Genomic DNA, 57671 nt, shown 5'->3' with positions numbered 1-57671 from the left:
GTTGACGCCAAACACCGAGGGCAAGGATTAGCCGCTCAACTCATTCAGTTGGGTTGTGCGAGTTGTCGGAAACGCTGGGGCGTGGTTACAATTCATGCCTACATCAAACCCGATAATCAGGCCTCAGTGCGGGCCTTCGAGCAAGCTGGTTTCAGATTGTCGGGCGAATGCGGTAAATTTGGGGTTTCCAGCCAGGCCACGGTGAGCTACGATAGGCCATGTTTGCTTTACGTCAACAGTCAATGATCAGTACCCAACCCATTCAGGTTGCCCAGTATACCATCAGCCCGGCGCATCGGCCTTTTGTTATCGCCGAAATGTCGGGCAACCACAACCAGTCGCTCAACCGCGCACTGGAAATTGTGGATGCCGTAGCTGATGCCGGTGCCCACGCGCTCAAACTTCAAACCTATACGCCAGATACGATTACGTTTAATGGGGCCTCGGAGGAGTTTTACATTCGCGATGCCAAATCACTTTGGGCCGATAAGAATCTGTATAAACTCTACGCCGAAGCCTATACCCCCTGGGAGTGGCACAAACCGATTTTCGATCACGCCAAAAAGCGGGGTATGCTGGCCTTCAGTTCTCCTTTCGACACTACGGCGGTCGATTTTCTGGAGTCGCTCAACGTACCGTTATACAAGATTGCCTCGTTTGAAAACACCGACCATATTCTGCTCAAAAAAGTAGCGCAAACGGGTAAACCGATCATTATGAGCACCGGCGTTGCTTCCGTTGCCGACCTGGATGAATCGGTAAAAATCCTGCGGACCAATGGCTGCAACGACCTGGTGCTGCTGAAATGCACAAGCACGTATCCCGCCACCCCCGAAACCACCAATCTGCTCACCATTCCGCACATGCGGCAGTTGTTCGATGTGCTGGTGGGCCTGTCTGACCACACAATGGGCATTGGCGCGGCTGTGGCGGCAGTAGCCTTAGGCGCGGTCGTACTTGAAAAACATGTTACCCTGCGCCGGGCCGATGGGGGCGTCGATTCGGCCTTCTCACTGGAACCCGATGAATTAAAAAACCTCGTTATCGAAACCGAGCGGGCCTGGCTGGCCATGGGACAGGTTAGTTACACGCTCACCCCAAAAGAAGCAAAAAGCCTGCAATTTAAACGGTCGTTATACGTAGTACGCGATATGAAAGCGGGCGACTTGTTCACGCCCGATACCGTCCGCAGCATCCGCCCGGCCAACGGTTTGCACACCCGCTACTACGACGACATCATTGGCAAAACCGCCACGACTACCATCCCCGCAGGCACAGCCTTGCAGTGGAATCTAATTGCGAATGAGCGAATGAGCGAATGAGTGAATACCTCCGGCATCAGCTATTCACGCATTCGCTCATTCTCGCATTCGCACATTCTCGCAAATGGGTATCATTAAACGGCAAACGATTCAGAGTTCGATTTACGCCTACGCGGGCGTAGGCGTTGGATTTTTGACGCAGGGTATCTTTTTCCCAAACTTATTTAGTGAGGTGCAGGTTGGCCTGTTGACCTTGCTGATTTCGCTGGCGCAGGTACTGGCGCAGGCATCAAATTTAGGCCTGAACGGGGCGGGCGGACGGTATTTTCCGTACTTCCGCAATGCCAACCGGCAACATAACGGCTACCTGATTATTGCAAGCCTGACTACGCTCATCGGCTTTAGTTTGTGCGTACTGGCGATGTGGCTGGCGCGACCCTGGATTGTTGAGTTGTATCAGGAAGAGTCGGCGTTGTTTGTCCAATATTATTACCTTCTTATCCCCTTAACATTTTTCACCGTCTACTTCACCGTCTTTGACAACTACGCCCGTTTACTCTACGACCCCGTAACGGGAACGATTTTGCAGCAATTCGTTCAACGGCTGTTGGTTTTGGTGGCGGGTGGCTTGTACTGGCTCGGCTGGGTCACGTTTCCGCAATTTCTGGGCGTTTGGCTGCTGGCATTCGTTGTGCCGCTGGTGCTCATGATTGCCAGCGTTGCCCGCGACGAAGCCTTGTTTTTCAGCCGCAGGTTTGTGTCAGTCAACGCCGAATTCCGCCGTAACCTGATGCGCTACGCGGGACTGACGCTTACTTCGGCGCTTTCGTCGCAAATCGTGCTGGTGATTGATAAAGTGATGATTAACAGTAAACAGGGATTGGGCGATACCGGTATTTACGGAACAGCTTCCTATTTTGCCACGGTAATTGCCATTCCAGCAACAGCCCTCTATAAAGTTTCGGGTACGCTCATTGCCGAGTCGTGGAAAACAAATGACCTGAAAAACATTGCCAGTATCTACCGAAAAAGCTGTCTGAATCAACTCATTGCCGGCTGTTTGGTCTTTGTCGGCGTAGCCGCTAATCTGCCAACTGTATTCCGCTTTCTACCCCAGAACTACGAAGCAGGCTATTACGTGATTTTGTGGCTGGGACTGGGCAAACTAATCGACATGGCAACCGGCGTAAACGGCATCATTCTGAACACGTCGCGCTACTATACATACGACTCATTGTTTTTTGTCGCCCTCATATTCATTACCATTGCCGCCAATCTCTATCTAATACCCCGTTTTGGCATTAATGGAGCCGCCATTGGGGCCGCGCTGGCCATATTTCTGTATAACTTCGCCCGGACGCTCTTTGTCGGTTTTGCGTTTCGGATGCAGCCGTTTACCTGGCGAAATGCTGTAGTTATCATCCTGGCACTCAGTGTGTGGTGGGTATCCGTGCAACTTCCGTATCCGCAGGACGACGCACCAACATGGCGGTTCATTCTGGATATAGCCTGGCGGTCGACGTTAATTACGGGGCTATTTGGTAGTTCGGTTTTAGCGTTAAATCTGTCGTCGGATATTAACCAGACGGTGGCCGGGTTGAAAGAACGTTTTTTATAAATATTTTTTTATCAGGCTGACGCAGGAAGCATCTTGAATTTTCCTTAAACGCAAGTCATGAAGCTTTCATATGCTTCCTGCGTCAGCCTGATAAAAGCCACTCAGTTACTAAACCATGTGGGTTTTTCGATTTTTATTTACCGAAACCGCCCGACTGCTGCGCTCGGCTAACGGTCGGCGGTTGTTGGGCTTAGCCCTGCGTTACGGCGGCAAACCCCGCAACCAGCCGGTTGAGGTTACGTTTGGACGGTATCGGTTTCGGGTGCCCGATGCCCTGTCGTTCATCTGGCAGTATCGGGAGATTTTTGTGGACGAGTTTTATCGATTCGAGACCACCAGCCCAACACCGGTAATTTTCGACTGCGGCACCAACATCGGCACGAGCGTCGTCTATTTCCGGCAGATGTATCCTACCGCCCGCATCGTGGCGTTTGAAGCTGATGCACACATCAGTGCGATGCTACAGGAGAACTTGCGGAAGAACCGGATTTTGGGCGTGGAGGTCGTGACCAAAGCCGTCTGGACGAACAACGAAGGCATTTGGTTTGGCAGCGACCAGGCCGATTCGGCATCGATCTTCTCGCAAATCGACCGAAAATTAGTCCCCTCCGTCCGGCTGCACGACGTGCTGTTGCGCGAAACCCGCATCGATATGCTCAAAATGGACATCGAAGGGGCCGAAATTGCCGTGCTGACCGACTGCCGCGACGCCCTGACCCCCGTTCAAAACCTGTTCGTTGAATTTCATGCGTACCTCGACCATCCGCAAGCGCTGGCCGACGTAGTAAAAGTACTGGAGCAGAGTGGGTTCCGGTATTACATCAACACCAGTCAGTATCGCCACGCGCCGTTGATCAATCGTCGTTACAAAGGCAACGATAGCATGGACCTGCAATTGAATATCTTTGCATACCGAAAATAGTGGAGTAGTTGATTAGTTGATTGGGAAAGTGAGTGGAATAAGTGAAGAAGGCTAATCAATCAACCAATCAACTACTCCACCAACCAACCGCTAATGATTGACAAAATTCTTTCCCGCCCTGAGTTCCAGACTGAGCCGCCGGTGCTGGTGGACATTGGTGCGTCGGGGCAATTACATGGCCGCTGGAAGGCATTTGCCAAATACGCCGTTTGCATTGCATTCGACGCCGACGACCGCGACTTTGGCTACGTCGAAAGCGAGTCCAGCCACTTTCAGAGGCTTTATACCTTTAACCACATCGTTACGGGAGTCGAAGCAGCCGTTCTGGAAACCGAGACGACTGATTTTTACCTCACCGCATCGCCCCATTGCTCCAGCTTATTACGCCCCCGGCCCGATTTAATTCAGGAATATGCGTTTGCGCCCAAGTTTGAACCAATTAAAATCGTTCAACTGAAAACGCGCAGCCTTCGGTCCACGCTCGACAGCCTGAACATTGAGCAGGTGGACTGGTTCAAAACCGACTCGCAGGGAACCGACCTCCGGCTCTTTCGCAACCTCGGAAACAGCCGCACCCAACGCGTGCTCACGGCCGAATTTGAGCCGGGTATTGCATCAATTTATGACGGTGAGGACAAATTGTATCAGGTCCTGCAATTTATGGAAGAAACGGGCAGTCACTGGCTGGCCGAACTGCTGCCGAAGGGTTCACCCCGCATTACGCCCGCGTTGCTGGATAGCTTCACCAATCAGCCGCTGCTGAAAAAATTCGTTCTTTTTTCGCTGAAAAACAGCGCGGTATGGGGCGAAATGACCTACCTCAATCGGTTTGCCGACGAAGCCACGCTCACGCAGCGAAACCTGTTGTTGGGCTGGGTATTTGCCACAACACTCAGGCAACATGGCTTTGCACTCATTCTGACCCAGAAAGCAAAAGGCCGGTTTTCTGACCCAATTTTCGCTGAGATGGAACACTATTCCCGTCGGCGGGTTTGGGGGCGCGTATTCGGGCTGGGCTTCTGGCCTGAAGTTGTTAAAAAATTCGATAAACTCGTTGGGCGGTGAGAGTTACCCACTTAAGTACCTACCACTTGTTTGGCGGGGCGGCCGTGGCGGCCAATCGGCTCCACCGTGCCCTGCAAAAGCAGATTTGGGCAGACGCCAGTGTTGACAGCACATTGCTCGTTGGCACACCAAAGCGGCTTGAAACCCACCGACCTGCGCCGGGTGTGGTGTATTTAGCTAACAACTTTCTGGCTGAGCAAACCGCTTTCGGCCGATTTGTAGCTGAGCGATTGTACTTCCTGCCGCACGAACGTCATTATTCGGTGCGGTTTCAGTTTTCGCCCGCTAAGTTCGGGGCCAATCTTAATTTTCACCCAGCCATTCAGCAAGCCGATGTGCTGCACCTTCACTGGATAAATTTTGGCTTTTTATCGCTCGATGGCCTGCGTTCGCTGTTCGAGTTAGGCAAGCCCATCGTCTGGACACTGCATGACCAGTGGGCTTTTACGGGTGGGTGCCACTACGCGCGCGGCTGCGACCATTTTTTACGTCACTGCCGCCAGTGTCCATATCTGAAAAAGCCGGGCAGGCATGACTTATCCAACAAGGTTTTTGAGCAGAAAATAAGGCTCTTCACCAACGCAAAGGTGCATTTTACGCCACCGAGCCGCTGGTTAGCCGACGAAGCCCGGCGCAGTGCATTGCTGCACGACTTTCCATTCACGGTTATTCCCTACGCTATCGACCAGCAGACGTTTTGCCCGGTCGACCGGGCCGAGGCTAACGAACACTTAAACCTGTCCGGCACGGGGCGTTCCCGGCTGTTGTTCGGCAGCGCCAACGTGACCGATTCGCGCAAAGGGTTTGCCTGTTTTGCCGAAGCGTTAACGCTGCTAAACCAGCAACACCCCACCCTGACACCCGAAATTCTGGTGTTCGGTAAAGGCCGTTCATATCTGTTCGATGCGCTGCCCTACCCTATCCAACACCTCGGCTTGCTAACTACCGAAGATGACATTGTAGCAGCCTACAATGCAGCCGATGTGATGGTGGTACCTTCGCTGGAAGATAACCTGCCCAACACGGTTATCGAAGCAATGGCCTGCGGCACGCCCGTAGTGGGCTTTCGCACTGGTGGCATTCCCGAAATGATTGACCATGAGCAAAATGGCTATCTTGCCGACATAGGTTCAGCACAGCAACTCGCCGATGGGCTGGCCTTTATCTTAACGCATCCAAACCCGCAGATTTTACGCCAAAACGCCCGTCAATCTGCCGAAATACGCTTTTCTGAAGACGTTGTGGCCAGGCAACATATTAATTTGTACCAGAAAATGCTGAATGATAGAGTGATTGAATGATTGAATACAGGGTGCGCCAGCTATTCACTCATTCTATCACTCTATCATTCACTTATTAAACTATGCCCACCGTCTCCATCATCACCATTACGTATAACGCCGAGCGGTTTCTGGAGCGCACCATTCAGAGCCTTGTGGCGCACCGGACAACTGAGGTTGAGTACATTGTGATTGATGGTGCCTCGACAGACGGTACGCTGGACATTATTAAACGCTACGAACCGTACATTACCCACTGGGTTTCAGAACCTGACCAGGGGCTTTACGATGCCATGAACAAGGGCCTGCACCGCGCCACAGGTCAGTATGTTTGGTTCATGAACGCAGGTGACGAAATACACGACCCGCAAACCGTGCCGAATCTGCTGGCCTGGATTGGCGCAACAGGAGCTGATGTTTACTACAGTGATGCGCTGTTCGTGCGCGAGGAGGGCGGTCCGCGGTCCGGCGGTCCGGTTGGTTTGCGAAGCCAGGTTACGCCCCATACGTTGCCGAAACACCTGACCTGGCGCGATATGGCTCTCGGCATGAAGGTTTGTCATCAGGCCTTTGTGGCGAAACGAGCCATTGCGCCAGATTATTCAACCGATAACCTTAGCGCTGATTTAGACTGGGAAATTCGTTGCCTGAAAGCAGCCCGCAACGTGGAGTTTTTGCCATTTATTTTGTGCAACTACCTTGTTGGCGGGTTATCGGTACAACACCATAAACGGTCGCTGATAGACCGATTTAAGGTGTTAGTGTCTCATTTCGGTCTGGTACCGACCCTATTGAATCATGGCCGGATTCTCTGGCGAGCGAGTCGTTTCAGAGGCATCACCTGATCGACGACCGCGACTGACAGGGTTCTACTCCCTGGCAACCAGACTTAATTCGACAGGAGTTACGTTCATATGTGGGCGAAAAGGCGAAACGAGTCATTTTGTGAAATTTGTGTGAAAACAAAACGATTATTTTTGAATAGATGCTTTAGATTCCGAAATGCGGATAAATTTGCGGGGTTTAATTTGATACCTGCCTAACCTTTTTGTGAAATTCCGTTAAAAAATTGACTTGACCTATGAAACGAGTAGCTGTTTTTACCTCGGGTGGCGACGCGCCGGGTATGAACGCCTGCATCCGGGCAGTTGTCCGGGGGGCGGTCTATCACGGCATCGAAGTATTCGGTATCCGCCGGGGGTACAACGGAATGATAAATGGTGACATTTTTCAGATGTCTTCGCACTCAGTGAGTAACATTGTGCAGCGCGGAGGTACCATTCTGAAATCGGCCCGCAGCAAAGAATTCATGACCCCGGAAGGACGCGCTAAGGCCTACGAACAACTCAAAAAGTTTGAAATTGACGGATTGATAGCTATCGGCGGGAACGGCACGTTTACGGGCGCTACCCTCTTCTTTGATGAATATGGTATTCCAACCGTTGGCGCACCCGGCACCATTGATAATGACCTCTATGGCACTGATTATACCATTGGCTTCGATACGGCGGTAAATACCGCCCTGGAAGCCATCGACAAAATCCGCGATACCGCCGATTCGCACGACCGCATCTTCTTTATTGAGGTAATGGGCCGCGATTCGGGGTATATCGCCATTCAGTCGGGCATTGCCGGTGGAGCTGAACTGGTCATGGTTCCTGAGGTACTAACACCCATTTCGGAGGTCGTCGAAACCCTCAAATCAGGTTGGAGCCGCCAGAAGTCATCGTCTATTATTGTCGTAGCCGAAGGTGAAGAAGAAGGAAATGCCAGTCAGATCTCGGAGAAAATCCGGGCGCAGGTTCAAACCGACATCGACATGCGCGTGACGACGTTAGGGCATATTCAGCGGGGCGGCATCCCAACTGCCTACGACCGGATTCTGGCCAGCCGTTTAGGACTTGGCGCGCTGGAAGGCCTCATGAATGGCGAGAAGAATGTGATGGCGGGCATTGTGAACAACGAGTTGGTTTATACGCCGTTTCGGGATACAATTCGGCTACCCAAGCCCATCAACGAGGATTTGCTGCGTATGGTGAAGATTCTGAGTGTCTAATAGCCAATGTTGACTGAGCGAATGATTGAATAGGTTTTGCGCCAGCTATTCAATCATTCGCTCAGTGAACATTAAATATACCCCATAACCTTGTAGGTGAGGTAACCAACCAATTCCCGAACAAGAAAATAAGCATCCAGAAAAGGTTCCTCGTGCGGAAGTAACCAATCGCCGGGTGCGTATAACCGGCGATGGCTCATAAAATACCCTGGAAATGGTAGCACGGTAACACCTTGTTTTTGAAAGCAGGCCACCGCCCGGCGCATATGACAGCCCGACGTAATTAATACATACTGGTTCGTGCGAAACCGTTGCCGTAGGATTTGGGCCGAAAAAATGGCGTTTTCGTGCGTGTTTCTCGATTTGGTCTCAAACATAATATCGCTTGCCCGAACCCCGGCTACCAGTAGAAACTGAGCGGCCATTTTCCCTTCGTCGTTAACTACTTCCGCCTGGAAAGGCAAATAGTAGCCGTTGCCACCACTGATCAGGATTTTCTGGACAGCTCCGGTTTTATACAGGTACAGGGCTTGTCCGGCGCGGTCGGCTTCGCGGCTTAGCAGAAAGCGGTTAGTAGTCCGGCGAGTCTGGCCCGGAATGGCTTTCTGAGAATTGATCATGCCGCCCGTCAGAATAATAGCTACCCGCTGGGTTGAATCGGCCGGTACGGCGCTATCAGCCTGAATCGGATACTCCCACCATAAGGCCAGTTCGTTCATCAGAAATGAATTACCAAACAGCCAGAATATACCCAGCGAAACGCCGGTCAGCCGGCGACGATACTGGTGGTTTTTCACAAAGAACGCCAACCCTAAGGCTACCATTAGCCATCCGGCAGGTGTTAATAGATACGTAATTGTTTTGGAAAAGAAATAAAACATAGACTATAGAGGATATGGCAAGCGTTTTGTAGGCAGCATACTTATTACGAAATACAATAAATTTGACCTTATTTTCTGGCGAAGATACGTACACATTCCCCTATGAAACACCTCCTCCTGACGGTTCTGCTTAGCTTATTCATCGTTTCTGCTGCCTGGGCACAGTCGGCTGCCGAAACGCCATCCAGCAGTTTCAGAATTACAGGCCGCATTAAAGGATTGAAAGATACAACCTGCGTGCTGGCCCATTATTTTGGCGCAACACAGTATATCCCGAAAGATACAGCCCGCGTCGATGGAGCCGGTAATCTGATTTTTGAGGGCAGGAAAAGCCTGCCCGAAGGCTTGTTTATCGTGGTGACGCCCAAAAATCGCTATATCGAATTTCTTATCACCAGCGACCAGCAGTTTTCATTTGAAACCGATACCGCCAATGTCATAAAAAACATGCAGGTAACCGGCTCGAAGGAGAACGAGGTTTTCTACGCCTACCAGCAACAACTTGGTAAACTATCTGAAGAAGCCCAGGCCCTGAATCTGCAAAAAAAGTTACGCAACGACGCTGCGTCGGACATGATGCTCAATAAGCAGATGAACGACCTGCAAAAGCAGGCAAGTGTGTATCGCAGTCAATTCATGAAAGATAACGCCGGTATGTTTGCGGTTAAGCTGGTCAAAGCCAGTGGCGAACCGGAAGTGCCCACCGCGCCGAAAGCCTCGAACGGTCGGCCTGATTCGGTTTGGGTGTTCAACTACTTTAAAAATCATTTCTGGGATGATTTCGATTTCACCGACGAGCGTTTCGTCCGCACGCCCATTCTCCAGCGGAAAATAGAGCGCTATTTGAAAGAATTGACCGTTCAGGTGCCCGACTCACTCATTAAGGAAGCCGATTTTTTGGTTAATAAGGCGGTAACGGGTAAGAATAAGGAAATAAAATACTATACCATCTATTATATCACCAGTCAGTATGAGCAGCCCAAAGTGATGGGAACCGACGGGTTGTTTGTGCACATGTTCGAGAAATATTACAAAACCGGCGTGATGACCGTGTCGGATTCGTCGACCCTGAAAAGTATTGGCGAGCGGGTAGCCACGCTAAAACCAAATCTCGTTGGTAAGCAGTTTGTTTCCCCGACCATTAGCGATACGCTTCGCCGGCCTATTGTGTTCTCGGCCATCAAAGCCGACTATACCATTGTTTATTTGTACTCGCCTACCTGCGGTCACTGCCGGGAGAGCGCGCCCAAACTGAAGAAATTTGTGGACGATTATAAAGGTAAAGGAGCCGAAGTGGTGGCCATTGCCATTGACCAAAGCCCCGAAGAATGGAAGAAGTTCATTAAGGAGTTTAAATTGGGCAACGCCATCAACGGCTACGATTTCAGTTTCCGAACCGATTACAGGCATCAGTACGACGTCTGGACGACACCAACCATTTACGTACTCGATAAAAGCAAAAAAATTATTGCCCGCAAATTACCCGTTGAGCAAATGGAAGACTTCATGCTCTTTCACAAGCGGCAGCAGGCTATGGCCAAACCTGCGGTTGCTCCTGCCAATGCGAAAGCGAGCGTGAAAAAGTAGCGCGGAGCAGAGGGCATGGAGTTGCTCCCTGCTATTTCATTTTCGTCCGTTTCACTAAATACGACGTCAGAATCTGCTCGAAACCCTGCTCGATGTCGGCTTCGACAAAGTCGATTTTGTATTGACCACACCGCATCTTTAATTCCTGAAAATAGGTCTTCACCGCCTGTTGATAGGTTTCGCGCACCTGCCCCGGCTGAAGCCTGACTTTCTCACCCGTTTCGAGGTCGATAAACTCGTAGGGGCGCTCATCGAACGCAAAATCCTCTTCTGTTCGCTTATCGGTAACGTGGAACACCAGCACCTCGTGCAGGTTATGCCGCAGGTGTTGCAGAGCTGAAAATAAGGCATCGCTGTTTTCTGAATTCTCAAACATATCGCTGAAAATCACCACCAGCGACCGTTTATTGATCTTCTCGGCCACCTGATGAATCACATCGGCGGCTGATGTTCGGCGAAGCGGCTTAGGTTGCTGCATCAACTGGTCCAGGTTGGTGAACAGCTTATGCACATGCGATGGAGTCGATTTCACCGGCGTTTGCAAATCAATCGTGTCGGCAAAGGTTGTCAGGCTGACAGCATCTTTCTGTCGTTGCAGCATATATGCCAGACACGCGGCTGCCATCACGCTGAACGTCATCTTGCCGTAAGTAGCCTCTGGGTAATACATCGATGAAGAGGTGTCAATTAGCAGATGACACCGCAGGTTCGTTTCTTCCTCATAGCGTTTGACAAAGAGCTTCTCGGTCTTACCGAACACTTTCCAGTCGATATGGCGCGTGGTTTCGCCCGTATTGTAGAGCCGGTGTTCGGCAAATTCAACGGAGAATCCGTGAAAGGGAGATTTATGCAGACCGGTAATAAAACCTTCGACTAACTGACGGGCCAGAAATTCGACGTTGCCAAACGAGCGAACCTGCCCCAGATTTAGGGGTTGTTTCATATAATGAGTGATTGAGCGAATGAGCGAATAGCTGCCGCGAAATTATTCGCTCATTTACTCATTCGCTCAATCACTCATTGAACTTAACGCAAAAAACGAACCGTTCGACATCTCCGGCAGGAATTGCACAGGGAAACATCGAACGGTTCGGGTGTTTAACATGGACTTCGGTCCGTGTCAGGTTACAGTACAGGTTCCAACATAGGCTGGAAAGCGACGGGCGTGGTGAAGACCGAAGGGGCCAGCGACATAGCGCGCCCTTTGCCAACGACTCGCAGCGACACATTGGCAATTCCTTTGGAAACCATGCCGAGCGCCTGGGCAGCCGCATGGGTTAGGTCAATAACGCGGCCTTTTGCGAAAGGGCCTCTGTCATTGATTCGTACAATTACTGAACGCTGGTTATCTAAGTTTGTGACTTCGACTAACGTGTTCAGCGGGAAGTGACGGTGGGCACCTTCGAGGGCATTGGCGCTTACGCGCTCACCGTAGGCGGTCCTGCGACCATTGAACTTCTTGGAGTAAAAAGACGCTTTGCCTTTCTGTATGAGGCTCGGAAGAGCCTCCGCCGGCTTCATGTTGCCAAAAAACAACATAATGGACATGATAAAACTCATACAGCTTTTGGTTACGTGAAAAAAATAGACGGGAGGTAGCCGATTAACATCTTATCTACCTGCCGCCCCCAAAAAGTGCAATTCCTGTAAAGCAAAGATAGGATAGACCAGCTTTATTACCAAGCAATTACCACAAAAAGTGTAGAATACCTTCCACAACTATGTTCCGTTAAGGCATCATTTCTCCCCAAAATTTATTTATTCGATTCCGCATTGTTCTTTGCCAATTGCCCGTACTTTAGCATTTACGTATGCACTAAACCTCACTGATTGTGGACGAAAGAGACCGCGAAAAAATTTATTCAAAGCGAGTTCGGGCCGGGAAACGAACGTATTTTTTTGACGTTAAATCGACCCGCACGAACGATTATTACCTCACCATTACCGAAAGTCGCCGACATCCGCAGGGCGAAGGGTTTGTGTATGAAAAGCATAAGATATTTCTGTATAAAGAAGATTTTGATAAGTTCGTTGAAGCCCTGCTGGAAACAGTTGACCACGTCAAAACCGAACTTATGCCCGATGTGGACTTTACCCAGTTTGCCCAGCGCGAACGCGATGAGCAGGGCGACTTCGCCAGCGAATTGAAATGGGAATAATTAAATGTCTGTTTTACTGGTGACGAATGGTTTAGACTTTACTTCATACCTTTCTTTTCAACACTCTTCCATACGGGCAGCCCCCACCAGCTCCTGCCGAAGGCTGTTTTTGCGGTCCGCCGTTACGGTTGTACTTTTGCAGAAAAACTAAAGAGTGAACGAGCGAACGAGTGAAAATTCCTGCTGAATGGTATTCGCTCGTTCACTCGCTCACAATTGAACTATGGGTCTTCAATGTGGAATCGTAGGTTTGCCAAATGTGGGCAAATCAACGCTGTTTAATGCAATCTCGAGCGGCAAGGCCGAAGCCGCCAATTATCCGTTCTGTACGATAGAACCCAACGTGGGCGTAGTGACCGTACCCGATGAGCGGCTGGACACGCTCGAAGGGCTGGTGAAACCGCAAAAAGTGGTGCCCACCATTATCGAGTTTGTCGACATTGCCGGTCTGGTGAAAGGAGCCAGTCAGGGCGCTGGTTTGGGAAATAAATTCCTGGCCAACATCCGCGAAGTCGATGCCATCGTGCATGTCATTCGGTGTTTTGAAGATGACAACATCGTTCACGTTGAAGGCAAAGTGAATCCGGTTTCAGACAAGGAGATCATTGATGCTGAGTTGCAACTGAAAGATTTAGAGTCGGTTGATCGGAAAGTTCAGCGGATCGACAAAGCCGCCCGCGTGGGTGATGCCAAAGCCAAAATCGAACTGGAAATTCTGAAACTCTACAAAACCGCGCTCGAAGCCGGTAAGAGCGCACGGACGGTGCAGGTTTCACCCGAAGACCGCGAAACAGCCATCGGCGATATCTCGCTCCTGACCGTAAAGCCGGTTATCTACGTCGCCAACGTCGATGAAGGGTCGCTGCCCAATGGCAATGCCTACTCCGATGCGCTTCGGGAAGCCGTCAAAGACGAAGGGGCCGAAGTTATTGTGATTAGCGCGGGTATCGAGTCGCAGATTGCCCAAATGGACGACCCCGACGAACGCGAGCTGTTCCTCGGTGAATATGGCCTGACCGAATCGGGGTTGAGCAAACTTATCAAGGCTTCCTACCGACTGCTGGGGCTGATTACGTACTTCACAGCGGGCGTGAAAGAGGTTCGTGCCTGGACAATTCACCGGGGCTGGAAAGCCCCACAGGCTGCCGGTGTCATTCACTCCGATTTCGAGCGGAAATTCATCCGGGCGCAGGTCATGAAACTTCCCGATTTTTCCCAGTTCAAGACCGAAGCGGGCGTTCGGGAAGCGGGTAAATTAGCCGTGGAAGGTAAAGAATACATTGTACAGGACGGCGACATTATGGAGTTTCTGCACAGCGCATAGGCTACTGGCAACATTAGTCCGGTCCTTCTTCGGTTAGCATAGGTATAGAGGTATGACTATTATCCGAGCTAATTTCCTAACTAAGCCCAAGCAGGAGCAACGGCCACTGACGAATCAGTGGCCGTTGCTCCTGCTTGGCTTTTTCATTGGTTTAGCTGGGTGCCAGTCGTCCGATAAACCAGCGCATAGCGCGGTAGCCGCAGCCGACTCAGGTGCCCATTGCGCGGCCAACGGAATGCCTTCCCGGTCGTCGGCTGTTCGGCAGGCAGCCATTCTACCTGAATCGGGCGGGGCAGCCACGAAGGATATGGTCTGGATTTCCGGCGGCACGTTTCAAATGGGGGCCGATGAATTTCCCGACGCCCGGCCCGTTCATGCCGTAACGGTTAATGGCTTTTGGATGGACAGGCATGAAGTAACCAATGCCGAATTTGCCCGGTTTGTAGCCGCTACCAGTTACAAAACAGTGGCTGAGCGTCCGCTCAATTCAGCCGATTTTCCCGGCGTTCCCGCCAACCAGTTAGTGCCGGGTTCGGCAGTGTTTACGCCCCCGGCTCAAAAAGTCTCGCTCGACAATCCGTTACAGTGGTGGCAGTACGTGAAAGGCGCGGGTTGGCAGCATCCAGATGGGCCAGCCAGTAGCATCCGGGGGCGGGAGAGCCTGCCGGTTGTGCATGTGTGTTATGAAGATGCTGCTGCCTATGCCAAATGGGCTGGAAAACGGTTGCCGACCGAAGCCGAATGGGAATTTGCTGCACAGGGGGGCCAAGATGCCCAAACCTATTATTGGGGTAGCGAACTGAAACCAAAAGGCAAATGGATTACCAACATTTACCAGGGTAATTTCCCGAACCAGAATACCAACGAAGATGGGTTTGTGGGCGTTGCTCCGGTTCAATCCTTCCCAGCCAATCCGTATGGGTTGTACGATATGGAGGGCAACGTGTGGGAATGGTGCCAGGATTTATACCGCCCCGATTATTACCCGAATAGCCCTGCCAACAACCCCAAAGGGCCTAAAGACAGCTACGACCCCGACGAACCTGGCTCTGTAAAGTATGTGCAGCGGGGCGGCTCATTCCTGTGCAGCGACCAGTACTGTGTTCGCTACAAAGCCGGTAGCCGGGGCAAGGGCGAACAAAGCAGCGGCAGCAACAATCTGGGCTTTCGCTGTGTGCGCGACGGGAGGCCGTAAAGGCATCAACTTTGCCCAAAAATACGCATTCCTGACACGCTTATCAGAAGTCAAATCGACGGATTTTCATGCACTAATAAGTGGCCAGATTTATGTCACAATGCCCCCCTCAGATAGGCGTTTATGCACCGTAACAAGGTGGTAGTAAGGGGGTAAATTTGTTTAGTTAATCAACCAGACAACAAATAGCCATGAAAAAGACAAAAATCACCTACTGGGTTTTTACCGCTCTGTTTGCCTTCGTTATGCTTGGTTCGGCTATCCCCGATATCCTGGTTCTTCCGGTGGCCGTTGAGGGCTTTAAGCAAATAGGATATCCTGCCTATCTGCTTCCGTTTTTGGGCTGGGCTAAACTGTTCGGTGTGGTAGCGCTATTAATTCCGGGTTTTCCCCGAATTAAGGAGTGGGCGTATGCTGGCTTGTTCTTCGACCTGCTGGGTGCTACGTATTCGGTCATGAACAGCGGCAAATCGGTTACCGACTGGACACCCATGCTGGTTATTATCGGCGTAGGGGTTGGTTCCTATGTGTTTTACCACAAAAAACTAAAAACTACGGCGGTTACACGCTCAGTCAGTTCTGCAAACCGCGCTGGCAAGTCATTGATTTTGACTACTTAAATTATTTAGTCCTCGTCCAATTTAGTTTCTATCGATTCTGTTGAGACTATTATGCCTGACAATCAGGGCAATGGAATCAACAGAATCCACTTTGGTGAAGTACCATTGTTGCTTAAAGGGTAGTAGGTCGGCTTTTTAGTCTTTGGCACCACAAAGCCGTTTGCCAGGACAAACTACCAGATTCACTTACAACCTGCTGAACGCCGGGAGCGGCTCAGCAAAGGTCAAATAGATAAACCAGCAGCCAAAACGATTCAAAAAGCGCAGGTACTTTTAGCAAGCCCTCAACCCATCAGCCAACTACTTATCATTTGTCAGAACGCCGTAGTGAGCGGAGTGGACCCCAAAGACGGCTACGAGCCATTGCCAGGGTAAGCATTATTGCGAATTTACTGGATGGTGCCTATGCAAACTGCCTGAGAATGACTGTAGTTGGCGACACTTTAAGCGCTCACAGGCCCAACGGTGGTCCGCCGTAGCGGTGCTTTTTACGATGTGGTTGGGGCCGAGAAAACCAAAACCTATCTGGATCGACTGGCGTTTGTGCACACTCCCTAAGCACGGCCGTTGCGGGGCCGCCTGTGCGGGTGGACAGGGCCGAAGCGGGTGGGCCGGAGCATCGAACTCGCTATTCTACAGGGAGATTGTCTAAACCTACACATCGCCACCAAAGAGTTATCAATTGCTGAAATCAAGGCCTGGTGGCAATTGACCACCAAAGATGCCCGGATAAAGTTGCATAAATTAGATCTAACTACTTAGTTTTTAAAAAACACTAACTAATTTCAATCGAAAACGCGGCCTCGAACACCTTTCCCACTTCGAGCTGCTGAATGGCTTCTTTCTGTTGAATCGACTTTAGTTCACCCTCGCTATCGGCACAGCCTAACCACGGCTCGATGCATACAAACGACGCACCAGGTTTAGCCCACAGGCCCAGATACGGGAACTCAGGATACGCAACCGTCACGCTATGCTTGTGAGCATTGCTTCGGATAGTGACACGTCGGGATGCCAGATTTTTAAATACCAACGCGTCTTGATCGAACAAATGCTTCGTTAGCGGCAGGCGGCTACCCACCGTAGGAACCGGCTTTGTTTCGCCGGTAAAATAACCCGCCGATGAGAGCATGTGCGTTTCTAAGCCTTCAATCTGTTCAAAGTCAATAAAATAATCTTCGTAAGCTTCAGTTTCCCTGAACGGTACGGCAAAAGCCGGGTGCGCGCCTACCGAGAAAAAAATAGGGCGCTTATCCCGATTGACGACCCGGTAGGTTACAGTCAGGCGAGGGCCGGAAAGCTCGTAGATGAGCTGAAAATCAAATTCATACGGAAAATGCCCGCGTGTAGCATCACCCGACCGCAGTAAGAAAATAGCGTGTGTTTGTGTGGATTCTATAGTCTCAAACAGTGATTGACGAGCAAATCCATGCCGGTCAATTGGGTACGTTTTCCCGTCGATCACTAATTGATTGTTCAGGCAGCCGCCCACCACCGGAAACAAATTCGGTGCGTGCCAGCCCCAAACGGTTGGGTCGGCCTGCCACAGATGCTCGATGCCGCCTGGTTTATGAAAAATAGAAGTTAGTTCGGCTCCTTTTGGCCGGATGGAAACGCGGAGTTGGTCGTTTTCTAAAGTTGTCATATCTTAAAAAACAACAAAAGCCACCCAATGTTGGGTAGCTTTTGTGAATTTGGTAACCACCGGGAACGTGGTCATTTTGGTTGGTTTAGAACCGGAAGTGCGAAAACGCCTTGTTGGCTTCGGCCATGCGGTGCGTATCGTCTTTCTTCTTCACAGCCGCGCCTTCGCCTTTTGCGGCTGCAACGATTTCGGCTGCCAGCCGGTCTACCATGGTTTTTTCACCCCGCGAACGAGCATACTTAATAAGCCATTTCATGCCTACCGCGACTTTTCGGTCTGCCCGTACTTCGGTTGGCACCTGAAAGGTAGCTCCACCAACGCGACGGCTTTTTACTTCAACTGATGGCATGACGTTGTTCAATGCCTTTTTCCACGTATCCAGACCACTTTCGCTGGTGCGTTTAGCCACCACCTCGAGTGCATCGTAGAAGATGGAGTACGCCAGGCTCTTTTTGCCTTCGTACATCAGGTTGTTAACGAATTTAGTTACGAGGACCTCTTTATACTTTGGGTCGGGTAATACGTAACGCTTGGGCGGTTTCGCCTTTCTCATGTTTTCTTCAGATTTTTGGTCTTACTCTGAACGCAGTCTTTCCAACGCCCAGTCTTTTTTAATGAATAATGTAAACTGAATAATGGTTGACAGAAACGTCGTTATACATTATTCCGTTTACATTTATTTTTTCTTGCCTTTTGCCGGTGGCGCGCCTTTACCGCCTTTCACCGGAGCCTGACCTGGTTTCGGACGTTTAGCACCGTATTTCGAGCGGCTTTGCAAACGACCGCTTACGCCAGCCGTATCTAAGGCACCCCGAACAATGTGATACCGAACACCCGGCAGGTCTTTCACCCGGCCACCGCGAATCAGCACGATGGAGTGCTCCTGTAGGTTATGGCCTTCGCCCGGAATGTAGGCATTCACCTCTTTGTTATTGCTCAGGCGAACCCGGGCAACCTTCCGAAGGGCCGAATTCGGCTTCTTCGGCGTCGTTGTGTACACGCGCGTACACACGCCCCGACGTTGTGGGCAGGCATCTAAAGCTGGCGACTTCGATTTGTCAATCAGCTTTTCGCGGCCTTTACGCACTAATTGTTGTATAGTAGGCATTCTTGATGTTGGTTACAAAAAAACAGTCTTCCCGAATTTTGAGGTGCAAAGATACGGAAAAATTGTTTAACGTTTAACGTTCAATGGTTAAAGTTCAACTGTACATTGACAACTTCGAACGTTAAACCTGAAACTTTAAACTGTTTTTAAGCTTGCCCCACTGGCCCGCCAAAACCGCCGGCTGGAAAACGAATCGCATCGTTTAAATCGTTGATGCCGCCATACGCTTCTTCGTATCGGCTGATATTTTCGCGCAGCGCGTCAAGTAGTCGTTTGGCGTGTTCGGGCGTCAGAATGATGCGGGCTTTTACTTTGGCCTTGGGAACACCGGGCATCAGGCGAATAAAATCCAGTATAAACTCACTATTCGAGTGGGCAATCATCGCCAGATTGGCATAAACGCCTTCGGCGATTTCCTCACTCAATTCGACGTCGATAGACCCCTCCGGGTTTTGTTGTTGAGGATTCATAGTAATGAAACGTTTAAAAAGAGTAACCAACGGGCCATTCTGTATTATCAGCCTGTTAATTACCTATTGTATTCAACAGTATATCCTGGTTTTAATAATTAAGAATGAAGAATACATCTATTTGAGATGTTTCGTTCGCCATGTTGCCTTATTTGATGAATCGAAACGTCAGCGGATAGCGGTAATACTCGCCATTGTTAGCTTTTATGGCGGCAATAATCGTAAAAACAAACCAAACCGCGCCGACAATCCAGATGAGTACAAATCCAATCAAAAGAAGCATCAGCAGGAACGATGCGGCAAAGGCCAGTGCCATAGTAATCTGAAAATTGACAGCTTCTTTGCCATGATAATCAACATACGCCGATTTCTCTTTCTGAATTTGCCAGACGATAAGCGGACCAACCAGACTACCAACAACCGTGAACAGACCAGTCAATGCACTCAGGTGTGCAAGCATAGCCCACAAACGCTCGTCAGAATTGCTGAGTGGCACAGGAGTGGGAGAAACAGGCAGCATTGGTGGTTGATTTTCCATAAGGCAAGAGGGTTCGTTTGAATTGGAAAGTTGGCGTAAATTTTTGACTGACACAATGTTATCGCAATAAATTGGCTATGTATATGAAACACTAAAGCGGAGTAGTGCTACAGGCAGCTACTCCGCTTTAGTGTTTCTGCAAAATTACGAAAGTTCCAGTACACAGTCGTCCTGCTCCACGGTAGTGGCTTCTTTCAGCAGGATTTTGGCAACCTTGCCTTCTTTTTGAGCGGCTACGATACTTTCCATTTTCATGGCTTCAATAACAAATAATGGCTGATTTTTTTTGACCGAATCGCCCTCTTTCACCAGAATCCGGGTTAGTCGCCCCTGCAACGGCGCGCCCACATCGCCCGCTTTGCCGACTTTGGCGTTCATGGCTTTGGCTACCTTCGAGGCTCGGTCGCGCACCTGAACCTGACGGCTTTGGCCATTCAGTTCAAAGGTAATCGTCCGCATACCAAACTCGTCCGGCTCCGACTTGAACAGCAATCGGACGAGGATGTTTTTCCCCGCTTCGATGTTAATCAGGATTTCCTCATTCTCTTTCAGCCCGTAGAAAAACGCGGGCGTTGGAATAATGCTGACGTTGCCATATTGCTCGTTGGCGTTGTAGTATTCCTCATACACCTTTGGGTACATCTGGTACGAGAGATAGTCAACGAACCCATCGCTATGCGGGTATTTTTCCTGAAAGGTTTTGAAATCCTGGTCGAAATCAATTGGTTTCAGATGTTCGTTCGGGCGGCCTATGATGGGTTCTTCGCCCTTCAGCACAATCCGCTGAATATCTTCCGGAAAGCCGCCAACAGGCTGACCCAGAATACCTTTCATCAATTCCTTTACCGACTCCGGGAAAGACAGGGCCTCGCCCCGCTCCCGGACATCCTCGGCGGTGAGGTTGTTGGCTGTCATGAAAATAGCCATGTCGCCCACCACTTTAGAGGATGGCGTAACCTTCACAATGTCGCCGAACAGCTCATTCGCCACCGAATAATTCTTTTTCAGTGTCTCAAACTTATCGCCCAGTCCGGTAGCAATGGCCTGCGGTTTCAGGTTGGAATACTGCCCGCCCGGAATCTCATTTTCATAGACCTCGGCGCTGCCCGCTTTCATACCCGACTCAAATGGGTAATAGTATTCCCGAACGTCTTCCCAATAGTTCGAATAGGCATTTAGCGAGGGCAGATTCATGTCGCATTCGCGCTCATGCCCCTGCATCATGGCTACTACCGAGTTAAAATTAGGCTGCGACGTCAGGCCCGATAAGGCACCCAATGCACAATCCACAATATCGACACCCGCGTCGATGGCTTTCAGGTAGGTAGCCGCCTGAATACCCGCTGTGTCGTGCGTATGCAGGTGAACGGGAATACTTACGGCCTGCTTCAACTCGCGCACCAGCACTTCGGCAGAGAGCGGCTTCAGCAATCCGGCCATGTCTTTGATAGCCAGCAAGTGCGCGCCTTCATCTTCCAATTGGCGAGCCATGTCCAGATAATACTGGAGCGTGTATTTTTTTTGATCGGGCGACAATACATCCCCCGTATAGCAAATGGCGGCTTCGCAGAGCGCATCGGTTCGTTCGCGCACAGCCCGAATGCTTACTTTCATAGCCTCGACCCAGTTTAACGAGTCGAAAATACGGAAGACATCTATGCCTGTTTCCCATGATTTCTCAACAAATTTCTCAATGAGATTATCGGGATAGGCCGAGTAACCTACTGCGTTGGAACCTCGGAACAGCATTTGCAGGAGCATGTTCGGCATGGCTTCGCGCAGGGCAGCCAGCCGTTTCCAGGGACTTTCGTAGAGGAACCGCATGGCCACATCGAAGGTGGCGCCCCCCCAGACTTCCATCGAGAAGAGTTCCGGGTGGTTTTTGGCGAAACCTTCGGCTACTTTCTGTAAATCCTGCGTTCGGACGCGCGTAGCCAGCAACGACTGATGCCCGTCGCGGAAGGTCGTGTCAGTGTAGAGCACGCATTTCTGGTCCTTCACCCACTGCACAAATTTCTCCCGTCCTAACTCTTTCAGCCGGTCACGATTGCCCGACGGGTAGGCGCTGTAAATGTCAAACTTGGGAACAACAGGGGTGCGGAACACCTTACTGTCGTCTTTCTTTTTAACCTCCGGGTTGCCATTCACAATCACGTCGGCGAGGTAGTTGAGTACCCGCGTCGAGCGGTCCTGCGGTTTGCGGAAATTGAAGAGTTCGGGGTGGGTTTCAATAAACGACACCCGCACTTCGCCCCGCTGGAAAATCGGGTTGCTGATTACGTTCAGCAGAAATCCGATATTGGTTTTAACCCCCCGAATACGGAACTCCAGCAAGGCCCGTGTCAGGCGTTGGGTAGCCCCTTTAAGCGTCCGGCCCCGCGCCGAGACCTTCACAATCATCGAGTCGAAGTAGGGCGATATTTTCATGCCCGCGTAGCTGCTGCCTTCGTCTAAGCGGATACCAAAACCGGCGGCATTTCGGTAGGCCGTAATGGTACCAAAATCGGGTTTAAAGCCGTTGGCGGGGTCTTCGGTAGTGATCCGGCACTGAATCGCGTAGCCGTTGAGCGGAATTTCGTCCTGATGATTGATGTAGATGCCATTGTCGGACAGTTGGTAGCCCATCGCAATCAGGATCTGCGTCCGAACGATGTCGATGCCCGTTACTTCCTCCGTAATGGTATGCTCAACCTGAATGCGGGGATTTACTTCAATGAAATAGATATTCTCGTTTTTGTCGACCAGAAACTCAACCGTTCCGGCATTGGAGTAGTTTACGGCCCGGCCTAATTGCAGGGCATATTCATATAGTTTCGTTTTGGTTTCCTGCCGCAATCCGAACGACGGAGCCACCTCGACAACCTTCTGAAACCGCCGTTGCACTGAGCAATCCCGCTCATAGAGGTGAACGATGTTCCCATGTTGATCGCCAAGCAACTGCACCTCAATGTGCTTGGGGTCTTCAATGAATTTCTCTAAGAAAATCGTATCGTCGCCAAAGGCGTTACGGGCTTCATTTTTGGCTTCATTAAATGCTTTCTCGAAGTCTTCAGCCTGCCGCACCACGCGCATTCCCCGACCACCGCCCCCGGCTGCGGCCTTGACCATGACCGGAAAGCCAATCCGTTCGGCTTCGCTTTGCGCCCGTTCGACCGTCATGTTCTCCTCCAGCGAGTCGGGAATAAGTGGCACACCGGCTTTGAGCGCAAGATTTTTGGCCCGCACTTTATCGCCCAGCGCGTCCATCGCTTCCGGCGACGGCCCAACGAAAATAATTCCTTCCTCGCGGCAGCGCAGGGCCAGTTTCACGTTCTCCGACAGAAATCCGTAGCCAGGGTGGATGGCATCGACCTTTTGCCGTTTGGCCAGCATGATGATGCCCTCAACGTCGAGATACGGTTTCAATGGTTCTTCATCGCGGCCAATCTGATAGGCTTCGTCGGCCTTGTAGCGATGGAGTGAATAGCGGTCTTCGTAGGTGTAAACAGCAACGGTCGTAATATCCAGTTCGGTGGCGGCCCGCATGATGCGGATGGCAATTTCGCCCCGGTTGGCAACAAGCAGACGGTGAATGGGTCGGATGTATTCCTTCATTAGGTAATTAGTGAATGCGCGAATGAGTGAATGAGTAAATAGCTCTGCCGGATGGTATTCGCTCATTCACTAATTCACTCATTCACTAATTATACTCGGCAAGATTGTTGAAAATTTCGGGAAAACCATCCTGAGCCATAGAATCATTGGAGAAGTCAGCTTTTTCGGGGAATATTGCAGAAATTGGGAATTACATGCTCAGGCTTAACTTTCAGCTTCTTGGTTTAGCTTTGGATATGAAACTAACCGCCGTTTATCTAAAAGTGCCCGAAGGCTACGTTGGCTTTGTGGAAGAATTGCCCGGTGCCAACACGCAGGGCGAAACTTTGGAAGAAGCCCGGATTAACTTGCAGGGAGCCGTTCAGATGGTTTAGATGCAAACCGAATTTTAGCCGAAGAACTACATCAACTCAAAAAACGACAATTCGTCTGGCTTTTGAATGCGGTAGGTTTTCAGCCACTGCTTTAGTCGGCTCGTATCGGCCAGAATTTTCACATCATTTTTGAGTTGTTTGATATCCCGTTTCAGTTGGGCAATGTCGCTGTTCAGGCTGAACTCCAGGGCTATTCTTGAATTAACGGCGAAGGCAGGCCTGCCCGTCATGGCAGCCAGTTCGTTTTGTAGCCCCAAAAACTGGTCGTCTAATTCCTGCGCCTGTTGCCGCAGAATCTTGTTATAATACTTGAGTTGCTCTTCGGCGAGGGTTTCCAGATGCGTCTGGTCGATGCGTTCAAACTCGAGTTGCAGGCGCAACAGAGCCAGCAGGTCGCTTTTTTCGTAAGCGTCCGTCACCCGGTGCATGATTTCGGTTTTGCGCTGCTTCTCGGCCTCGTCGGGTTCGCGGTCGGGATGGAACGCTTTCACTAAGTCCATGTACAAGGTCCGAACGGCTTTTGTACTTTTCTGCTCCTCTGCTTGTTTTTTAGCCTCGCGTTCCTGCTGTTTGGCCGATTTGGGTTTGCTGGCGCGTTGTTTCTGGCGCTTCGCTTCGGCGGCTTCGCGCTGAGCCATTTGTTCCTGCACATAGGCCGTCATCTTCTGCGGGTCGCTCACATCGACATCTTCATCGAACTGAATGCCGAACATAGCGCCCATCATTTCCTTCATCAACTCCGCCGTTTGCTGGTCGGCTTCGTTGCTGGTGGTCTCGAAGCCCTGCATATTGTATTTATCGTAGATGGGCTTGAGGTCGTCCATTTCGTGTTCTGAAATCAACTCAACTGCGATATTTCGAATCAACTCGGCTAATTTTTTCTTTTCTGTTTTCGTGTAGTCTTTGTTCTGATAGGCGCGGTCGAAAAGACGTACTAAGTCGGCCCGGAACTGGCTATACTGCCCAACCAAAGGGCGATAGTCGGTTTGTACCCGTTGCTGAATGTGCTGAGCGGCTTCCTTCAATTCGTGCAGGTCGAGGCTTAGTTTTTCAATCTTTCGGGTTAGCCGATTAAATTCTTTCTGCGATTTGGAGAGAATTGTTTTCTCTTTATCCGTACCAATTCGGACAAGATGATGCTGGTTCTGGCGGAACATAAAACAGGTTGTCGTTGAACTAATATAGGTATGGGTATCTATGCAGTATGTTACGCTTTTCACCAAAATTATGACCACTACATTGCTTCACAAAATCAGCCACTTCGATTCGAATCATCGGCTGCTCATTGCCTTAGGTGTTGCCATTTTAACATTTTTTTTGGCCCCGGCTCCTTTTTTCACCTCAATGCACCTGACCATCGTCTGGATTTCGTTTGCACTAACCGTGTTATTGCTGGCGTGGACGACTATGTTTATCGCGCATCCTCACGACCTGCCCCGTTTTTCACGCCTGGAAGATTCAAGCCGGACCCTCTTGCTGGTGTTTATCGTTGTGGCGGCCACTGCCAGTTTATTTGCCGTGATCGACCTGCTTGGATTAATGGGTGAAAAAGATCCGGTTCATCAGCCGCATACCTTGTTGGCAATTCTGGCCGTTGCCAGTTCGTGGAGTTTAGTTCATACGGTTTTTACACTCCGGTATGCTCACTTATATTACGGTAATGATGCAAAACAGACAACGTGGCCCGGTGGTTTGGATTTCCCGCACGAACCCGAACCGGATTACCTCGACTTTGCTTATTTCTCGTTCGTCATTGGCATGACGAGTCAGGTTTCGGATGTGTCTATCCACTCGAAAACCATGCGCCGGGCGGCCCTGGCCCACGGCGTGCTCTCATTCGCGTTCAACACCATCATTATTGCCTTAACAATCAGCAGTTTGTCGAAGTGAGTTAGCCGGAACGCCGGTCGCTGGAGTGCGTTTGTTTTTTCGATTTTTCCAACTGTTCTTTTTCGTAGGCTTCCCGCGAACGTTTATCGGAAAGCAGATTTCGGTAAAGGCCATTCAGCACGTAGATGTCGTCAACCTCGTCGATGAGCCGGTGGAGGTGTTCGCGAACTTGCGTAATGTTCATTCGGTTTGGTCAGTTTGGCTAACTAATTCATCCAGCAAAATAACATTCGGAAACCCTTTCGCACGTAAACCTTCAACTAAAGGTTTGTCGCGGGTAAGTAAGGGAATATTTAACTGTAATGATAAGGCAACGTAGGCAGTGTCTTTAGGGTCAATATCCCGGCAAAACATAAAGGCCTGATAGTAGTTCTGTGTACTTATCAGTAGATTGGGGACGACCGTAATTCGTTCAAATACAGTCAGTATGAACTTCTGGAATTGATCTGACGGTATCCTGGTACGCTGAGCAATAATTTCCTGGTGGAGTTGAAGTTCTTCAAATACAAAATCGATTGTAAAAATCCTGTTGTCGCTCAGAAACGTCAAATAATAGTCACGACCACTAATTAGGCAGCTAAACAGGACATTAGCATCGACAATAAATTCGCGGGAGCGGAATGATAACACTCTGTATCAGAAAGAGAATTTAACGACTTCGCTTAAGCCGCTCCGACGAGCCGGTAGACGGAAGAGTTGTGTATACAAAGATAATCAAAACGGATAAACTATAAAATCACTCAAAAGCTTCAGGTGGCAGCTTATCTTCCAGATTGTATTTGTATTTATCCCAGGCTCTCTGACGGGCTTCCTCCGCAATCTCTTCCCAGGAGACATTTGCCTCGTCTAAGGCCTTTTTTATTTCTTGTGCTTCTACGCTTAATTCTTCCCACGCTAACAGCCGTTCGAGTCGTTCTACTAACGCTTGAGTGCCATATCGGGCGAGCGTCTTATCACTTACTTTTATTTGAATCGTTGACATACTTGCTTTACTTTCTTTACCAATCTTTACCAAATATAACAACTCACCTGGCGTTTTCGCTCAGTGAAAAAAGAAATATCCGAGCGCAATGCCCGCAATAACGCCCACAAAATCGGCGAACAGACCGTAGGGAATCGCATGACGCGAATTGCGAATACCGACTGAGCCAAAATACAGGGCTACAATGTAGAATGTAGTATCGGCCGACCCCTGAAAGATGCAGCCTAAGCGGCCAACGAATGAATCCGGGCCGAATTGCTTCATGCCATCGATCATCAATGCCCGCGCGCCAGCCCCGCTTAGGGGTTTCATAAGCGCAACGGGCAGGGCGTCGGCAAAATCGGTGTTCATGCCGGTCAGGTCGAACAGGTATTTTAGGCCGCCAACCAAATAATCCATGGCCCCGGCATTTCGGAAGGCCCCAATAGCAACCAGCATCCCAACTAAATAAGGAATCACTTTTACGGTTGTCTCAAAGCCACCTTTCGCCCCTTCGATAAACGTCTCAAAAATGGGAACCTTACGCCAGAGCGCACCCACCAGAAAGGCCACGATGATGGTGAGCAGAATAAGATTGCCCGTTACTTTCGATATGGTTTCAATGTCCTCCTTTGGCCTCCCCGATAAAAACCATAACGCCAGACCAATCAATGCGGTGATGCCCCCCAGCCAGCCCAGTACGGTAGCGTTCAGCAGGTTTATGCGTTGCTTGATGCCAACCGCTACCAGAGCCACAACGGTGGTCACATACGTACCGATAACGCAGGGAATAAACACGTCCGACGGGTCTTTCGCTCCCAAAATGGCCCGCTGGGCCATAATGCTGAGCGGAATAATCTGTAGGCCCGATGTGTGCAGCACCAGAAACATAATCTGAGCGTTGGAGGCCGATTCTTTGTTCGGGTTTAGTTCCTGCAAACTCGCCATTGCCCGCAGCCCAAATGGCGTAGCGGCATTATCGAGACCCAGCATATTGGCCGAAAAGTTCATAATCATCTGACCGTTGGCCGGGTGATTTTTGGGTACTTCAGGGAATAATTTGCTGAAAAACGGGCCGATGATGCGGGCGATAAAATTGATGGCGCCCGCTTTCTCGCCAATGTTGAGCAACCCCAGAAAAAACGTCATTACACCCGCCAGCGGCAGGGCAATATCCACCACAGCAACTTTCGATGAATCGAATAGCCCTTCAACAATAATTTTGAAAATTTCGGTGTCGCCTAAGAAAATCAGTTTAGCCAGCGCCACCAGAAAGGCAACAACGAAGAAAGCAACCCAGATATAATTAAGAGCCATGCGGTGGAGATGGGGTTAATGGGGCGAACGTAACAAGTTTTTGTTTTATTTACAGTATGATGATGTTAAATAAAAAAGCTGTGACACAGAGATACACGAAGGTTTATAAAAAAATCTCTGTGTATCTCTGTGTCTTCTCCGTGTATCTCTGTGTCACATCCCTCAACGCCCAGCCCCTCGAAGAGGCTATGCTGAAACAAGGGCTGGTGGACATTCAAAAAGTTGACCCAACGATTCTGGTTGATCTCAAGTATTCAACTACCGACAATTTTGTTGGCAAAGATGTCTACGGCGACCTCACGCGGGCGTATATGCAACCAATGGCCGCCCGCAAACTCGCCATTGCCAGCAAGTACCTGCAAACGCATCACCCAACCCTGCGGCTGCTGGTGTACGATGCCGCCCGCCCCCGTTCGGCGCAGTGGAACCTCTGGAAAGCACTCCCCAAACTCCCCGAACGCGAACGTCAGAAATACGTAGCCGACCCGCGCAAAGGGTCCATTCATAATTACGGTTGCGCTGTCGATTTAACCGTTGCCACGAAAGAGGGACGGTCCGGCGCACCGGAACCATTGGACATGGGCACGAAGTATGATTTCTTCGGGGAGTTGGCGTACCCATCGAAAGAAGCTGAACTACTCAGAGCCGGAAAACTAACCCAACAGCAACTTGACAACCGGCAAATTCTCCGAACAGCTATGCGTCAGGGAGGATTTAGTCCTATTGAGTTTGAGTGGTGGCACTTCAATGCCCTCTCCCGCGAAAAGGCGAAAATGGCCTTTCGGATTGTGGATTAGCTTGACAGCATAGTAGCTTTTTTTCTACTTTAGCTACATATTCGCTGTCAATCGTCAAGTAGTTAGCCTATTTATGCCTATCGCTCCTTTAAGAAGTGCGCTGAAGACGACGCTTCTTATTTTCCTTCGTGTGATCAATCAGACCTACGCGCAACCCGTTATTTCGCCGGTTAGCGTTTCAGCTTCACTACTAAAAAAACATGTTTTCCTGTTAGCTTCCGACAGTTTGCAGGGACGCGAAACTGGTACCAAAGGCCAGCTTCAGGCGGCTTTCTATTGCACGCAGGCGTTTCGACAAAGTCATTTAGTACCAGTTTTTCGGCTTGATTCAATTCGTGGCTCTTTTTATCAGACATATGCTTTTATAACCTCTGAGGCTGCTCCTTTCGGCGGATCAATGCTACCGCGAGTTGGTACAACAACGCTACCGCGTGTCTACAAATACAGTACTGCTCCCCGTACTTACAAGCGGCATGAACTGGCCCCCTTACCACTCACGGCTAAAGACAGTAGCCGTGTATTACTCAGCCACAATGTAGCCGGACTTCTTATTGGAACCGATTTGAAACAGGAGGTCATACTTATTTCGGCGCATTACGACCATTTAGGCCACTCCGGCGGGCTCATTTTTCATGGGGCCGACGACAATGCATCCGGTACGGCCACTGTCCTGGGCATAGCGGCTACCTTCGACAGTTTAGCCCAACAGGGAGTCAGGCCCCGCCGAAGTATTTTGTTCGTCCTGTTCTCGGGTGAAGAAGGCGGGCTGCTGGGTTCACAGTATTTTGTTTACAATAGCCCTATTCCTTTAAGTCAACTCGTGTGCGATCTGAACGTAGATATGGTGGGTCGCGTGGATAACTGGCATCGGAAAAAGCCTGATTACTGCTACCTACTTGCTGGTAAACAGAATAGTGAACTCAAACGAGCCGCTGAGATTGCTAATCAGCAGTCGGTCAATCTGGATTTAAATCAGGGAGGGTACGATACCGAAACGGACCCAAATCAATATTTTTACCGCTCCGACCACTACAATTTTGTGAAACAGGGCATCCCTGCTCTTTTTTTTACAAACGGAGAACACCCCGATTACCATCAGCCCTCCGACACTGCCGACAAAATAGTCTATGATGTTCTCCAAAAACGGGCTACACTGATTTTCCAGACAGCCTGGGTTGTAGCGAATGAATCCCCAAAATAGAGCCTGCCAGACATAAAATGCCCTTCAGAAATCAAATCTCCTGAAAGGCATTTTGCAAACCAAAAAACAACCGCTTAGAACTTGCCGTTCTGGTTTTTCCACTGGTCTTTGGGCAGCAGAGCTTCAATGACGTCCCAATGCTCAGCAATTTTGCCGTTTTCAACCCGAAACAGGTCATAAAAAGTATTGGGTTGACCCCCTATTTCACCCTCGGCCATCACCAGCACAAAGTTGCCTTCGCCCAGGATTTTGTGGGCTTTACTTAGCTTCATTTGCATCCCGTGCTTACCCATTTCTTCCATCGCTTTGCCAAGCCCGCTCAGGCCGTCGGCAATCATCGTGTTATGCTGAATATACTGATCACCAGTAAAAAATTCCGGCATCCGGTTGAATTGCCCGCCAATAAACACGTTCTCGTAGAAATCCTTAATTAACGCCTTGTTAGCCGCCGTTTTGTCTTTGTCTTTCACTTCCGTCGGGCCATCGAACTGGGTGTGGCCGCTGGGGTTCTTTTCAGCAATGGGCTGGAGGTTGTCCCAGTGTTCAACAATTTGGCCGCCGTCAAACCGGAACACATCGAAACCGGCTTTGGGGCCGAAAAAGTCGTATTTAGTATGTAGCACCACATAGTCGCCATCGGTAAACGACCGGATAACCTGCGCTTTAGCGCTGCCTTTCGGTACGTGTTGCATCAATTCGCCAAAGCCCTGCAGGCCGTCGGCAGCCATGAGATTATGCTGTTTGTACTGCCTGGGGTTGATGTAGCCGATGGGGGTCATATCGCCCGTTTCGATGCTCTGGATAAGCGAAACGGCTTTCTGCTGATTGGTCATTTTTTTCGCTGATTTAGTTGATTGACAATATGCCTGTGAGACGAAGCAAGCCGTAGCGGCTGCTAAAACGAGTACTTTTTTCATTGCCTGATTAGTTGTAAAATCACCAGACAAAGGTGGGCAATGTCAATTTGCAGGGAAAGGTAAACTCGTAGCGAAAAAGGGTAAATATCGAACCTGCCGGCAAAATTACCTGTTATTAATGGTCGACCTGAACTGGGAGGGCGTCTGGCCGGTTTGTTTTCTAAAATATTTAATCAGATTGGTCGGTTCGTCAAAACCAGCGTTGTAAGTTATTTCTTTGATTGACAATTCACTGCTGGCCAAGTTCCGGCGAATTTCCAGAACAACCCAATTGTCGATAAACTCCTTAGCTGTTCTGGTGGTAAATTCTTTACAAATTTCGTTAAGGTGCTTATAGGAAATAGCCAGTTCGGCGGCATAGTCCATGGCGTTACGGGTCTGGGTATGCCGTTGAATCACAGCGTTTCGGAAATGCAGAAACTGCCAGTAACGTTCGGGGTGGCGAACAGACGGCATGAGGTGTCGTTTAGCCCGCTCGGCTTTCAGGAGAAAAATCTTCAGTAGATTACTCAAAATCTCCTGCTTGGCAAAGTCATCTGCCCACTGGTATTCTGCCCGGATGGTTTCGGCCAATACCAGTAGTCCCTCTGCCTGACTGTCTGCCGGTTGCAGTGCCGGTTCAGTCAGGGGATTGTTAAAAAGCATTCCAAATGGCAGAATATCCGATTGATAGAGGGACTGCATGAGAAAATTCTCCGTAAACAAAAACTGATAGCCTTCGTTCCGGGGGTTCACCTCGTAGGCATGAACTTGTTCACGAGCAACAAAAATGATCGTGCCGGGGCGGTATGAATACGTTTTAAAATCAACATAATGACGGCCTTCTCCCTGAGTAATATAGAGGATACCATAAAACTGAAGGCGGTGTGGTCTTGCCAGTGAGTGATTAAGCGTAGGCTGACGTTGAAAAAGGCTTTTCAGCGAGATGACGTCAAACTCCAGTTCCGGTCCGCTTTTTTTGAGAAAGGGAATCTCAGGAATGGTAAGCTGCTTATGGGGCGAAAGCATGAGCAATTCGTATAGCTGTTAGTAGCAAGCAGCCGAATGACTATTTGTTGGTATCGTACCGTTGCGCCAGGATGTTAAATTCATCCATAATGGTATGGCGCTGCGGATGGCTCCAGCGAAAAATAAGCGACACATAATAGGTAATACCATCAGCATCGGGGAAGTTCGCGTCAATCTTTACAAAGTGAGCATCCTTGAATTCACGAAACCAGGCATCGAATTTACGAACCCGGGCTAAGTGACGGGCGTCGGCAGTCTCGCAGATATAAAGCAGGATGCGTTCTTTATCGGCAAAGAAATCTTTACAAATGGCGGCTATAGTAGCCGGTATTGATGCGTCTAACGGTAATTTTCCGGCTGGTGTATAGACCACATCAATAACTAACTCAAATACATCCTGCCCTAAATTAGACTCATCGGGGAACAGATAAGGCGTTGACTTAAACTTGATTTGATAAATTACTTCAGCAGTAGTCTCGAATACATAAGCATTAGACAGGCCACCAATGTATTCAAACTTATAAGGATTCGGACTCATAATTACGGTGTTTCAGCCGGGCGATGGCTTGTTGCACCTCTGGGTCAGTCTTGAAAGACTCCCGCATCTGTCGCTTCGTTTCGCGTTTTTCTGCGGCCAGCCGACGCAGCAACGCAATGGTTTTATTGGGAGCATCCCCCGTGTTCGTCGGTTTCATAGCAATTGTTCATTTCTCAGGTAAAGATAGCTTTTTGCGGCTCAAAACACCAGATTATCAATCAGCCGAACCTTGCCCAGATGGGCCGCCAGACAAATGGCCGTTTGTCCTGGCGCCAGCACCTCGTTGGCGGGTTGGAGCGTGTCGGCGTTGGCGGTTTCGACGTATTCTAAGCGGAAGTTAGGCTGGCTGGTAAAGAAGCCCGTTACGGCAGCTTTCGCCTGAACTGTGCTATGGCCTTCGATGAGCATCTCATGCGCCAGCGTCAGGGCCTGAAAGAGCGCCGGAGCCTGTTTGCGCTCATCGGGCGTGAGGTTGCGGTTGCGCGACGACATGGCCAGCCCGTCGGCTTCGCGCACGGTGGGGCAGCGAATCAGTTCGACCGGAAAACTCAGGTCACGAATGAGCCGCCGGATAACGGCCACCTGCTGCAAATCTTTCTGACCAAAATAAGCCCGGTTCGGTTGTATGATGTTGAACAACTTAGCCACCACAAGGCCAACGCCGTTGAAATGGCCGGGACGGAAAGCCCCCTCCATTACGGTTTCCAACTCACTAAAATTCAGCCGGAGCGCGGGTGGTTCAGGATACATTTCGGCCACAGCAGGCGCGAAAACCACATCGCAGCCTGCCGCTTCGAGTTTCCGCGCGTCTTCTTCGAGCGTGCGCGGATAACGGGCGAGGTCGTCGGGATTATTGAACTGAGCCGGGTTAACGAACAGGCTGCTCACCACAACATCATTCCCGCGCCGGGCGGTGTCAATGAGCGTTGTATGGCCCTCGTGCAAGGCTCCCATTGTCGGCACAAGGCCAATAGTTTGTTCAGACCGAAGCCCATTCAGATGTTGGCGAAGACTGGCAATTGTGTCGAAATAAAGCATGGGGTAGGGGGCATGGAGCGGGGAGTACACAGGAGAGGGCAGGGCGTTTTGCTGTACTCAGCCCCTACCCTGCTCCCCGCTCCATGCTTTATTTGCACAAATCTTATTGAAATACGGGAAAAATTTGTATAATTTTGCAAGTTTTTTGGTTCTCTCAGACAACACACGCTTCCCTATTTATGAGCAAATTACGTATCCTTTACGTTGCCAGCGAAATCAACCCTTTTCTGAAAACGTCTGATGTTGCTGACTTCGTCCGCAAACTGCCACAAGCCATGCAGGAACGGGGGATGGAGATTCGGATTCTGGTGCCGCGCTTCGGACTCATTAACGAGCGCAAAAACCGATTGCACGAAGTGGTACGGTTGTCAGGTATTAATATTGCTGTTGGCGATGATGAAAAGCCGTTGATTATCAAGGTGGCGTCGATTCCAACGGCCAAATTACAGGTGTATTTCATTGATAATGAAGACTATTTCCAACGGAAATATGTTTTCCATGATAAAGAAAACAAATTCTACGAAGACAACGACGAGCGGGCCATTTTCTTCTGCAAAGGTGTGTTGGAAACGGTTAAGAAACTCGGCTGGGCACCCGACATCGTCCACTGCAACGACTGGATGACCGCTCTGATTCCGCTCTATCTGAAAACAACTTATAAAAACGACCCAATGTTTAAGGACACCAAGTCGGTTTTCACGGTCTACAATAACTCCTTTGAACACCGTTTCGAGGGCGACATCATCGAAAAAGCCCGCATGATGGATATTGACGACGAAATGTTAATGGAATTAAAAACGGCTGATTTCCAGGGATTTATTCGTATCGGCTCTGCGTATGCCGACGCCGTAGTTCGGGCCGAGGAGGATTCGAGCGAAAGCCTGAATGCTATTTTAAACGATTTGCCTGAACATAAATTCGATGGGGCCGACGACGACGATGTAACGGAGCGGTATTACAACCTGTATACGCAGTTGGCCGGTTAACGATTCAACAATTGATACGTTCGGGTCATTGACTAAATGAGAAACTCCTGAACAAAAAGCCGGACGTTCCGGCTTTTTGCGTTTACTTTACTTTTAGAATTGGTCTGTATGACGAATCGGTCCGCCGAACGTCTGTACAGCACACCTAATAACAGAACTTATGTGCGGAATTGTGGCGTATGTAGGGCACCGCGAAGCGTGTCCATTGGTAATAAAAGGGCTGAAACGGCTCGAATACCGGGGCTATGACAGCGCTGGTGTAGCCCTGATGAATGGACAGGGCCTGAAAGTCTACAAGAAAAAAGGCAAGGTTGCCGCGCTGGAGCATGAACTGGAGGGCAAAGAAACACACGCTACCATTGGTATGGGGCATACACGCTGGGCTACGCACGGCGAACCCAACGATGTAAATGCTCATCCACATTACTCGTTTCATCGTAAACTGGCCATCGTCCACAACGGCATCATTGAGAACTATGCAGCCATTAAGCAGGCATTGCTCAAGAAAGGCCACACCTTTACCAGCCAAACCGATACGGAAGTTCTGGGGCAGTTTATCGAGGACATTTGGGAGAATAATGGCGGCACACTCGAAGAAGCCGTCCGGCTGGCCTTGCAGGAGGTTGTAGGTGCCTACGCCATCGTCATTATGAACGAAGCCGAACCAACGCAGCTCATTGCCGCCCGCAAAGGCTCACCGTTGGTCATTGGCGTTGGCGAAAACGAGTTTTTCCTGGCATCGGACGCTACGCCCATTGTGGAGTACACCAAAGATGTAATCTACCTGAACGACTACGAAGTTGCGGTTATTAAGGACGGGAAATTGAAAGTCGTTACGCTCGACAACGCGACGACCACGCCCTACGTCCATAAAATTGAACTGGAACTGGAAGCCATCGAGAAAGGCGGCTTCGACCACTTCATGCTCAAGGAAATTTTTGAGCAGCCCCGTTCCATCGCCGACTCCATGCGGGGCCGGGTTCAGGCCGATGCCGGAACGCTGCAACTCGGTGGTTTACGCGATTATTTAGATAAACTGGCCAAGTCGAAGCGGATTGTCATTGTCGGTTGCGGCACATCGTGGCACGCGGGCTTAGTGGCCGAATACATTTTTGAGGAACTGGCCCGCATTCCGGTCGAGGTTGAGTATGCGTCGGAGTTTCGGTATCGGAACCCGATTATCAAAGAAGGTGATATTGTGATTGCCATCTCGCAATCAGGCGAAACGGCTGATACACTGGCGGCTATCGAACTGGCGAAATCCAAAGGTGCAACGATTTTTGGCGTTTGCAATGTGGTGGGTTCGTCCATTGCGCGGGCCACTCACGCGGGTGCTTATACCCACGCCGGACCCGAAATTGGCGTAGCCAGTACAAAAGCATTTACAGCGCAGGTCACCGTACTGACGTTGATTGCGCTGGCCGCAGCGAAGCGCAAAGGCACCATTTCGGACTCGTTGTTCCGGCAGTTGCTGGCCGAATTGGAGAGCATCCCGGCGAAGGTGGAGAAGGTGCTACAAGCCGCCGATAAGATTAAGGAAATTGCCTACATTTTCACCTACGCCCGTAATTTTATTTATTTAGGGCGGGGCCTGAATTTCCCGGTGGCGCTGGAGGGAGCCTTGAAATTAAAGGAAATCAGCTACATCCACGCCGAAGGTTACCCAGCCGCTGAAATGAAGCACGGTCCCATTGCCCTCATCGACGAGGACATGCCGGTAGTGGTGATTGCTACCAAAGATTCCTCCTACGAAAAAGTAGTCTCGAATATTCAGGAGGTGAAAGCCCGCAAAGGCCGGGTCATCGCCATCACAACTGAGGGTGACACAGATTTACCGGGTATGGTCGACTTCACCATCGAAATCCCGAAAGTTCATGAGGTACTGATGCCGTTAGTATCCGTCGTGCCGCTCCAGCTCCTGGCCTACGACATCGCTGTGATGCGGGGCCGCAACGTCGACCAGCCGAGGAACCTGGCCAAGTCGGTAACGGTGGAGTAGTACTAAGCATAAATAGCCAAAGCGCGATGAGAGGTACCTTCATCGCGCTTTGGCTATTCTTAGACATTTCCCTGCCCAATGCCCGAAAGGGTTGATGGCCCAGCGAGCTACTTCAAAAAACGAATGTACCCGCTGCCTTTATATCCTTGATACATTGGGTTGCAAACTTTCCTTCGGGGCGAGCAACCTGTCTCTGGAAAGCTGGCCCGCGCGGAGCGAAATTAAAGTAAGCTATAAAGAGCAATGCCTATCAAGAATGGACTAAACCAAACCAGCAGACTCAGACCAGCCCACAAATAATAACTTCGGTTCTCTATTTCAGCTTCTGTCCGGCGAAGTCGGCTTCTTAGCTGGTCTATCGTTAGGGAGTACATTTCTTGCTTTGACAAACCGCTTGTAAAGGCACTTTTCATGCTCAGGCCAGCTTGAAATGCCTGATAGCTGTGTTTGGGATAGAGCATCACACCGACGGCCATTCCCCAAAGTGTCAACCACCACGCAAAGTATATGCTACCCCATCCGCCAGTAGCTACCTCCCAACTGGTGACCGAGCTTTCTCCTTTCCAAGTCGTATCGTAGCCTGTCACCAAGTGGTTAATGTCGTGCAAATAGATGTTTTTTCGTCTTGATTCTAAGTTGGGTAGGGGCAGGGCAATGGAGCCAAACTTAATCATGTCCCACTTATTATTGATGCCTCCTTCTTCGCCGTATCCGTACTGTTCGTAGAAATTGTTTAAAGCGTGTTCAACGTTCATGTATTCAAGTTTAGCATTTTACATAACCCATTTGGGCAGTTGCCCTGTTGCAGACGGCCCGCCGATCCACTCAAAACCGGCCTGTCGGGGCATTCAGTGTGTCAGCGGGAACCCCCCATAGGGAACCCGCTTGAGGAATGTCGGACCTGACTAACTTAGGCGGTCGCACTGTAGCCCAAGACCTGAACTTGTAAAACAGGTGTTAGACACCTATTACTTGATTCTAACAAGCATTATCAAGCCGGATGCCCATTCCATTTTTACCAGCTTAAATCTACTATCCTTTTCGAGAGTGTCGATTAAATCTTTCACTTTCAAATCGTGACCTTCCGGCCAATTTGGCTGTGGCAGCATATCATCAATTAGGTAAAAACCACCTACATTAACTAATCGTAGAGCTTCCTGCAAGTGGTTATACTTGCCCGGCCAAGTGTCGGCAAACACTAAATCAAATGAGTCTGACTCTAACCGCTCTAAAACTGTTTCGCCGACTTCCTGAATTAGTTCCAATCTACTATCGCCACCGAGCGCGCTTTGAGCAATTTGTACCAAATCCGCATCAGATTCTACCGATGTAAGTTTGGAGTCTTTATCCATGCCTTGTAAAATCCAGGCCGCTGCTCTTCCTGCACCAGTACCTAATTCCAAAAAGTTTCCATTAGGTTTACTGGCGACCAAGACCTGGAGAAAGGCTCCTGATAAATCGTCAGAAGGTTGTTTGAAATCAGCAAGGTTCGACTGCCTGTCAATTTGTTCAATAATGGATGGCTTGTCCTTAATCTCTTTATCACTCCAAATTTCAATCATTCCCATCTGGTTTTAAAATCACCCAACTCCATTTAGTCCGCCTGTTGGGAGTGCCCCCTGTCGCTGGGACGCTGCCCTGTAAGACAAAGCTGCCTAACTGGGGCATTCATTCTGTCACCAGAATGTTGGTATACAAGCAATTACTTGGATGATTCACCCAACCTTTTAAAAATCGCAAAGTCACTTACTCACATTACCTTGAAGCCTTCAGCAAAATGAACAGCCATTGAGACAGAGGCTTTTTGGTTAATTTGTCGAGTGTGCATTTCACGGCTCCATCACAACGCCCTTAAGTGTCAACCCTTTCCAGTGTTTAGGCAACGTTACCTGGCGCTGTATCAGCCCCTCGTCGGTAATGTCCAAACCGCCGAATCCGGCCAGAATAACCTGAAGCATTCCTCCGGCGCCGGTGGCAAAATAGGGGTTGGTACCGCCCGCACACTCGGCCAGTACACCAAAAGGGGCCGCTTCGTTGTCGCGGTAACTTTTTAACAGCCACTCGTAGGCGCGTTCGGTTTCGCCTAAGCGGGCATACAACACGCCAAAAACCGATGGCCCCATTGCCGGACCCTCAGGCGACAGTCGTGGAGCGTAGTAATCGAGGTCGCGCCGAATGGCCGTTTCGTCGGTGACAATCGTGAGCGGATACGCCAGCAAATTGGCATCGGCCTGTTTGATGATGACACCGTCGTAGGTAGCGTTTTCGCGCGTAGTACCATCGGGGAAGGTCAGGATATGAATCCGGTCGGCTACGTGCTGCCAATCGGTATCGGGTTCGAGACCAAGTTCACGGGCCGCCTGAACGGCAAACTGCAGCACGGTTTTCGCCATGCCGTTGGTAAAGGCGTTGTTATCAATGTTTTCTTCCCACTCATTGGCGCCAATCACGTTGTTGATGTCGTAGCGGTCGGGGTGGTTGCGCTCCACGCGGCTGCACCAGAATTCGGCCACTTCCCGCAGCAATGGAAACCCGCGCCCGGCTAACCATGCTGCGTCTTTCGTGACCTGATAATATTTCCAGAACGCCCAGCCAATGCAACCCGTGACGTGGTGCTGAAACGGCCCCGTCAAGGCCCAGACGGGCGTTTGCTCGGAGCCATCGGTGGCCGATTCCCACGGAAACATAACGCCTTTGTACCCATGCGAACGGGCATTCTGGCGGGCGGCCTCCATGCGCTCAAACCGGTAGTCGAGCAGCGGTTTTGCCAGTTCAGGGCGGAGCATTAGCAGGGCCGGGTACATCCAGAGTTCGGTATCCCAGAAAACGTGACCATTGTAGCCCAGCCCCGACAAACCCATTGGCGACAGGCTGTAGCTCGTTCCTTCGCGCACAAACGAGTAGAGGTGATAAATTGCCGACCGAACGGCCCGCTGCATGGCTTCGTCGCCTTCGATTTCAATATCGCGCTCCCAGAGCCTCTCCCATGCCTGCCTGTGGCGGCTAAGCAGTCGCTCACGGCCTTCGAGTTTGGCAAATACCGTCAGGCGTTCAGCTTCGTTATGGGCATCAGCAACATGGGCCGATGAGATGACCGACCCCACCACCGCGAACGAATAAGTTTCGCCTTTTTTGAGGTGTTTGTAGAACTTCGCCAGGTGCAGGTTATAATCCCAGTCTTCATGAATAAGAAGGGGTTCCTGCCCGTGCGGTTCATTAAAAATGAAGCTGTTAGAAGCCGCGATGGTGTATTTCCCCGATGGACTTTTGGCCACCGATGTGAGCAGTGGCAGCGTAACGTGGGGACGGTCGATGTGGCTGTAAAAACTTCTGACGTCCTGCACGTGAACGGGCGCTTCAATGACCGACGCAGGCACTACTGTGACATCGGCCAGGGCTTCGAGTTCCAGTTCGACCATCGCCGTGAAGGGTAAATGCCGCAACGATACCAGGCTATGCCGAACGCGGAGTTTATTAGCTACCTCAAACGTCGTAACGAGCGTAGCGGTTTTCATGTCGAGCGTTTGGGCGTAGTTGCTTATGTTTTGCCCAGTCACCCGCTGCCCGTCGACATCAAGCCACAAGTTGAGGTGATTAAAAACTTTCAAAATATTTTCAACCCGCCCGCGCTGGTAGTGGTCATATACGCCGTTGAGAATAACATCCTGTACCTGCATGGGCTGCACCGACGAAACCAGCCCTACCATACCGTTGGCAACGGTAATGCCGAAATAATTGGCTGGATTAATGTTTGTTGCGGCAAGTTGCCAGGCAGAATCAGTAACGGATTGTTGTGTCATAAATAGAATAAAAGCCAGAAACAGGGCGCAAAAATAGAGAAGAGGTTTATAGTTTCAAGTTCCATGTTCTATCTGGGACGCTGGGATAGCTACAGGTCGGCCGGATGGACCATGAAACGTGAAACAGGGAACTCATAACCCCAGCCGCTGCTCGGTTTGGGGATCAAAGAAATAAAGCCGGTCGCTGTCAAAACCAACTTCAACTACCTCGCCGGGCTGGTAGCGAATGTCCGATGAAACCCGCATACAGCAGGTTTGACCACCGAGGGTGAAATAAACAAACGTCTCGCTGCCAATGGGTTCGGTAACGTCGATGGTAATGCGTTGGGGTTCGGTCAGGGTTTTACCGCTGGGGAAACGATGGTCGTAGATGCTTTCGGGCCGAAAGCCCAAAATAACCGCCTTGCCTGCGTGACTTTTCAGCGTATCGGCCTGCACGGCTGGCACCTGAAAGTCAAGTTCCTGATTGGCAAATCGCACTGCCCCCTCCTGACTCACCAGTTTCCCCGTGCTGAAGTTCATGGACGGGCTGCCGATGAAACCGGCCACAAACAGGTTGGCAGGATGATGATATAGATTCATGGGCGAGTCGGCCTGCTGGATTATGCCCGCTTTCATGACCACAATTTTATCACCCATCGTCATGGCCTCCACCTGATCGTGGGTCACGTAAACCATTGTAGCGTTGAGCCGCCGGTGCAGGCGTTTGATTTCGACACGCATCTGCACCCGCAGTTTGGCATCGAGGTTGGAGAGGGGTTCATCAAACAAAAACACTTTCGGTTCGCGCACAATGGCCCGGCCAATGGCCACCCGCTGCCGCTGCCCACCCGACATGGCCTTTGGCTTGCGTTCGAGCAGTTCATTCATGCCCAGAATATCGGCGGCAGCGCGCACCCGTTTGTCAATTTCGTCTTTCGGGAACTTGCGGAGTTTCAGGCCGAAGGCCATGTTTTCGTAGACGCTCATGTGCGGGTAGAGTGCGTAATTCTGAAACACCATCGCAATATCGCGGTCTTTGGGCGAAAGGTCGTTCATGCGGTTGCCGTCGATGAACAAATCGCCCCCAGAGATGTCTTCCAGCCCGGCAATCATGCGGAGCAGGGTCGATTTGCCACAGCCCGAAGGTCCCACCAGCACCACAAACGACTGGTCTTCAATGGTCAGGTTCGCATCGGGAATAGTGGCTTTTGTCGCACCGGGGTATTGCTTAACGAGGTTACGTATTTCTACAGTTGCCATAGAGATTGGGTTGGTAGTTGGTAGTTGGTGGTTGGCTGGCGCCGGTCCGCCGGTGCGGTCAGTCGTTCTTGCGTCAGCCAACTACCAACCACAAATTAATTTTACTCCTTTCCGCCCGAAGCTGCAATGCCCTGGACAAAGTAGCGCTGGAAGACTAAGAAAATGCAGAGTGTGGGTAAGGTAATGAGCAGTGTGCCAGCCATAAGTAGCGGCCAGTCGCTCTGGAACTGGTTTTTGAGGAAGCCAACGCCCACGGGCAGGGTAAATTTATTGCTGGTGATGGACAGAATAACCGGCCACAAGAACTCATTCCAGCTCCCCTGAAAGGTATAAATGGCCACAGCCGCCAGCGCGGGGGTGCTGACAGGCAGAAAAATCTGCCAGAAAATTCGGAAGTACGAACAGCCGTCAATCAGGGCCGCTTCTTCGAGGTCTTTGGGGATCGTCTCAAAAAACTGCTTCATCAGAAAGATGTTCGTGATGGTCACTAAGTTGGGGATAATCAGGCCCGTATAGGTATTCACCAATCGCAGTTCGTTCATAAAAATGAACTTCGGAACCAGCAGAATAATGCTCGGCACAGTGAGCGAGGAAATAAGCAGTCCAAACAAAAATTTGCGACCCGGAAACACCAGCCGGGCAAACACAAACCCAGCTAATGCCGAGAAAAACACGTTGGTAATCGTTTGTACGAGGGTAATAAATACGCTGTTCAGCAGCCACTGCTTGAAGGGCAAATCAACCCACACGCTGGCGTAGTTCTGCAACGTCCAGTTAGGCGGCTGAAGCAGTTTGACCGGGTCGCCGAAGACGTCTTTTGACTCCGAAATCGAGATAAAAAACTGGTAGATAAACGGCCCGATATACACCGTTGTCATCAGAATCAGCACGGCGTAAAAAACGAGTTTCTGGAGTTGTAAGCGTTGCATAGCAAAGAGTTCTTAACACAGAGGAACGGAGAGATACACAGGGAGGATAGAGATCTTCTTTGTGTTCTCTGTGTATTCCTCCTTTCCTCTGTGTTGAATTTTTTTTAATCGACTTCGGGTTTGAAATACCTGTTCTGTATCTGATTGGCCGAGAAAATCAGGACCGCCAGCACAATAGCCGCAGCAGCCGCGTAGCCGAGTTTGAAATATTTAAACCCGTTGACATACACGTAGTAGCTCATGGTGGTGGTGCTGTTGACCGGCCCGCCCGCGCTCATGATAAAAATCTGGTCGAACACCTGAAAACACCCAATCAGGCCCAGCACCAGCACGAAATACGTAACGGGCCGCACCATGGGTACGGTAATTTTCCAGAACTGCTGCCAGGTCGACGCGCCATCAATGCGGGCGGCTTCGTAGAGCGAGTCGGGAATGGATTGCAGACCAGCCAGAAACGACACCATAAAATAGCCCGACGTGGTCCAGATGTTGTTGGCCATAATGGTCAGCATGGCCGTTCGGGGGTTGGTGAGCCAATCGTTATCAAAGCCAGATAACTGATTAACAAGACCCTGCTTGGAAAAAAGCGCGATAAACAGCGTCGACGTTACCACCGACGAGGTGATGGCGGGCACGTAAAACGCCACCCGAAAAAAGGTGCGTCCTTTAATTTTCTGGTTCATCACAAACGCCAGAAACAAGGCCAGAAACGTTTGAATTGGCACCACGCCAATTGTGTAGAAAATCGTATTCCGGGCCGACTTCCAGAACAGCGAGTCGCTGAAGAGTTTGGTGTAATTGCCAAGCCCGATAAAGTCACGCTGATTGGTGACTAAATTCCAGTCGAAAAAGCTGATGAAAAAGGAATAGGCAATTGGGAGAAACACGAAAATAGTGATGAGCATCAACGGAAAGCCCAGAAACAACCAGGCAATGGTTGTGATTTCGCGTTGGCGAGTTGCGGGTTGCGACATAAAATTTGAGCTATTGAAGGACCACGTTCTGAATCTGCCGGTTCAGTTCTTCCATGGCTTGCCGGGGTGTTTTGTTATCGAAATAAATCATTTGCAGGGCCACGCCTGCTTCTTCGTTCCAGCGTTCGGGCAGGGAGGTCTGGAAAGTCCGGGCAAACTCGGCACTTTGCAGAAAAACGCGCTTCACCGGGTCGTTGTAAAGCCCCATTGCCTCGGCCACACTCCGGCGGGGAGGCAGAGCCAGTCCCTGTTTGGTCATGCTTGTCAGGCCTTCAGTACTCGTCAGGTAGTCAATCATTTGCCAGCCTTCTTTTTTGTGGCTCGATTCTTTGGGCATCACGTAGGCATTGGTGAAAACAACCGTCGCCTTTTTCTTTCCGGCGGGCAGTTCGGCTACGGCCCAGTCAATGTCTTTATAATTGGCCTGTAGTTCAGGAATGAGCCAGCCCGCCGAAATCACCATCGCGCATTTTTTGTTACCAAAACACTCACCATTCCACTTGGCGCTCAGTTCACTCGGAATAGACGCGACGCCTTTTTTGTACAACCCCACATAGTACTCCATGGCCTCTAAAAAGGGCTTATCCAAAATGCCCAGCGAACCGTCGGGTTTCTGAAAATCGCCCCCGTTCTGGTACACGAAAGGCATAACCATCTCAATAACAGGTTCCAGCACCAGTCCATACTGATCGGGCTTCCCATCGCCATTGGTGTCTTTGGTCATTTTGCGGGCAAACGCTTCGAGTTCGGCCCAGTTTTGGGGAGGGCGTGTCAGACCCGCTTCCCGAAACATGGCTTTGTTGTAAAACAACACATACGGATTGAAATCTTTCGGCACCCCAAAGAGTGTATCACCTCGCTGAAACGATTTGAGCAGGGCCGGATAAAAGTCGTCGAGCCGGAAGCTGGCATCACTCGTGAAGCGGTTCAGGGGTTCCAGCACGTTGAACCGGATGTACGACGGAGCCGTTTCGCCCTTGAGGTAAAATACATCAGGGGCCGTGTGCGTACCGAGCATCAACTGGATTTTCTCGGTGTAATTGCCGGGGATTGGTTCGTACTTAACATCAACAGATGGATTTTTTCGGCCGAAATCCGACAAAATACCGGAAACCAATTTCTCTTCGATGGGACTTGCCGACCAGCCTGATAAGCGGGTTTGTTTACTGTCGGCAGGCTGGCATCCAGCAAAAGCGAGCAGCAGGCAGGAAAAGCTGCCGAACAGCAATCTTGAGTTTATAAAAGGCATAGGTAAGTAAACTTTGGCAGGGCACTTGACTACAATACTAACAAATTAAAGCCAATTAAATCCTAAATACATTCTATTTGCGATGGGTAACAGGAACATGGAGATGTAGACTAAACAGATTTAATCCGTGCTAATCTGTTCAGTCTGCGTTCCCGTTAAGTAAAATTTGTTTTGCGAATTCGAATGGCTGTTACTCGCCCGGATGATATGTCCTCTCAACGTGCTGGCGGACATCTTCGGGATAGAACCAAACATCCTTAAACTTCCCTTCGCAGTATAGAGCAGCTTGGTCAGTAAAGTGACGGTCTCCAGGTTTGCTGCTTTGCCCGCCCGTCATGACCGACTTCGCGCTTACCCGCTTGCCAAACTCGACCACCGCCACGAAACTATTCCCGACACTGCCGTATCGTTTTTTGGTACCGGGGTAGGTTTTGGCTGCAAAAGCGGCTAATGAACCCCAGGCCGACGACGTAAACCCAACGGGTAGGCTTGGCTTCTGGTCGTCGAAAGTTTCGGCAATCTTACCCGTTAGTCGTTGGTAGCGGTTAATGTCGCCCCAGGGCGTTTTCCAGGTGCCGAAGTCGCGCGTTAGGCCATTCAGGGTCTCTTTCAGCGCAGTAACTTTTTCCTGAGCAGATGTCTGGTTAATAACGAAGGCCGTGAAGCCGAAGAAATCAAATTGTTGACCGTCGGGAACGCGGCTGCGGGCCAATCGCTGAATTTTTTCGCCCCAGAAAACCGCCAGCGTTGTGCCAACGGAAGTCGTTCCGTAGCCTTTGTTCCAGTCCTTCAGGACCTGAATGGCTTCCAATGCCTCCTTATCCTTATTGGCTGAGTCGCCGGAAACAGCCTCCCAAGCCGTTAGCAAGGCTGGCAGTAACTCATCGAAAGCCGCCAGATGTGGGTCGTTGGCTGCGGCAATCAGCGTGTCGAGCGTGAATATGGATTTCTGACTCAACACGCGAACGGCGTTGATGCCCCTGTAATTTTCGGCATCGGGAGCCATATAAGCCGGGAACTTGATCCGCTCAGGGCTGCTGCTACCCGACACCGTGAACGGCGTGGCATTGCAGTTCTGAATCCAGCCACTGGCTGGGTTACGCACCTGCACAAGTTCATCGGCTGTATGCAATCCTTTCCAGTCCGTTTCGGGATTACTGCCATCCACGGGTTGGCCCCAGTCGAATTTAGGGTCTCGCTTCGGCATGAAATTGCCATGCCAGTAGGCGATGTTACCATCCCGGTCGGCAAAAACGGTATTGTTGGATGCATTCCCGTTGAGTTTCATGACATCTTTGAAACTCACATACCCGGTTGCCTTCGTGCGTAAGTACGACTGCGAGAGTGCGTTCAGGGGCGTGTTCATCATGCTAATGGAAATCCACTTGCCATCTTTTTCGCCTGCAATGGGGCCATGCTGGGTAAAATACATCGTGAATTCTTTGTACTGAACTCCATTACCGGATTTATACGGCAATCGTACTTTCTGCGCCCGAACGGGTTTAAGTGCATTACCGTATTTGTAGAAAAACGCATCGCCTTTTTTCTCAATCGTTTCCAGATACTCATCCATCGAATCGGCATAGCTGGACGTGTGCATCCAGCCGCAGTTTTCGTTAAATCCCTGATAAACAAAGAACTGCCCCCACGTAACGGCCCCATAAGCATTTAGCCCGGTTTGGCTGACCAGATGAACCTCCGACCGGAAATAAAATGACGTGTGGGGGTTAATCAGCAACAGCGCATTTTTGGTAGCGCTTTTAGCGGGTGCAATGGCAAACCCATTTGAGCCAATGGATTCGCGCTCGTACCGTTCAGCGTCGTTAATCCAGGAAGTAGGTTTACGCTGCCCATAAAATGCGTTGATTCGGTCGGTAGAGACAACACTGATATTACCGCCAATGCTGCCTTCGCTGAACATCAACGGCATCCAGGGCCGAAACCGCTTCAGCAGCCGGGGTTTAACGTTCGGGTGCGTATGGAGGTAGTAGTTGGTGCCGTCGGCAAAGGCGTCCAGCAGTTTTTTCATCCAGATGGGACTTTTTTTGTAGATGGCAACGGCCTGAGTCGTGTCCATAAACAGCCGCGCCCGCAAATCGTGGTACAATTCTGACTCTCCTTCGACTTCGGCCAACCGACCAGTGGCATCAATATAATTCGTCTCAACGCGGTCAAAGTCATCCTCGCACTGAGTAAATAATAGTCCGAAAACGACATCGGCGTCCGTTTTGCCGTAGATGTGCGGAACGCCCCACGTATCGCGGGTGATGGTCACCTGCCTGGCCTGCTGCTGCCAGCGGGCAATGTCAACTTTAGTAAAGGGTTGGGCTTGAATAGAACGGGAACAGGAGAAAGTAAACAGGATGACAAGCAAGCGAATGAGTTGGAGTCGAGAATAAGTCATTGATGAAAAATATAGGTAGAAATAGATTGATTATAGGGTAAAAATAGCCTTTCCTGACTGCCATTTAGCTATGCATCCTTTTTTTTCACCCGCCAGGCAATCCTTTTGCCAAACCCGGCACTTCGGTCAGTGAAACTGCTGCATTTAGCCTGACTTAATTTTGTCGAAGCAACTTGTTGAACAGTGCTCATTAGCTAATGCCTTCGCCCGGAAACGGCTGTTTATAGGCTACTCTTATCGTTCACGAAAAGGGCTTTTTAAGCATGTATATCCAGGTCGGAGGCTGGTAATTGGGTTCAGATTATGTTTGCGTTACGCCTTTGTAATCAGCCATTTGTTGTGTATATTTACTCCCCCAATTTTCCAGCAAACAACTGTATTAATGAGCCAGATTTCGGGCCTAAACCGAGGTTGGCAACTCAATCCGCATGAAAAAGCGCAACGCAAGTCCGAACCAACTTCAGATTGATTTTCTGGCGGCTTTCCGCCAAATGCTCGTTAGTCTGGGCAGCTCCGAAAACCTGCCCGTCAATGAAAGTTTATTTATGCGTATGACCGACCAGTGGGAGAATACGCGTGCTATTCCGGCTGACCTGCTGTTTACGAAAAGCCCGGTCGAGGCCGTTGTTTTCCGATTGCAGAAAATCGACCGCGAGGGCGAAACCGAACAGCTAAAATTTCCTGCCGAACTGGTGGCGGGCGAAATTCGGGGCGAAAAGGGATTAACTGGTTTCTCGGCTACCTTTCGGGAGCAGGGCTGGATTATTCTACCCGCCGAATTGTCGGCTATGTACAAAAATCTATTCCTGAGCATTCTTGCCGCTTCCATTGGTCTGGAGCACCTCTATTCATCGCGGAAGGAACTGCTGGCCGAAGCCGAGCGCGTAGCTCTGGCAGCCATGCTGCCCGAAGCCGAAGTACGTAAGTTTTTTGGTCTGCGCCTGTCCCGTTTTCCGGATAGTTTTCGGAGTGAGGTGGCCAACTACTATAACCTTCCATTCGATTACGTACTGAAACGGGCCAATCACCTCGGCATGGTGTCGGAGCAGGTAATTGAAGAGGCTACGTCGCAGCCATTACGTTCGCCCATTCTTCGACGTCCCCAGAGCAGCCGGGCGGCCTAAGCAGACCGGGTTAAATAAGTAGCTGCTGCTACACTGGGGTTTAAAAAACTTTATTCATAATCAGCCGGTTAGATACAGGTCAGTGTTTAACCGGCTTTTTTATGGGCTTGTTTTGGCGAATTTTGGTGGGTCTTTTACTCCTCCTTGGGCTGGTACTAATTACTATGCATAGTGGGGCCGGAAAAGACCGGGAAACCGAAGAGCAGGATTCAATGGGTAACGCTACTTATAGTGGTCCCTGTCCGCCCATAGGCCGTCATGCCTATCTATTTCGGGTATATGCCCTTGATCAGATGCTTGACTTCTGACAACTTCCTGACAAGCACGATATCCTGACTGCAATGCAGGATCACATTCTGGGATATGGCGAATTAACTGGCTATTTTCAGTAACTACGCGGTGGCAGACCCAGCCCGTACCAGTCATTTATGCGGGCGGGCTTTTGCCTTGATATCAGGCTGTTTGGGAATGAACTTTACCAGCGAATCGGCCAGCAACTGTGCAGCAAACTCATTGCCCGCGATATTCCAGTGCGAATCGGAAGGTTTGTAGAGCCGCTTAGCCGACGATGCCGTTTGAAAAGCCTCCAGCATATCAATGTATGGAATTCCGTTGGCGCGCAGCCGCTGCGTGAGCAGCCGCGTAGGGGTAAGCACATCGTAGGGTAGCCGTCCGACGGTTGGATAATAAGCCGATACTACTTCCTGTTGGAGCGTACTATCCACCTGTAGTTCGTCGGGAATAATGGTTACCATAAATTTAGCCCCATGTGCGGTGCAATAATCGCGGGTACGCAGCAGTGTTGCTATTGTTTGCTCAAAAAAGCCAGTTTTCTGCCCCGGCAGTGGCCCCTTATCGGGCATATGGTACTTCCAGGAATCCATCCGTTCTTTTTCAATTTTAAGGTAATCCTCGCGCCGAAATGTGTGCGCACTATCTGCGTAGGCTTCATGACCCGCAAAATCTTTAACCTTCCAGGCTACCGTACCAATATAATTCAGGGCCGTTAGCATGAAGGAGTGCCGAAACCAGGGCTTTTTGATTACGTCGAAGTCGTTGCCAATGAAAAAAGAGACCAGAACCAAATCGGGTTTTAAATGAGCCCCTTCATTGGTCAGAATACTGTAGTAATCAGTAGGGTTCGTTTGGGAGATGCCCATGTTGAATAAGCAAATGTTGCCTATCCGATTGTTCAGCTTGTTCTCTAATTTAGTAAGGTAAGTATACTGGTGCGGCACAATACCAAAAGCGAATGAATCGCCTAACCCAATAATGCGGTAATCGCTCGGTTTAGCCGTGAACTCAGTATCATTAAAGCCCCCCGAATTAAGTCGGAATCCATACAGTTCAACATGGGGTTTTCCACGATATCGGTTGTAGGAACTGTCATAGAAAATGTGCGAATGGACAAAGTAGTTATAAATTCGAAGACCAATTTCACCAAGAAGAAATGTACTAATGAGTAATAAACTGACGAAAATGAGATTGTAAAGCAGTAGTTTAAGTTTCATGTTAAGGTAATATTGATTCGAGGACCAGCGTGCATAAAGAGAAATAGGGAGTTATTAAACCAGCCAGACATAAGCTGTATAGGGCTGGCTTTATTCTATTATGTCACCTAACCATTTAGCATGACAAAACTATGAAGAAACGTATCGCCTGCCTAATTAACTTACGTTAGTTATTTAAAGGTAGATATTGCCATTATCAATATAAGTATGATGTATTTAGGAGGCTGGATAATTAGATTATGTATAGATAACATTCCCAATTATGGCAGGTTTATTGGCTTAGGCCAAGAAGGAGTAGCTTTTAACCAAGAATATCAATAGACTAAGCTGATTTTTATAGTTTTTATTTGGTAGTACCGAAAAGATGTCGCTGTTTTGCAATCCCTATTAATTCAATAGACTATAAGTACTTATAGTCTATCTAACACCGGGAGAATAGGGAGAATTTAAAGACAACTACACCATAAGCAGACTTTGTGGTGCATTAATCACAACTACCATCAAACATAATGATGACCAGGACGAGTACTATAAGACACATTTTGACATCAATTTTTTTAATAGGAGTAATCTTCATACCCCTGCTGTTAGCCGCTCAAAACACGCCTGTTATCAATTCGACAGTATCTGGATTAGTCGTTGACGCACGCACCAATAACAAATTGATTGGTGCAACGGTAGTCATCAAAGGAACGACCAATGGCGCTCCTACCAACGTAAATGGGCAGTTTACCCTCATCACGGGCCAAAAGCTACCCTTTGTTGTTCGTGTATCCTACGTGGGCTATCAAACAACAGAAGTTGTGTTAAGCGATGACAACGTAGAAATCAAACTCGAAGAAAGTTCAAATCAGTTATCCGATGTCGTGATTACCTCCCGTCGCCGTCAGGAGTCGGCACAGGATGTTCCGATTCCGATCTCGGTGGTGAGTGGCGTCCGGGCCGAAGATGCCGGTGCATTCAACGTGAACCGGTTGAAAGAACTGGTTCCTTCGGTGCAGCTCTACTCGTCAAATGCCCGGAATACAACGCTTAATATTCGTGGATTAGGTTCGACGTTTGGGCTGACCAACGACGGGATAGACCCTGGCGTAGGTTTCTACGTGGACGGGGTGTACTACGCCCGTCCGGCCGCTACCTCACTCGACTTCCTCGACGTAGAGCAGGTTGAGGTGCTTCGTGGGCCTCAGGGAACGCTTTTCGGCAAGAATACAACGGCTGGCGCTTTTAACATTACGACACGTGCGCCCAGTTTTCAGACAGGAGGCACATTTGAGACAAGCTTTGGAAACTTAGGCTATATTCAGGCTAAGGCTTCCTTAACCGGCCCGTTGAGCAAAAAGCTGGCTGCCCGAGTTTCGTTTTCCGGTACGCAACGAGACGGCACTGTTTACAATCAAACAACCCTGAAACCTACTAATACCCTGAATAACTTAGGGTTTCGGGCACAAGTGCTGTATAAGCCGACAGACAAAGTCAATATTACCATAGCGGGCGATAATACCCGCCAACGGCCGGATGGCTACGCGACAGTGGTGGCTGGGGTAGTACCTACTAAGCGTGCTGCTTACCGACAGTTCAATGCTATCATTGCCGACCTCAATTATACGTTACCGAGTACAAATCCGTTCGACCGCGTGACGGATGCAGATTCACCCTGGCGTTCAAATAATGACTTTGGAGGCATTTCAATCAATGTTGACGCCAAATTAGGCAAAGGGACACTGACGTCAACCACGGCCTGGCGTTATTGGATTTGGGACCCGTCGAACGACAGAGACTTTATCGGCCTCCCGGTATTGACCAAATCGCAGGGTAATTCGCGTCATGCCCAATGGACGCAGGAGATTCGGTATGCAGGAAATTTTTCGTCCCGTCTTAGCGGTGTTATGGGTGTCTTCGTAATCGATCAGGACCTCAAATCGGATCCTGTTCAAACGGAAGAATCGGGCGCGGCTCAGTGGCGGTTTTCGCAAAGTTCAACGAGTGCCTTGTGGAAAACGCCGGGCCTTTTTGATGGCTTTGGCACCAAAACAACGTCGAGACTCAAGACATTAGGTGCAGCAGTGTTTGGCCAATTAGACTGGGCAATTACCAGCAAACTGCACGTACTGCCGGGCCTCCGGTTTAATTACGACAAGAAAGACGTTGACTATAAGCGGGAGACGTATGGCGGCCTGCAAACCACCGACCCGGCCCTGATTGCGCTCAAGAATGGCGTGTATAGCAATCAGGCGTTCACGTTTGGCGTCGAAGAAAACAATTTCTCGGGTCAATTAACGCTTGCCTACAAAGCCAGTAAGCAATTGAATGCGTATGCAACCTATGCGAACAGCTACAAGCCGGTTGGGGTCAACCTGGGGGGGCTGCCGACGGCTAATGGCGCAACCCTGATTGATTTAGCGAAAGTAAAGCCGGAATACGTAACCCACTATGAAATTGGTGTAAAAACCCGCCCAACGCCGGGTTCTGTCTTTAACGTTACGGCCTACAACACCGACATTGAGGACTACCAGACGCAGGTTCAGACCGCTGAAGTGGGCGTAAACAGAGGGTATCTCGCTAATGCGGAAAAGGTGCGGGTAACCGGCGTTGAGCTTGACGGAAACATCAGAGTTGGGAATCTGTTCGCGTTGAACGGAGCTATTTCTTACACCGACGGCAAATACGTTTCCTTCAGGAACGCACCCGTACCCCTCGAAGAAACCGGCGGAGAATCAGCGTTTAAGGACATTTCGGGGGGCAACTTGCCCGGTATCTCTAAATGGGCAGGCTCTTTTGGTGGCGAGGTTTCTGGTTCTGGTAAATTACTCAATCAGGATGGACGGTTTTTCCTGGCAGTCGATACGTATTATCGCTCCTCGTTCTCGTCGAGTGCGTCACCCTCGGCCTATCTGAATATCGACGGGTATGCCTTGCTGAACGCCAGAGTTGGCTTTCGTGCTTCCAATGGCATATCTATCCTGCTATGGTCTCGTAATTTAACGAATAAAAACTACTTCGAGCAGCTCTTACCGGCGGCTGGCAATGCCGGCCACTACGCAGCCGTACTCGGCGATCCCAGGACCTATGGCACAACGTTGCGATACACGTTCTGATCTTCTGAATTAGGGCTGCCTCTATGCCATCAAAATCGGTCGGCTCATCGAAGTTCCCAAGCCACGGCAGTTGGTAGCATAGTCTAATCTGTCTGTTATCGTTTCCTGGAAGCTGTTTGCGTTAATTAGCCTATAACGTAAACAGCTTCTGTATTTTTACAATATTTGTATTTGTTTTTATACCGTAATGCCCTCTTACTAACTTAACTATGAGACACTTCTTCTTATCAATCTTGTTCCTGCTAACCAGCGTCGTTATCGCTCAGGCGCAAACAACGCTGGCCGGTAGTATCACCGACGAAAAAGACCAGCCGCTGGCCGGTGTAACCATTCTTGTGCGCGGTACCAACACAGGCACCATCTCTCAGGCCGACGGAAAGTTTTCGCTGGCGACCAACGAATCACTACCGCTCACCGTCAGTGTTTCGTTTATTGGCTACAAGCGGCAGGACGTAGTTGTGCGAGGCAATAACTTTCGGAATATTACCGTCAAACTAACTGAAGAAGCCATCCTGACCGATGAGGTGGTCGTATCGGCGAGCCGCGTGCCGGAAGACATTCGGAAAGCCGCCGTGACGGTCGAAAAGCTTGGGGCAAGGCAATTTCAGCAGTCGCCCGCAGCCAGCCCATTTGATGCGCTTCAGAATGTAAAAGGCGTCGACATGCTGACCCAGAGTTTAACCTTCAAGTCGGTTAACCTGCGTGGTTTCGGAGCCAATAACAACAACCGATTTCTGCAACTAACCGACGGCATGGATAACCGTTCGCCGGGTTTGGGTTTTGGTTTTGGAAACGTTGCCGGTATTTCGGATTTAGATGTGGAAAGCATCGAACTGATTCCGGGCGCGTCGTCGGCTCTCTACGGCCCCGATGCGTTGCAGGGTCTGATGCTAACGACGAGCAAAAATCCATTTCACTATCAGGGCCTTAGCGCCCAGGTGAAAGTGGGCGTCAATAATGTTGGAAAGCCGGACTTCGGACCCAAAGGCTATACGGATTTAGCCATTCGATATGCCAAACAACTCGGCACACGCTTTGCTTTTAAAGCCAGTTTTCAGCACCTCAGCGGTACCGACTTCATTGCCGACGACTACAGTGACCGCCTGACCCGCGCCCGCGCCAATTTCTTCGCTACCGACGCCAATCGGGGCGGTATTGCCACCGGGATTGGCTACGTACCGAATAATGACTCGAACACAAATTTTCAGTATGATGGGGTAAACATTTACGGCGACGACATCAACGCCGGTGGCGCATTCGCCTACCCAAAAGATTACATCAACCCGCTCTTACAGAATAAGTTAGTCTCGCGCACGGGATATTCCGAAGTCGATGTATTGGGTACGAACGGTAAGGTATTTAACAACCGGGCGAACGTGTCGCTGCATTATAAACTGCCAGGCAACATTGAGGCCTCGCTGGGTTGGTATTACGGAAATGGCAACTTTATCCGCACGGCTGGTTTCCGCGAGTATTTCCCGAATTACCAACGTCACCAGATTAAGGCGGAGTTGCGGGGTGATAATTTCTTTCTACGGGCTTATACCACTCAGCAAACTGCCGAAGCCTGGAATATTGGCCAAACCGCAGCGGCTATCAACAACGCCTGGAAATCGCTCAATCAATGGGCGGCTGAGTTTGGGCAGTCCTACATCGAGAATAAAGTCAGCATCGGTCAAGCCCGGGGCGAAGCCGACCGGGGCCGTTATCTGCCAGGATCAGCTCAATTCAACAGCGTGCGGGATGCTTACGCAAACACCTACAATACCGATTTTATTCCTGGGTCAACGACCGCAAAAGGCACGCGTTTCCGCGACAATTCAGCAATGTGGCATTACGAGGGCATGTATAACCTGACCAAACGGCTAAGTAATGCAGCGGAGGTAATTGTTGGTGGGAGCATCCGGCACTACGCGTTGAATACCGGCGGCACCGCCATCACCCTGAAAAGCGATGGTTCTGAGTACACCATCAATGAATATGGCACTTACATTCAGGCAGCTAAGGAACTGCGCGTAGGAACACTCGTAACGGTGAAGCCGACGGTGGCCATTCGTTATGACAAGAACCAGTATTTTAAAGGTGGTTTTACCCCCCGTGCGTCGGCAGTGGTGAGCGTTGGGCAGCATAATTTCCGGGGATCGTGGCAAAGTGCCTTCCGCAATCCGTCGCCGGGGCAATTGTTTGCGGTTCCGGCGGCTGGCAAAGGGGGCGACGTGGGCGGCTCGCAACTGGCAGCCGAGTCGGCGGGTCTGTTCACGAATCCCGCTTATTTAGACAGCGACGTGAAAGATTTCACCGCTACACCGGCCCGGCTGACCGAAGCCCAACTCCGAAGTCGTGTTTATAACCCGGCCAACTTCACGACCGAGAAAATCAAAACCTGGGAGATTGGTTATAAAACCCTGCTCCAGAACAAGCTATATGTTGACGCGTTTTATTTCCACAGTAAATACACCGATTTTATTGCGGCTCAGAGTTTCTACCAGCCCAACAACGGCCAGATTGCCGACTTTGCCACCAATGCGTACCGGACACTACAGATTAACTTTAATAATTTTAACGAGATTTTTGTAAATGGCTGGGGGGTAGGGGCTGAATATGGTTTAGGACGAGGCTTCACCATTAGCGGTAATTACGCGCATCAGGTGGGCACCGTTACCCTCCGCGATGCCCAGGGCAATGTGATTAAAGACAACGCCGGGGTTGAGATCATCAAGCGGAAAATGAGTAACCCCGAAGTCTCCCAGAAAGGCCGCAATTTCTTTATCTCCCCCGAAAATCGGTATAATCTCACACTCAGCAACCCACGCCTGACCGACCGGCTCGGCGCTACCCTCACCTATCGCTGGACTGACCAGATGTGGGTGGAGCAGGGCACTACAGCGGGCGACGTCTGGCTGCCATCCTGGACGAGTTTAGATGCTCAGGTATCCTACAAAGTCCCAACCTTCAAATCGGTTGTTAAGCTCGGCGGCACGAACATCCTGAACCAGTATTACGCACAAGGCTACGGTCTGGCGCGCATCGGCGGCTTGTATTACGTGAGCATCACCTTTGATGAATTATTCCGGTAAAGATGAAAACACTCATCTACCTCTGTGGCATTCATTCAGTGGGCTTTGCTGTATTTCATGTATTCTTCTGGCGCTTATTCCGCTGGGAAAGTCAACTAAAAAAGCTCTCATTGACGAACAGAGCGATCATGCAAATTCTCAACATCAGGCTGATTTACATTTCCCTGCTTGTCGCCTTCCTTTGCTTCCGTTTCCCGGTCGAACTAACGACAACTGCGTTGGGCAAAACTTTCCTGGCCGGAATGTGTTTATTCTGGCTTGGCCGAACTATTGAGCAATTCATTTTTTTGCGTATAAACCACCCAACGGTTCATATAGTAACTGCCTTGTTTATTATCGGGACAGTTCTCTTCGCTTTACCGCTGTTTTTGTAAGCTATAATTGTTATACCTAAAAACAAGAGTATGAAGATACCAATCAGACGTATAGGCAATTCGCAGGGTGTTCTTCTGCCCCGACTTTTACTTCAGCAGGTTGGTATTGAAAATGAAGTTGATATGCAGGTAGTAGATGATGCCATTTTTCTTCGCCCTATAAAATCCAATCCACGCGCTGACTGGGATAAACTGTTCCAAAAAGCCATTGAGATGGTCATAAACCAGAAAACGACCTGTTTGGTGGTATTTCCAATGATTTTGACCAAACCGAATAGCAGTGGTAAAACTATCTTACGATTTACAAATTATAATGACTTTAAGTCTAAATCGATCAAACTGATCTCATTCAAATGAGAATCGATACTTTGCTGGAAACTTTTAACATTTTGTTCTGCTACAAACCATTGCTCTGATAAGTCATTCAGCAATTGTCCTTTCATAATTACTTCATATACAATATCTTCAAGTTGTTCTTTATCCGCTTGTATATTTAATAACAGGCTCGAAATTTTTTCATATTTGGTTTTATTAAATGGTACATTTTCTTTAGCGGAAAATTTATGACACATCTGCCCAAGAGAATCACGATCTATTAGAGTAATATTAGCTGACTTAGCTAAAGAAGCTGCTTCCTTCGTAAAATACGAGTTAGTAATAACGATTCCTTCTTGGCATCCGTAATAATGCATTGCGCCTAATACTTCTTGTACAGCAGAATTACCTATTTTATTCTTCCATCTTTTAACTTGTACGGCAATTTTTAAATTACCTTTCTTTATGACCAAGTCTCCACCTTGATCAGCCCCTCTTGATTGATGGTTTATGGTATAGCCTAGTTTCGCATATAGTCTTGCAATAAAATTTTCAAACATTTTACCATCATAATTATCAATTGCCTGAAATTCAGCTTCTATCGAATGGTAGTAATTCCATTTATAAATAGTTGATGCTTCTCCCCATATCTTATCCATTTCCATTTTAAATGAATTTACTTTTCTTATGGCTTCATTTCTCTCCATATACATGGCATTTAACTCCTGTTTCAATATTCTTCTTTCCTCTAAAAGTATTTTTTTATTTTCTGCTTTTTCCCTTCTATTTTCTTCCGCTATTTCCTTTGCCAACTTATCTTGATAAATTATGTTCTTTTGTTCTTTCGTCAGAAATAGACTCTTAATTCTCTGCCAATTAACAGAAATACATATTAGAATAAATAGTGATAAGAAAAATAATATAGGATGAGAGTCGATTATGAAAATTAATAACACCACTACTATTGAGAATCCAATTATCCATAGCAACAAGCCGCAACCATCAATATCATTATTTCTACTTCCCATATTTTTGAGGCTTTAAGTAAGTAGAACTTATCTACAAAATCAATGAATGATAATGCAGAAAGTTAGAATGAATCAGGGGTAGTGGTAAGATAGCCGCTGATGACTTATCTTAGCCCGATGATAAGCGAAGTTAAACAATACACCTGCTCCCGCTGTGGTAGTGTCAATTTACGCAAAAACGGGCACTCGGCCGAAG

At 49.7% G+C, this 57671-nt stretch carries 54 protein-coding genes (1 of these 54 running past the window's edge); 25 read left to right on the top strand and 29 right to left on the bottom strand.

The features are described 5' to 3' along the window. The 8 genes from ACYVI1_RS05485 to pfkA form a co-directional block, all read left to right on the top strand. Positions 1-246: the 3' portion of a GNAT family N-acetyltransferase gene (locus ACYVI1_RS05485; RefSeq protein WP_460907590.1), read on the top strand. 261 nt of this gene lie to the left of the window's left edge; 246 of the gene's 507 nt are visible here — the last part of the coding sequence; its start codon lies beyond the left edge, outside the window; the stop codon is at positions 244-246. Continuing rightward, positions 243-1322, top strand: a complete 1080-nt coding sequence (gene pseI, locus ACYVI1_RS05480) for a pseudaminic acid synthase (protein WP_460907588.1) — start codon at positions 243-245, stop codon at positions 1320-1322. The genes ACYVI1_RS05485 and pseI overlap by 4 nt, the downstream gene beginning before the upstream one ends. Before the next feature lie 64 nt (positions 1323-1386). Then, positions 1387-2880, top strand: coding sequence for a lipopolysaccharide biosynthesis protein (locus tag ACYVI1_RS05475; RefSeq protein WP_460907586.1), 1494 nt, complete (start codon positions 1387-1389; stop codon positions 2878-2880). A 115-nt stretch (positions 2881-2995) separates the two neighbouring features. Beyond that, complete coding sequence (locus tag ACYVI1_RS05470; protein WP_460907584.1) at positions 2996-3802, top strand: FkbM family methyltransferase; 807 nt, start codon at positions 2996-2998, stop codon at positions 3800-3802. Positions 3803-3895: 93 nt separating this feature from the next. Next, positions 3896-4867, top strand: coding sequence for a hypothetical protein (locus ACYVI1_RS05465; RefSeq protein ID WP_460907582.1), 972 nt, complete (start codon positions 3896-3898; stop codon positions 4865-4867). Beyond that, positions 4864-6168, top strand: coding sequence for a glycosyltransferase family 4 protein (locus ACYVI1_RS05460; protein ID WP_460907580.1), 1305 nt, complete (start codon positions 4864-4866; stop codon positions 6166-6168). Before ACYVI1_RS05465 ends, ACYVI1_RS05460 begins: the two co-directional genes overlap by 4 nt. Before the next feature lie 62 nt (positions 6169-6230). Beyond that, positions 6231-6992 (top strand): glycosyltransferase family 2 protein, encoded by a 762-nt coding sequence (locus tag ACYVI1_RS05455; RefSeq protein WP_460907578.1) that lies wholly within the window; start codon positions 6231-6233, stop codon positions 6990-6992. A 236-nt stretch (positions 6993-7228) separates the two neighbouring features. After that, complete coding sequence (gene pfkA / locus ACYVI1_RS05450; protein WP_460907576.1) at positions 7229-8203, top strand: 6-phosphofructokinase; 975 nt, start codon at positions 7229-7231, stop codon at positions 8201-8203. Positions 8204-8274: 71 nt separating this feature from the next. Here the strand turns inward: pfkA and ACYVI1_RS05445 are convergent, their stop codons facing one another. Next, positions 8275-9084 carry a YdcF family protein gene (locus tag ACYVI1_RS05445; protein WP_460907574.1) on the bottom strand — a complete coding sequence of 270 codons (810 nt, stop codon included), beginning with the start codon at positions 9082-9084 and terminating at the stop codon, positions 8275-8277. A 102-nt stretch (positions 9085-9186) separates the two neighbouring features. Between ACYVI1_RS05445 and ACYVI1_RS05440 the strand changes: the two genes are divergently transcribed. Next, a complete protein-coding gene (locus ACYVI1_RS05440) occupies positions 9187-10671 on the top strand; it encodes a thioredoxin-like domain-containing protein (protein WP_460907572.1) in 1485 nt (494 codons plus the stop codon). Positions 10672-10702: 31 nt separating this feature from the next. Here ACYVI1_RS05440 and ACYVI1_RS05435 read toward each other — a convergent pair whose 3' ends face one another. Continuing rightward, entirely contained in the window at positions 10703-11614 is a 912-nt protein-coding gene (locus tag ACYVI1_RS05435) for a DUF58 domain-containing protein (protein ID WP_460907570.1), read from the bottom strand. A 182-nt stretch (positions 11615-11796) separates the two neighbouring features. Then, the gene (locus ACYVI1_RS05430; protein WP_460907568.1) at positions 11797-12231 is read right to left on the bottom strand and encodes a septal ring lytic transglycosylase RlpA family protein; all 435 of its coding nucleotides are present in this window, start codon (positions 12229-12231) and stop codon (positions 11797-11799) included. A 272-nt stretch (positions 12232-12503) separates the two neighbouring features. On the opposite strand from ACYVI1_RS05430, the gene ACYVI1_RS05425 reads away from it, so the two are divergent. The 4 genes from ACYVI1_RS05425 to ACYVI1_RS05410 all read left to right on the top strand — a co-directional run bounded on the left by ACYVI1_RS05425 (position 12504) and on the right by ACYVI1_RS05410 (position 15969). Beyond that, entirely contained in the window at positions 12504-12830 is a 327-nt protein-coding gene (locus ACYVI1_RS05425) for a DUF3276 family protein (protein WP_460907566.1), read from the top strand. Between the two features lie 223 nt (positions 12831-13053). Next, positions 13054-14154 carry a redox-regulated ATPase YchF gene (gene ychF, locus ACYVI1_RS05420; protein ID WP_460907564.1) on the top strand — a complete coding sequence of 367 codons (1101 nt, stop codon included), beginning with the start codon at positions 13054-13056 and terminating at the stop codon, positions 14152-14154. 52 nt (positions 14155-14206) lie between these two features. Next, the gene (locus tag ACYVI1_RS05415; RefSeq protein ID WP_460907562.1) at positions 14207-15349 is read left to right on the top strand and encodes a formylglycine-generating enzyme family protein; all 1143 of its coding nucleotides are present in this window, start codon (positions 14207-14209) and stop codon (positions 15347-15349) included. A gap of 191 nt (positions 15350-15540) precedes the next feature. Next, on the top strand, positions 15541-15969 hold the full coding sequence (locus tag ACYVI1_RS05410) for a DoxX family protein (RefSeq protein ID WP_460907560.1): 429 nt from the start codon (positions 15541-15543) through the stop codon (positions 15967-15969). Between the two features lie 775 nt (positions 15970-16744). Here ACYVI1_RS05410 and ACYVI1_RS05405 read toward each other — a convergent pair. From ACYVI1_RS05405 to ACYVI1_RS05380, 6 genes are all read right to left on the bottom strand, one after another. Continuing rightward, the gene (locus tag ACYVI1_RS05405; RefSeq protein ID WP_460907558.1) at positions 16745-17614 is read right to left on the bottom strand and encodes an aldose 1-epimerase family protein; all 870 of its coding nucleotides are present in this window, start codon (positions 17612-17614) and stop codon (positions 16745-16747) included. 85 nt (positions 17615-17699) lie between these two features. Further along, positions 17700-18167: a 30S ribosomal protein S7 gene (gene rpsG, locus ACYVI1_RS05400; protein ID WP_460907556.1), complete on the bottom strand. Its 468-nt coding sequence runs from the start codon at positions 18165-18167 to the stop codon at positions 17700-17702. Between the two features lie 123 nt (positions 18168-18290). Next, the gene (gene rpsL, locus ACYVI1_RS05395) at positions 18291-18722 is read right to left on the bottom strand and encodes a 30S ribosomal protein S12 (protein WP_460907554.1); all 432 of its coding nucleotides are present in this window, start codon (positions 18720-18722) and stop codon (positions 18291-18293) included. A gap of 146 nt (positions 18723-18868) precedes the next feature. Further along, positions 18869-19192 (bottom strand): DUF3467 domain-containing protein, encoded by a 324-nt coding sequence (locus tag ACYVI1_RS05390; protein ID WP_460907552.1) that lies wholly within the window; start codon positions 19190-19192, stop codon positions 18869-18871. A 148-nt stretch (positions 19193-19340) separates the two neighbouring features. After that, the gene (locus ACYVI1_RS05385) at positions 19341-19730 is read right to left on the bottom strand and encodes a DUF4870 domain-containing protein (RefSeq protein WP_460907550.1); all 390 of its coding nucleotides are present in this window, start codon (positions 19728-19730) and stop codon (positions 19341-19343) included. A 144-nt stretch (positions 19731-19874) separates the two neighbouring features. Beyond that, positions 19875-23324, bottom strand: a complete 3450-nt coding sequence (locus ACYVI1_RS05380) for a pyruvate carboxylase (RefSeq protein WP_460907548.1) — start codon at positions 23322-23324, stop codon at positions 19875-19877. A gap of 194 nt (positions 23325-23518) precedes the next feature. Between ACYVI1_RS05380 and ACYVI1_RS05375 the strand changes: the two genes are divergently transcribed. After that, positions 23519-23698, top strand: coding sequence for a type II toxin-antitoxin system HicB family antitoxin (locus ACYVI1_RS05375; RefSeq protein WP_460907546.1), 180 nt, complete (start codon positions 23519-23521; stop codon positions 23696-23698). Between the two features lie 26 nt (positions 23699-23724). Here ACYVI1_RS05375 and ACYVI1_RS05370 read toward each other — a convergent pair whose 3' ends face one another. Then, on the bottom strand, positions 23725-24855 hold the full coding sequence (locus ACYVI1_RS05370) for a hypothetical protein (protein ID WP_460907544.1): 1131 nt from the start codon (positions 24853-24855) through the stop codon (positions 23725-23727). 70 nt (positions 24856-24925) lie between these two features. Here ACYVI1_RS05370 and ACYVI1_RS05365 point away from each other — a divergent pair, with 70 nt between their 5' ends. After that, positions 24926-25588, top strand: coding sequence for a DUF1345 domain-containing protein (locus ACYVI1_RS05365; RefSeq protein WP_460907543.1), 663 nt, complete (start codon positions 24926-24928; stop codon positions 25586-25588). Position 25589: 1 nt separating this feature from the next. Here the strand turns inward: ACYVI1_RS05365 and ACYVI1_RS05360 are convergent, their stop codons facing one another. The 4 genes from ACYVI1_RS05360 to ACYVI1_RS05345 all read right to left on the bottom strand — a co-directional run bounded on the left by ACYVI1_RS05360 (position 25590) and on the right by ACYVI1_RS05345 (position 27866). Further along, positions 25590-25772 carry a hypothetical protein gene (locus tag ACYVI1_RS05360; RefSeq protein ID WP_460907541.1) on the bottom strand — a complete coding sequence of 61 codons (183 nt, stop codon included), beginning with the start codon at positions 25770-25772 and terminating at the stop codon, positions 25590-25592. Beyond that, the gene (locus ACYVI1_RS05355) at positions 25769-26218 is read right to left on the bottom strand and encodes a PIN domain-containing protein (protein WP_460907539.1); all 450 of its coding nucleotides are present in this window, start codon (positions 26216-26218) and stop codon (positions 25769-25771) included. Before ACYVI1_RS05355 ends, ACYVI1_RS05360 begins: the two co-directional genes overlap by 4 nt. Before the next feature lie 106 nt (positions 26219-26324). Then, positions 26325-26570: a hypothetical protein gene (locus ACYVI1_RS05350; RefSeq protein WP_460907537.1), complete on the bottom strand. Its 246-nt coding sequence runs from the start codon at positions 26568-26570 to the stop codon at positions 26325-26327. A 60-nt stretch (positions 26571-26630) separates the two neighbouring features. Next, positions 26631-27866: a nucleoside recognition domain-containing protein gene (locus ACYVI1_RS05345; protein ID WP_460907535.1), complete on the bottom strand. Its 1236-nt coding sequence runs from the start codon at positions 27864-27866 to the stop codon at positions 26631-26633. A 188-nt stretch (positions 27867-28054) separates the two neighbouring features. Between ACYVI1_RS05345 and ACYVI1_RS05340 the strand changes: the two genes are divergently transcribed. Together ACYVI1_RS05340 and ACYVI1_RS05335 are read left to right on the top strand one after the other, a co-directional pair. Next, positions 28055-28663 carry a M15 family metallopeptidase gene (locus ACYVI1_RS05340; RefSeq protein ID WP_460907632.1) on the top strand — a complete coding sequence of 203 codons (609 nt, stop codon included), beginning with the start codon at positions 28055-28057 and terminating at the stop codon, positions 28661-28663. A 397-nt stretch (positions 28664-29060) separates the two neighbouring features. Further along, positions 29061-29864 (top strand): M28 family metallopeptidase, encoded by an 804-nt coding sequence (locus tag ACYVI1_RS05335; RefSeq protein ID WP_460907533.1) that lies wholly within the window; start codon positions 29061-29063, stop codon positions 29862-29864. Between the two features lie 74 nt (positions 29865-29938). On the opposite strand, the gene ACYVI1_RS05330 is transcribed toward ACYVI1_RS05335, so the two are convergent. The 5 genes from ACYVI1_RS05330 to panC form a co-directional block, all read right to left on the bottom strand. Further along, a complete protein-coding gene (locus tag ACYVI1_RS05330; RefSeq protein WP_460907531.1) occupies positions 29939-30781 on the bottom strand; it encodes a nuclear transport factor 2 family protein in 843 nt (280 codons plus the stop codon). Positions 30782-30886: 105 nt separating this feature from the next. After that, on the bottom strand, positions 30887-31789 hold the full coding sequence (locus ACYVI1_RS05325; protein WP_460907529.1) for an AraC family transcriptional regulator: 903 nt from the start codon (positions 31787-31789) through the stop codon (positions 30887-30889). Positions 31790-31829: 40 nt separating this feature from the next. Then, complete coding sequence (locus tag ACYVI1_RS05320; RefSeq protein WP_460907527.1) at positions 31830-32327, bottom strand: DUF6169 family protein; 498 nt, start codon at positions 32325-32327, stop codon at positions 31830-31832. Next, the gene (locus tag ACYVI1_RS05315) at positions 32308-32484 is read right to left on the bottom strand and encodes a hypothetical protein (protein ID WP_460907525.1); all 177 of its coding nucleotides are present in this window, start codon (positions 32482-32484) and stop codon (positions 32308-32310) included. Before ACYVI1_RS05315 ends, ACYVI1_RS05320 begins: the two co-directional genes overlap by 20 nt. Positions 32485-32525: 41 nt before the next feature. Continuing rightward, on the bottom strand, positions 32526-33365 hold the full coding sequence (panC, locus tag ACYVI1_RS05310; RefSeq protein WP_460907630.1) for a pantoate--beta-alanine ligase: 840 nt from the start codon (positions 33363-33365) through the stop codon (positions 32526-32528). A gap of 179 nt (positions 33366-33544) precedes the next feature. Between panC and ACYVI1_RS05305 the strand changes: the two genes are divergently transcribed. Together ACYVI1_RS05305 and glmS are read left to right on the top strand one after the other, a co-directional pair. After that, on the top strand, positions 33545-34351 hold the full coding sequence (locus tag ACYVI1_RS05305) for a glycogen/starch synthase (protein WP_460907523.1): 807 nt from the start codon (positions 33545-33547) through the stop codon (positions 34349-34351). 160 nt (positions 34352-34511) lie between these two features. Beyond that, on the top strand, positions 34512-36350 hold the full coding sequence (gene glmS / locus ACYVI1_RS05300; RefSeq protein ID WP_460907521.1) for a glutamine--fructose-6-phosphate transaminase (isomerizing): 1839 nt from the start codon (positions 34512-34514) through the stop codon (positions 36348-36350). 221 nt (positions 36351-36571) lie between these two features. On the opposite strand, the gene ACYVI1_RS05295 is transcribed toward glmS, so the two are convergent. The 8 genes from ACYVI1_RS05295 to ACYVI1_RS05260 all read right to left on the bottom strand — a co-directional run bounded on the left by ACYVI1_RS05295 (position 36572) and on the right by ACYVI1_RS05260 (position 46948). Beyond that, positions 36572-37105, bottom strand: coding sequence for a hypothetical protein (locus ACYVI1_RS05295; RefSeq protein WP_460907519.1), 534 nt, complete (start codon positions 37103-37105; stop codon positions 36572-36574). 213 nt (positions 37106-37318) lie between these two features. Further along, positions 37319-37912 carry an O-methyltransferase gene (locus ACYVI1_RS05290; RefSeq protein WP_460907517.1) on the bottom strand — a complete coding sequence of 198 codons (594 nt, stop codon included), beginning with the start codon at positions 37910-37912 and terminating at the stop codon, positions 37319-37321. A gap of 267 nt (positions 37913-38179) precedes the next feature. Then, positions 38180-40150: a glycoside hydrolase family 65 protein gene (locus tag ACYVI1_RS05285; RefSeq protein ID WP_460907515.1), complete on the bottom strand. Its 1971-nt coding sequence runs from the start codon at positions 40148-40150 to the stop codon at positions 38180-38182. Positions 40151-40282: 132 nt separating this feature from the next. Beyond that, the gene (locus ACYVI1_RS05280) at positions 40283-41392 is read right to left on the bottom strand and encodes an ABC transporter ATP-binding protein (protein WP_460907512.1); all 1110 of its coding nucleotides are present in this window, start codon (positions 41390-41392) and stop codon (positions 40283-40285) included. 101 nt (positions 41393-41493) lie between these two features. Next, positions 41494-42321, bottom strand: a complete 828-nt coding sequence (locus ACYVI1_RS05275; RefSeq protein ID WP_460907510.1) for a carbohydrate ABC transporter permease — start codon at positions 42319-42321, stop codon at positions 41494-41496. Between the two features lie 104 nt (positions 42322-42425). Next, a complete protein-coding gene (locus ACYVI1_RS05270; protein WP_460907508.1) occupies positions 42426-43295 on the bottom strand; it encodes a carbohydrate ABC transporter permease in 870 nt (289 codons plus the stop codon). A 10-nt stretch (positions 43296-43305) separates the two neighbouring features. Continuing rightward, positions 43306-44544: an ABC transporter substrate-binding protein gene (locus tag ACYVI1_RS05265; RefSeq protein WP_460907506.1), complete on the bottom strand. Its 1239-nt coding sequence runs from the start codon at positions 44542-44544 to the stop codon at positions 43306-43308. 190 nt (positions 44545-44734) lie between these two features. Further along, on the bottom strand, positions 44735-46948 hold the full coding sequence (locus ACYVI1_RS05260; protein WP_460907504.1) for a penicillin acylase family protein: 2214 nt from the start codon (positions 46946-46948) through the stop codon (positions 44735-44737). Between the two features lie 428 nt (positions 46949-47376). Here ACYVI1_RS05260 and ACYVI1_RS05255 point away from each other — a divergent pair, with 428 nt between their 5' ends. Both ACYVI1_RS05255 and ACYVI1_RS05250 read left to right on the top strand, forming a co-directional pair. After that, positions 47377-48072, top strand: a complete 696-nt coding sequence (locus ACYVI1_RS05255; protein WP_460907502.1) for a hypothetical protein — start codon at positions 47377-47379, stop codon at positions 48070-48072. Between the two features lie 101 nt (positions 48073-48173). Beyond that, positions 48174-48380, top strand: a complete 207-nt coding sequence (locus ACYVI1_RS05250; RefSeq protein WP_460907501.1) for a hypothetical protein — start codon at positions 48174-48176, stop codon at positions 48378-48380. A gap of 114 nt (positions 48381-48494) precedes the next feature. On the opposite strand, the gene ACYVI1_RS05245 is transcribed toward ACYVI1_RS05250, so the two are convergent. Further along, positions 48495-49583, bottom strand: a complete 1089-nt coding sequence (locus tag ACYVI1_RS05245; RefSeq protein ID WP_460907499.1) for an alginate O-acetyltransferase AlgX-related protein — start codon at positions 49581-49583, stop codon at positions 48495-48497. 512 nt (positions 49584-50095) lie between these two features. Between ACYVI1_RS05245 and ACYVI1_RS05240 the strand changes: the two genes are divergently transcribed. From ACYVI1_RS05240 to ACYVI1_RS05225, 4 genes are all read left to right on the top strand, one after another. Beyond that, positions 50096-52681: a TonB-dependent receptor gene (locus ACYVI1_RS05240; protein WP_460907628.1), complete on the top strand. Its 2586-nt coding sequence runs from the start codon at positions 50096-50098 to the stop codon at positions 52679-52681. A gap of 209 nt (positions 52682-52890) precedes the next feature. Continuing rightward, on the top strand, positions 52891-55758 hold the full coding sequence (locus ACYVI1_RS05235; RefSeq protein WP_460907497.1) for a TonB-dependent receptor: 2868 nt from the start codon (positions 52891-52893) through the stop codon (positions 55756-55758). A 2-nt stretch (positions 55759-55760) separates the two neighbouring features. Further along, entirely contained in the window at positions 55761-56132 is a 372-nt protein-coding gene (locus ACYVI1_RS05230) for a hypothetical protein (protein ID WP_460907495.1), read from the top strand. 30 nt (positions 56133-56162) lie between these two features. Further along, positions 56163-56489: an AbrB/MazE/SpoVT family DNA-binding domain-containing protein gene (locus ACYVI1_RS05225; protein ID WP_460907493.1), complete on the top strand. Its 327-nt coding sequence runs from the start codon at positions 56163-56165 to the stop codon at positions 56487-56489. On the opposite strand, the gene ACYVI1_RS05220 is transcribed toward ACYVI1_RS05225, so the two are convergent. Next, a complete protein-coding gene (locus ACYVI1_RS05220; protein WP_460907491.1) occupies positions 56441-57475 on the bottom strand; it encodes a restriction endonuclease in 1035 nt (344 codons plus the stop codon). The two genes, ACYVI1_RS05225 and ACYVI1_RS05220, sit on opposite strands and share 49 nt — an antisense overlap. Positions 57476-57671 lie beyond the last annotated feature (196 nt).

Source organism: Spirosoma areae (genome assembly GCF_054781775.1).
The sequence above is the reverse complement of the archived record's forward strand: the minus strand, read 5'-3'. Positions and strand labels throughout refer to the sequence as shown.

Excerpts from the sequence above, each read along its gene's own strand:
- pseI (WP_460907588.1), top strand. The coding sequence starts at position 243 with ATGATCAGTACCCAACCCATTCAGGTTGCCCAGTATACCATCAGCCCG.
- ACYVI1_RS05475 (WP_460907586.1), top strand. The coding sequence starts at position 1,387 with ATGGGTATCATTAAACGGCAAACGATTCAGAGTTCGATTTACGCCTAC.
- ACYVI1_RS05470 (WP_460907584.1), top strand. The coding sequence starts at position 2,996 with ATGTGGGTTTTTCGATTTTTATTTACCGAAACCGCCCGACTGCTGCGC.
- ACYVI1_RS05465 (WP_460907582.1), top strand. The coding sequence starts at position 3,896 with ATGATTGACAAAATTCTTTCCCGCCCTGAGTTCCAGACTGAGCCGCCG.
- ACYVI1_RS05455 (WP_460907578.1), top strand. The coding sequence starts at position 6,231 with ATGCCCACCGTCTCCATCATCACCATTACGTATAACGCCGAGCGGTTT.
- pfkA (WP_460907576.1), top strand. The coding sequence starts at position 7,229 with ATGAAACGAGTAGCTGTTTTTACCTCGGGTGGCGACGCGCCGGGTATG.
- ACYVI1_RS05445 (WP_460907574.1), bottom strand. The coding sequence starts at position 9,084 with ATGTTTTATTTCTTTTCCAAAACAATTACGTATCTATTAACACCTGCC.
- ACYVI1_RS05440 (WP_460907572.1), top strand. The coding sequence starts at position 9,187 with ATGAAACACCTCCTCCTGACGGTTCTGCTTAGCTTATTCATCGTTTCT.
- ACYVI1_RS05435 (WP_460907570.1), bottom strand. The coding sequence starts at position 11,614 with ATGAAACAACCCCTAAATCTGGGGCAGGTTCGCTCGTTTGGCAACGTC.
- ACYVI1_RS05430 (WP_460907568.1), bottom strand. The coding sequence starts at position 12,231 with ATGAGTTTTATCATGTCCATTATGTTGTTTTTTGGCAACATGAAGCCG.
- ychF (WP_460907564.1), top strand. The coding sequence starts at position 13,054 with ATGGGTCTTCAATGTGGAATCGTAGGTTTGCCAAATGTGGGCAAATCA.
- ACYVI1_RS05415 (WP_460907562.1), top strand. The coding sequence starts at position 14,207 with ATGACTATTATCCGAGCTAATTTCCTAACTAAGCCCAAGCAGGAGCAA.
- ACYVI1_RS05410 (WP_460907560.1), top strand. The coding sequence starts at position 15,541 with ATGAAAAAGACAAAAATCACCTACTGGGTTTTTACCGCTCTGTTTGCC.
- ACYVI1_RS05405 (WP_460907558.1), bottom strand. The coding sequence starts at position 17,614 with ATGACAACTTTAGAAAACGACCAACTCCGCGTTTCCATCCGGCCAAAA.
- rpsG (WP_460907556.1), bottom strand. The coding sequence starts at position 18,167 with ATGAGAAAGGCGAAACCGCCCAAGCGTTACGTATTACCCGACCCAAAG.
- rpsL (WP_460907554.1), bottom strand. The coding sequence starts at position 18,722 with ATGCCTACTATACAACAATTAGTGCGTAAAGGCCGCGAAAAGCTGATT.
- ACYVI1_RS05390 (WP_460907552.1), bottom strand. The coding sequence starts at position 19,192 with ATGAATCCTCAACAACAAAACCCGGAGGGGTCTATCGACGTCGAATTG.
- ACYVI1_RS05385 (WP_460907550.1), bottom strand. The coding sequence starts at position 19,730 with ATGGAAAATCAACCACCAATGCTGCCTGTTTCTCCCACTCCTGTGCCA.
- ACYVI1_RS05380 (WP_460907548.1), bottom strand. The coding sequence starts at position 23,324 with ATGAAGGAATACATCCGACCCATTCACCGTCTGCTTGTTGCCAACCGG.
- ACYVI1_RS05375 (WP_460907546.1), top strand. The coding sequence starts at position 23,519 with ATGCTCAGGCTTAACTTTCAGCTTCTTGGTTTAGCTTTGGATATGAAA.
- ACYVI1_RS05370 (WP_460907544.1), bottom strand. The coding sequence starts at position 24,855 with ATGTTCCGCCAGAACCAGCATCATCTTGTCCGAATTGGTACGGATAAA.
- ACYVI1_RS05365 (WP_460907543.1), top strand. The coding sequence starts at position 24,926 with ATGACCACTACATTGCTTCACAAAATCAGCCACTTCGATTCGAATCAT.
- ACYVI1_RS05360 (WP_460907541.1), bottom strand. The coding sequence starts at position 25,772 with ATGAACATTACGCAAGTTCGCGAACACCTCCACCGGCTCATCGACGAG.
- ACYVI1_RS05350 (WP_460907537.1), bottom strand. The coding sequence starts at position 26,570 with ATGTCAACGATTCAAATAAAAGTAAGTGATAAGACGCTCGCCCGATAT.
- ACYVI1_RS05345 (WP_460907535.1), bottom strand. The coding sequence starts at position 27,866 with ATGGCTCTTAATTATATCTGGGTTGCTTTCTTCGTTGTTGCCTTTCTG.
- ACYVI1_RS05340 (WP_460907632.1), top strand. The coding sequence starts at position 28,055 with ATGCTGAAACAAGGGCTGGTGGACATTCAAAAAGTTGACCCAACGATT.
- ACYVI1_RS05335 (WP_460907533.1), top strand. The coding sequence starts at position 29,061 with ATGCTACCGCGAGTTGGTACAACAACGCTACCGCGTGTCTACAAATAC.
- ACYVI1_RS05330 (WP_460907531.1), bottom strand. The coding sequence starts at position 30,781 with ATGAAAAAAGTACTCGTTTTAGCAGCCGCTACGGCTTGCTTCGTCTCA.
- ACYVI1_RS05325 (WP_460907529.1), bottom strand. The coding sequence starts at position 31,789 with ATGCTTTCGCCCCATAAGCAGCTTACCATTCCTGAGATTCCCTTTCTC.
- ACYVI1_RS05320 (WP_460907527.1), bottom strand. The coding sequence starts at position 32,327 with ATGAGTCCGAATCCTTATAAGTTTGAATACATTGGTGGCCTGTCTAAT.
- ACYVI1_RS05315 (WP_460907525.1), bottom strand. The coding sequence starts at position 32,484 with ATGAAACCGACGAACACGGGGGATGCTCCCAATAAAACCATTGCGTTG.
- panC (WP_460907630.1), bottom strand. The coding sequence starts at position 33,365 with ATGCTTTATTTCGACACAATTGCCAGTCTTCGCCAACATCTGAATGGG.
- ACYVI1_RS05305 (WP_460907523.1), top strand. The coding sequence starts at position 33,545 with ATGAGCAAATTACGTATCCTTTACGTTGCCAGCGAAATCAACCCTTTT.
- glmS (WP_460907521.1), top strand. The coding sequence starts at position 34,512 with ATGTGCGGAATTGTGGCGTATGTAGGGCACCGCGAAGCGTGTCCATTG.
- ACYVI1_RS05295 (WP_460907519.1), bottom strand. The coding sequence starts at position 37,105 with ATGAACGTTGAACACGCTTTAAACAATTTCTACGAACAGTACGGATAC.
- ACYVI1_RS05290 (WP_460907517.1), bottom strand. The coding sequence starts at position 37,912 with ATGATTGAAATTTGGAGTGATAAAGAGATTAAGGACAAGCCATCCATT.
- ACYVI1_RS05285 (WP_460907515.1), bottom strand. The coding sequence starts at position 40,150 with ATGACACAACAATCCGTTACTGATTCTGCCTGGCAACTTGCCGCAACA.
- ACYVI1_RS05280 (WP_460907512.1), bottom strand. The coding sequence starts at position 41,392 with ATGGCAACTGTAGAAATACGTAACCTCGTTAAGCAATACCCCGGTGCG.
- ACYVI1_RS05275 (WP_460907510.1), bottom strand. The coding sequence starts at position 42,321 with ATGCAACGCTTACAACTCCAGAAACTCGTTTTTTACGCCGTGCTGATT.
- ACYVI1_RS05270 (WP_460907508.1), bottom strand. The coding sequence starts at position 43,295 with ATGTCGCAACCCGCAACTCGCCAACGCGAAATCACAACCATTGCCTGG.
- ACYVI1_RS05265 (WP_460907506.1), bottom strand. The coding sequence starts at position 44,544 with ATGCCTTTTATAAACTCAAGATTGCTGTTCGGCAGCTTTTCCTGCCTG.
- ACYVI1_RS05260 (WP_460907504.1), bottom strand. The coding sequence starts at position 46,948 with ATGACTTATTCTCGACTCCAACTCATTCGCTTGCTTGTCATCCTGTTT.
- ACYVI1_RS05255 (WP_460907502.1), top strand. The coding sequence starts at position 47,377 with ATGAAAAAGCGCAACGCAAGTCCGAACCAACTTCAGATTGATTTTCTG.
- ACYVI1_RS05250 (WP_460907501.1), top strand. The coding sequence starts at position 48,174 with ATGGGCTTGTTTTGGCGAATTTTGGTGGGTCTTTTACTCCTCCTTGGG.
- ACYVI1_RS05245 (WP_460907499.1), bottom strand. The coding sequence starts at position 49,583 with ATGAAACTTAAACTACTGCTTTACAATCTCATTTTCGTCAGTTTATTA.
- ACYVI1_RS05240 (WP_460907628.1), top strand. The coding sequence starts at position 50,096 with ATGACCAGGACGAGTACTATAAGACACATTTTGACATCAATTTTTTTA.
- ACYVI1_RS05235 (WP_460907497.1), top strand. The coding sequence starts at position 52,891 with ATGAGACACTTCTTCTTATCAATCTTGTTCCTGCTAACCAGCGTCGTT.
- ACYVI1_RS05230 (WP_460907495.1), top strand. The coding sequence starts at position 55,761 with ATGAAAACACTCATCTACCTCTGTGGCATTCATTCAGTGGGCTTTGCT.
- ACYVI1_RS05225 (WP_460907493.1), top strand. The coding sequence starts at position 56,163 with ATGAAGATACCAATCAGACGTATAGGCAATTCGCAGGGTGTTCTTCTG.
- ACYVI1_RS05220 (WP_460907491.1), bottom strand. The coding sequence starts at position 57,475 with ATGGGAAGTAGAAATAATGATATTGATGGTTGCGGCTTGTTGCTATGG.